Genomic DNA, 45,930 nt, shown 5'->3' on the forward strand with positions numbered 1-45,930 from the left:
TGAGGATCAGAAAGCTTGTTTGAATCGATGTATTTCATCCGCAGATTATGCACGAATGCTAAGAAATCCGGAGTGCAAATATTAACCAAAAAGAAGATCGTTTTTTGATTTATGAAAGAGATCTAATATATTGATATCAAAAATAATTTTAAAATATGACAAACTTTTTAACTGTAATTATATGTCCTAAGATGTGTCTTTTGTTCCACAAACAATGACCAGATCATCAAAAGGGCATGATCAATATTGAATTTAAGGTGAACTTCAGTTTTCATGCTTAAGCTAACAGAATGATGTGTCGTCTTGTATTTGATTGTTAAATTTCAGATTAAACAGCGTTAAATCTTCAATCTGAACAAGAAAATTAATGAAATAAAACTTATCATCAGCAACTCAAACTAAAAACAAAGATTCAGGGAAATGTAGGACCAATGTTTAAATCTTTTTTTCCAAATCCAAAATGGTTTTTTGGATCATTCCTTATATGGTTCGTGATCAATATTGCCTTGTGGTATAGCGGTGGCAATAGTTGGGGTACGATGTTCGGTTTACCTGCAAATTATCATCAAGCAGAACTGCCTATTGGTATTAGCCGATTTTGGAGCCCCCAATTTTTATGGTTCTATGCTTGGTTTTTTGTAGCAACGGCGCTTTTTGCAGCCTTTTGGAAGATTAAATCAGATAATCCTTGGCAGCGATGGTCGGTGTGGGGAACCGCATTTATCCTATTTAATGTTTGGTTTAGTGTGGAATGTAATGTCGTGATCAATGCTTGGTATAACCCATTCTATGATCTGATCCAGAAGATGCTTTCAGGTGGTGGGGGCGAAGTGGCGACGCTATATTCAGAGACGCTGACTTTTCTCTATGTGGCCATGGTGTATGTCACACTGGCGGTATTGAACCTGTTTTTCGTCAGTCATTATGTTTTTCGTTGGCGTACCGCAATGAATGACTTTTATACAGCGCATTGGAAAAAACTGAGAACCATCGAAGGTGCCTCACAGCGTATTCAAGAAGACACGATGCGTTTTGCGAGAACCACAGAGGGACTTGGGGTCAGCTTGGTTGAATCGGTGATGACCTTAATTGCATTTCTACCTGTGCTGTTAACTTTATCAACACATGTAAAGAAATTACCTGTCGTGGGGGAAATCACCTATGCATTAGTTTGGGCGGCAGTCCTTTGGGCAGTATTAGGGACGGTTATTTTAATGCTTGTGGGTTATAAACTGCCGGGTTTGGAGTTTAATAATCAAAAAGTCGAAGCAGCATATCGTAAAGAATTAGTTTATGGTGAAGATCATGCAGATCGAGCAGACCCTCTCACATTAAAAGAATTATTTGGTAAAGTCCGATTTAATTATTTTAGACTGTATTTTCACTATGCTTATTTCAACCTAGTTCGTATTTGGTATATGCAGCTTGATAATATTTATGGGTTCTTTGTATTGTTTCCAAGTATTGCAGCGGGAACAATCACGCTCGGTATATTAATGCAAATTTTAAATGTCTTTGGGCGTGTACGTGATTCTTTCCAATACCTGATTTCTTCGTGGACAACCATTATTGAACTGATTTCTATTTATAAGCGTTTAAGAGCATTTGAAGAAAAAATTAACAATTGAGTTTATAAATTTAAAAAAAACCTGTAATAAAATGCAGGTTTTTTTATGACTTTAATTTTAAGTTAATATATTTCAATAAAATCAATAGATTAATATTTTTAGATGAGCTGTTTTTTTACTCGATTCCATATTGTCGCTCGAATCATGGATAGGCCCAGCTTTATATTATTATTAATAATAGAGGCTTGTTCTGATGGCAGATTTGATAAGCACATAGCGATACATAAATGCTTGCGAAATAACCTAAAAGGGAACGATGATGACCGTTCACCAAGGATAAACAAATACACTTAAATAAAATGTGAAATTCATCAAATTAAAATTAACAACATATGCACACATCTCAAACGTGTACGATTTTAGTGATTAAATTTATAAAAATAATAAATAAAATCAAGATTATAAAATTGTGAAAGGCACTAAATTACGCTATTTTTTAAGGGTGAAATTTTTGAGATTTTTGCTGTGAATTTAAAGGCAATGTTATGGGTGGGGAGTATTGGATTTGCATTACATGGTTGTACAACCATGCAGAGTTTAAACCCAAATTCATTTAATCATTATGCAACACCACAAGATGTGATCAATCAAAAAGGGCTAAATAGTTCAAATGGGAAGGCGAAAGAATACGTCTATGATTGGGGACCACAAAAGAAAAATGTTGAAGCAGAATCACTGATACCCAAGCAAAATATGAGTAGTTACTGCCAAGCCAAAAATGGCAAATTTATTCAACTGAATAAAAGCAATTTGAACCAAGTCAAAAATGCATGGAGTCGTAAATTATTAGCGACCTATAGCAGTATAAAACAGGGCACAGGCGTATTTCAGTGTAGTCAGGCAGATGGACAACGCTGGATGGTTGCAATTGAACCCGTTTCAGAGCGTAAATCAAATGACCGTTCTGAAACCCGCTTAGTGAGTTTGTATACAGCAATCATCGGACCCGAAGAACGTCGCAAAAATTATAATAAACAAGAAGAAGCTGTTGCTAAAAAAGCCACATCAAGCAAAGCAAAAGCAACGACAACAAAAAGCAATGCGAAAGATGAAACAAAAAAAGAAGTAGAGACTAAAAAAGAAACCAAAGCCAAAGAGCCTGAAAATAAACCAACAGCGAAACCAGTTGCAGAAACATCGCAGCAGATACAAATGCGCTTATATGTGAATGCACGACGTGACCTGAATGCCGGAAAAAATCAAGTCACCGCTTGTAATAATGCACAGCGCGCTTATAGCTATGGCAAATTAAATGGTGCAAATGCCAATAGAGCCTATGCTGAATCAGGTATGCTCGTTGCAAAATGCTTAACCTCAGTGCCTGCATATAGCAAAAGTTATCCAAACGCCAATGCAAGAGCCAAAGGCATCCTACAAAACTTGGCGACCAACTATAACCACGCAGGGGCAAAAAATATGTTGAATCGTATGAAATAAACCTCAACAGGATAAAAGCCATTTGGGGAAATAAGCTTTTATCCTGATCCATTCATGTACTCAGACAAAGTTTTTACAAAATAATAAGGAAAAACCATGAGTTCAGTAAATGAAACTTATTTTAATGCACCATTATTTGACCGAGAATTGGCAGAAATTACAGTCAATATCGAGCAAACACCCTTCTTTTTGAATGATCGTGGGCATCCAACATATTTAGCATCACTTGGGGCAGGGATTCATTTAATTACCGAGTCACCAACCAATGCGCAAATGACGATGGGAAATCCCTACGCGGTTCCTTCTGAAATTTCGACTAAAATTACCAATTGGGGGGAGCAAACGGAGCTTGAATTTGAAGGGCAACACTTCGAGTTTATGCCATTGGTGGCAAGCAAAGAAACCGCGGCAGCTTTTGGTATCACCTTAGTTCAGGCAGGTGAAGCGATTCAGATTCATTCAAATCAAAAACGACTGTCAGAGATTCATTATGAATACGGCATGATGGCAGGTCATTGTTTTGCCTATCTAGATGGCGGTAAGCCTGACTGTAGTGGAAAAACCTTATTTCCTTTTGTGGCTACTGATTTAGAACATCACGACTTTCCGCATATTTTTAGCGCGACCGATCAGGATCAATTGCCACTGGTCATCTCAGTAGGACGCTATTTTCCAAATCTAGGCAAGATTTACTTGGCAGATTTATGGGTCAATCCGGGAGATGTTCTCTACATTCCTGCGAAGCCAAAATATTCGAATCCTGAGTTTATTGACCTCCATAATAATCGTAATGCAGCACTTGCATGTTGGCGAGGTGACAGTAATAAATCGACATTGACCACCCATAGTTTGCTCGATACCCACGGACATTTTTACTGGTATTGGAATAGAAGGCCAACGATTCATCCTCTCATCTATGCACCGACTAGCAAAAATGAATAGTTGAGTTACATAGACCAAACAGCAAATACAGCACTTCATGATAAAAAGGTGACTCAAGCTTTTGGGAGTTTGGTCTATGGCTTACGGTTTATCTAAAAAATTACATCTACGTTTTTCACGACCAACAGGTTTGGCTTTATTGACGCTCATGATGCTCGGAACGACTCAGGTGAGTTTGGCGAGTCCGACGGTCGATCAGCTCAGTCAATGTTTAGTGAAATCGACTACTGCGGCGGATAAAAAGGCGGTTTTACAATGGACCTTTTCTGCATTGGCAGCACATCCAGATTTAAAACAGTACAGTAATGTCAGTGATGCGCAAAAAACGCAACTCGATAAAAATTTGGCGCAGGTCATGCAACGAATCTTGGTTGAGCAATGTTCTACGCAAACGCAGGCCGTAATTAAAGCCGACGGTCTACAGGCTGTAGGCGAAAGTTTTCAAGAGCTTGGTAGTATCACAGGGGATGAAATATTAAAGACGCCTGAAATTAAACAACAATTACAAGGCGTACTGCGTTATGTCGATTTGAATAAATTGGTGACTAAATTTTTAACCCCAGAAATTTGGAATAAGTTAGGTGTGGTTCGTTAATTTTATTTTGAGTAAATAAAAAATGCTCCTTTTATACAAGGAGCATTTTTTATGGATTCACCCTAAATGGATGATGATCCAATGCGTTTTAGTTTCGTGACTCAAGCATTAAATGGTAATCGTCGCGCCTAATGCTTTAACAAATTGCGCCATCCACGCAGGGTGAGCAGGCCAAGCAGGAGCAGTAACTAAATGACCGTCGGTCACTGCATCCGTGACTGCAATATCGGCATACTGTCCGCCTGCCAATTTGACTTCAGCGGCACAAGCCGGGTAAGCGGAACAGGTACGACCTTTTAGCACATCGGCTGCCGCTAGAATTTGCGCCCCATGACAAACCGCTGCAATAGGTTTTTTCGCCGCGTCAAATTCACGTACGATTTCGATTACACGATTATTCATGCGCAGGTATTCCGGTGCACGACCACCTGGGATCACCAGACCAACATAGTCTTCGGTATTTACCGTACTAAAGTCATAGTTAATGGCAAAGTTATGGCCGCGTTTTTCGCTATAGGTCTGGTCACCTTCAAAGTCGTGTATAGCAGTTGCCACTGTGTCACCAGCTTTCTTGTCTGGACAGACTGCATGTACGGTATAGCCCAGACCAGTTAAAAACTGGAATGGCACCATGGTTTCATAGTCTTCGGCATAGTCGCCAACCAGCATCAGAATTTGTTTAGACATGTTGTTACCCTCTAATTCTCTATGATTTATATGAGAAATTTGTTTTTATTCACCATAGCACAGGCAGATTGTGGATTTAAGACGCTTATTGTTCACTTTAGTCGTAGCTAGATAGGTCCAAGATCAGGCAACAAGAAACAGGTTAAAAATCAGGTTGATTTTGCAATGTAATAACAGATGAACTGTCATGCTTTGTGGTACAAAGAACAGACTGTTAATGGAGTTTGCTTATGTCACGCTGTGTTTCCCCTGTACGCCACAGATTTTCTAAAATTGTTCGTTCTACGCTGATGGTAACTGCCTTGTTGGGAACAGTGCAAATGGCAAATGCAGGACCAACGGTCGATCAGTTGAGTGACTGTTTGGAGAAGTCCACCACAATTGCCGATAAAACTGCTGTAATGCAATGGACCTTTGTGGCTTTGGCTGCACATCCAGACCTGAAAGCATTTAGTAATGTGTCTGCTCAGCAGAAGGAAAGTCTGGATAAGAATCTGGCATCGGTATTACAGCGCATCTTGGTTGAGCAATGTTCGGCACAAACTAAGGCAGTGATTCAGGCAGAAGGTTTGGAAGCGGTGGGTAATAGCTTTCAGGCTTTAGGTCGTAGTACAGGTGAGGAAATTTTAAAAAATCCGGAAGTGAATAATCAGCTGAAAGGTGTGCTGCGTTATGTGGATTTGAATAAGCTAATCACCACGTTTTTGACACCGGATATCTGGAATAAGTTGGGTTCGATCAGAGGGAAATAAGGTATCTGTCGGGCTTATCTGAAGATGGCAGCGATGATTTTAATCAGCCAATAAATGGGATAGAAAATAACTTCTATTCCATTAGCAAATCCTAGTCCTCGCTGTTTTCTGCGAGGTTCTGGTTGCATTTCAGAGAGCCACTTACGGCATTTTGGAATCAATAGCAAAATGATGATGATCAGCGCAAATATGCCAATGGCGATCTGAATGATAAAGAGTAAAAGTTCAGGCGTCATTTTTGTTTTTCTTTGATGTTTTTGATTTTATAGCATAAATAATAATCCTTTTTCAACGATCACTTGCACTTTGTTTTTAGAGGTACTTCTCCCCTATGAAGCAATGCTTTAAAACTTGCTCAGGGGAGGGAACCTCGCATATTAAATTGATCAGATGGCAAAGTCTCCCTTTTTTAAAGGGAGACTTTTACGGTTTAAATGATCTTATTTCCAGTTACTTGGGAAGCTAAATAAATCTAAGCCAAAAGTTATTGGAAGTAGTAGATAAACAGATATGACAGGCTTTGTTGCACAAACCTATCTGTAAAGGCTTTTTCAGCGATATAATTTTCAAATGAAGAAGCCTACACACAAAATCTACCGCACAACCAATTGGCCCGCATATAACCGAGCACTCATGAGTCGCGGAAATATTGCCCTTTGGTTTGATCCTGCTACGCAATGGTATGCGCCATCAAAAGGCAAACAAGGGCGAAATCAAACCTACTCCGACGCAGCTATCCAATGCTGCTTAATGATTAAATCCTTATTCCGTCTATCTTTACGTATGGTCACTGGCTTTGTGCAAAGTCTGATTAAACTTTGCGGATTAAATTGGATAGCTCCAGATTACACCACGCTTTGTAGAAGACAAAAGCATATTGATATTGTAATCAGCTACCAAAAAAGTAGCGATGGGCTGCATCTACTCATGGACTCTACAGGCATGAAGTTTCATATCGTCGCCAATGGCGTAAACTTCATATTGGTATAGATGCTGAAACCCTTCAAATACGCGCCATTCAACTCACTACAAATAATGTGAGTGATTCACAAGTGCTTGGTGATTTACTCGATCAGATTCCACAAGATGAGCAGATTGACTCTGTTTATACCGATGGCGCTTATGACACCAAACAATGTCGTCAGGTCATTGCAGATCGGCAAGCGCATGCGGTGATTCCACCTAGAAAAAATGCGAAACCATGGAAAGATACAAAGAGTAGCTCGCTAGAGCGAAATGAATTACTTCGAACAATTAAACGTTTAGGCAGGACACTATGGAAAAAATGGTCAGGCTATCATCGGCGAAGTTTGGTTGAAACTAAGATGCATTGCATCAAATTATTAGGAGATAAACTCAGTGCAAGGAGTTTTGATAGCCAAGTGAATGAGATCCATGCACGTGGAGCAGTGCTCAACAGATTTACGGAATTAGGTCGACCACTTACCCAAGTTACGCCTTAAATTTAGCTCAATTAGGTGCGCTTTGCATTTCAAATCTTTGTGCAACAAAGCCGTGTGATTTAGAAAACCATATAAATTTAATACTTCAATTTGTTGAATAGATTTCATAAGTGCCTACTTGTAATAAAAAACCCCGCAATTTGCGAGGTTTTTATAACACAGATTTAATTAACTATGTTGTAAATCAACCAATCAATTTCTTCATCAATTCATTCACTTGTGCAGGGTTCGCTTTACCACGTGATGCTTTCATCACTTGACCAACTAGACCGTTAAAGGCTTTCTCTTTACCAGATTTATACTCTTCAACCATCTTCTCATTGGCAGCAAGTACTTCTTTAATAATTGCTTCAATCGCGCCTGTATCAGTTTCCTGTTTCAAGCCTTTTTCCGCAATAATTTCGTCTGCAGTTTTTCCTTCTTCCCACATAAAGCCAAACACTTGTTTCGCGATCTTACCGCTAATGGTGTTATCAACAATACGCGCGATCATGCCACCCAGTTTTTCCGCAGATACAGGGGAATCCACAAGGTCTAGGCCAGCTTTGTTTAAAGCACCTGAGAATTCACCCATCACCCAGTTTGCCGCAATCTTACCTTGAGCAGCGCCGCCAGCAGCAGCGACAACTTCTTCGTAAAATTCTGACATTTCACGACTCAATGTAAGTACGTGAGCGTCATATTCAGTCACACCAAAGTCAGTCACGAAACGTGCACGACGAGCCGCAGGAAGCTCAGGCATTTGCGCTTTAATCGCTTCGATTTGCGCATCTGGAATGACTACAGGCAACAAGTCAGGGTCTGGGAAGTAGCGGTAATCGTTCGCTTCTTCTTTAGAGCGCATTGAACGGGTTTCCATCTTCACAGGGTCGAACAGACGAGTTTCCTGATCAATGGTGCCATCCCATTCTAGGATTTCCATTTGACGTTCAATTTCAACATTGATCGCTTGTTCAATGAAACGGAATGAGTTGAGGTTTTTTAATTCACAACGTGTACCGAACGGTTGACCCGGACGACGTAGTGACACGTTACAGTCCGCACGGAACGAACCTTCAGCCATGTTACCGTCAGAAATACCTAACCAACGTACAAGGGTGTGAATCGCTTTAATATAAGCAACCGCTTCTTCAACCGAACGCATATCAGGTTCAGAGACGATTTCAAGTAACGGTGTACCTGCCCGGTTGAGGTCGATACCAGATTGACCTTCAAATTGGTCATGGATCGATTTACCAGCATCTTCCTCAAGGTGCGCACGTGTTACGCCAATGCGTTTAACCGTGCCATCTTCAAGTTGGATGTCGATATGACCCAAGCCCACAATCGGGTTGTCCATTTGGCTAATTTGATAGCCTTTAGGAGAGTCAGGGTAGAAATAGTTTTTACGTGCAAATACAGAAGCTTGGTCGATGTAAGCATCGATACCCAAACCAAAGCGAATCGCAAGATCAACTACTTCTTTGTTGAGTACTGGCAATACGCCAGGCATTGCCAAATCAACAAGGCTCGCTTGTGTATTTGGGTCTTGACCAAATGTGGTAGATGAACCTGAGAAAATTTTGGTATTGGTTGCAAGCTGAGTGTGAATCTCAATACCAATCACCACTTCCCAACCATCAATCAGGTTAGATTTTGGTTTAGCAGCGTTTTTAGCCATTATGCATTCTCCTCAGCAATTGCAGCGCGTTGTGTATGCCAATCCGTTGCTTGTTGGTACTGATGCACCACAGACAACAATTGAGATTCTGACCAGTAATTACCAATCAGCTGTAAGCCAACAGGCAAGTTGTCTTTGTCAAAACCAACAGGCGCGTTAATCGCAGGCAGACCTGCCAAGTTCACTGCGATGGTGTAGATGTCACCTAAGTACATTTCTACAGGAGACAGGTTTGCACCAATCTTATATGCAGTTGTCGGTGCAGCAGGGGCAGCAATCACGTCTACAGATTCAAATGCTTTTAAGAAGTCTTGTTGAATTAAACGACGTACTTTTTGTGCTTTCACATAATAAGCATCGTAGTAACCCGCAGACAGCGCGTATGTACCAATCAGGATACGTTGCTGAACTTCTTTACCAAAACCTTCAGAACGTGAACGTTTGTACAAGTCCATCAAATCCACAGGGTTTTCTGCACGGTAGCCATAACGTACGCCGTCGAAACGAGATAAGTTAGACGATGCTTCAGCAGGGGCAATCAAGTAATACGTTGGTACGTAGCTTTCAGTCATGTTTAGGTCAATCTCAACCAAGATTGCGCCCATTTCTTCAAGCTTTTTCAGTGACTCTTCAACGCGTGCTTTCACGTCAGCATCTAAGCCGGCAACGTTAAAGTATTGTTTAGGAATACCAATGCGTAAGCCTTTTACAGAAGTGCCGTTGAGGTTCGCTACATAGTTATCGACGTCTTTTTCAACCGAAGTTGAATCTTTCGCATCATGACCTGCCATCACGTTCATGAGGTAAGCACAGTCTTCAGCCGAACGTGCCATCGGGCCGCCTTGGTCTAAAGATGATGCATACGCAATCATACCGAAACGAGAAACACGACCATACGTCGGTTTAAGACCAGTCAAACCGCAGAATGATGCAGGCTGACGGATTGAACCGCCTGTATCTGTACCTGTTGCGAAAGGCGCAAGATCAGCCGCTACTGCAGCCGCAGAACCGCCTGAAGAACCACCGGGAACATGGTTTAAGTTCCAAGGGTTCGCAGTCGCGCCGTAGAATGAGTTTTCACTTGTTGAACCCATGGCGAATTCATCCATGTTCACTTTACCTAAAGTGACAAGGCCCGCAGCTTTACCTTTCGCTACAACGGTCGCGTCGTAAGGAGAGATAAAATTGTCCAGCATTTTAGAACCAGCAGTGGTTTTAATGCCTTGGGTACAGAAAATATCTTTATGCGCAATTGGTACACCGGTCAACGCAGTTGCATTGCCTGCTTTAATTGCAGCATCAGCCGCATCTGCTTGCGCAAGTGCTTGTTCAGCTGTCACGGTCACGTATGACTTGACTTGAGCATCGATTTTTTCAATGCGTTTTAAATAGTGTTCAGTCAATTCGCGTGAAGAAAATTTAGCGCCAGCCAAACCTTCAGACAATTCACGAATTGATAAGCGATGTAAATCTGTCATGAGAAATATTTCTTTACGTTTAATTTGAAAAAATGTTGATCTGAATAAAAATTATTCAATCACACGCGGAACAAGGTACAAGCCATCCTGTACGGCAGGAGCAACTGCTTGATATGCTTCGCGATGATTGGTCTCAGATACCACGTCTTCACGTAAGGGCTGTGGATTGTCGAATGGACTTTTTAGTGGTTCAACACCGTCAGTATCGATGCCTTTCAGGGTTTCCATCATGCCTAAAATTTTATTTAAACTTTGAGCATAGTCAGCAGATTGCGCTTCATCTAGCGACAATCGAGCCAGATGGGCAATCGCTGAAACTGTTTGTGCATTTAGATCTGCAGAATGCTGTGCATCCGATGTAGACATAACATTACCTAATCAGTATTAAAAAAATTCAAAATATCGTGGCTTATAATAAGCGATTGACTTGTTCAAATCATCACATTTAGTTAAAGTTGCCACCTTGCGTCCATATAAAAGTTTAACTGAGAACGTCCCCGTGATTCTAAAACGACTAATTGGCTTGTTTTCGCCGGATCTTGCCATTGATTTAGGCACTGCAAATACACTTATTTATGCGCCAGGACGAGGCATTATATTAAATGAACCGACGGTGGTGGCAATTCGCCACAGTGGTTCACAAAAAATCGTTGCCGCAGTAGGTCTTGACGCGAAGCAAATGCTAGGTCGTACACCTGCAAATATTTCTGCGATTCGCCCAATGAAAGATGGTGTGATTGCAGATTTTGAAGTCACTGAAACGATGTTGAATCAATTCATTGGCAAAGTGCACGAAAAACGTTTGTTCCCACCTGCACCGCGTGTCGTGGTGTGTGTGCCATGTAAATCGACGTTGGTGGAACGCCGTGCAATCCGTGAAGCTGTATACAATGCAGGTGCACGTGAAGTTCGCTTAATTGAAGAGCCAATGGCTGCTGCAATTGGTGCAGGTATGCCTGTTGAGCAAGCCTGTGGTTCGATGGTTGTCGATGTTGGTGGTGGTACAACTGAAATCGCGATCATTTCACTTCAAGGTTGTGTCTATGCAGACTCACTACGTATCGGTGGTGATGTATTTGATGAACAAATCATTAACTACGTGCGTAAAGCACATGGTTGTGTGATTGGTGAAACCACTGCAGAAAACATCAAAAAAGAAGTTGGTATGGCGCTTCCAGAAGAAGGTGCAAAACCTTTGGAAATCGAAGTCCGTGGTCGTAACTTGGCTGAAGGTGTACCTCGTGCGATTACCGTAACTTCTGATGAAGTGACTCAAGCGATTTCTGATCCACTGCAAAACATTGTGGCTGCGGTTAAATCTGCACTAGAGCAAACGCCACCTGAGTTGTCTTCAGACATCGCAGAACGCGGTATTGTGTTGACTGGTGGCGGTGCATTACTTCGCAATCTTGATAAGCTTCTTGCAAAAGAAACAGGTCTTCCTGTCGTGGTTGCAGAAGATCCACTATCATGTGTTACACGTGGTGGTGGTAAGGTTCTCGAATTCTTCGATAACCCAAATCATGACATGTTATTTGTAGGCTAAGAAAAGGACTCGGCGGGTGCAAACGCAACTGTTTTCAAGACAACCGCCATCTTTTCGCTCATTTATCATTGCGGTGATTACATGCTTGGTGGTGCTTTTCTTTGATTGGCGCATGCCGCATGTAATTCAACCGGCCAGAGACGTCTTGTATGCGGCATATAATCCAATTTATGCACTTGCAAGCTATCCAGTGTTATCGCGAGAATGGCTGAATCAACAAACCAAGTCTGAAGCTCAATTACGTCGTGAAAATACCGCGATGCAAGCAGAGTTAATTCAGGCTCAAGTCCGTTTACAGAAACTTTCTGAACTTTCTGCTGAAAATACTCGACTGCGTGGACTACTCGATACACCACTCATTATTGATGGTCGTATGGAGATTGCCGAAGTCATTGGTACCGATGCTGATCCCTTACGTCATATTATTGTGATTAACCGTGGAGCCAGCAGTCAGCTTAAAGTGGGACAAACTGTACTCGATGACAAGGGCATTATGGGGCAAATTATCAATGTTTACCCGCATAGTAGCCGTGTCATGTTGCTCTCAGACAAAGAGCACTCTTTATCCGTGCGTATGGAGCATACCGGTATGCGCGCAATCGTTACGGGTACAGGTGACTTAGGTCGACTTAAGATGGAATACGTGCCAACCAGTGCGAATATCAAAGTCGGTGAAAAAGTCTATAGCTCAGGTCTAGGGGCACATTTCCCAGCGGGTTATTTGGTGGGTACAGTGTCGAAAGTCAGTCGTCACAATAGCGGTGAATTTGCCCAAATTGATATCAATCCTGCTGCCCAATTGGCAGGTGGTCATCATGTGGTTGTGCTATTTTCCGATTCATTAGCGATGGAGCAACCGCATGTCACTCGCTAAGCTTAGTCGTCATACAGAGCGCGACCCATTATTTCCGATTATCTTTTCCATCATTTTGGCATCCGTGCTGATGGTGTATCCGCTTTCTTATGACCTATCGGGTTGGCGCCCATTATTCATGATGATGATCATGCTATTTTGGGTACTCTGTCAGCCGACATGGTGCGGTGTTTGGTTTGCATTTGCCACAGGTCTATTTACCGACTTATTGACTGATGCGCCATTTGGCATGAACGCACTGAGTTTTGTGGTCATTGCATTTGTGACACGCTTTTTGACCCGTGAACGTCGTATTCTCACATTTGGTAATTTATGGATTATTGCTGCAATGGCAATTTTTGCGCATTTACTGTTTGTGTGGATTGTTCAAGTGATGGGTGGAGCACAGTTTTCATTTGCCCGCCATTGGCAGCCAATTGTTACTAGCTTAATCATTTGGCCAATCATGTATTACTTCTTGAGAAAATGGCGCATATAATTTTAGCTTCGAGTTCTCCTCGACGACGCGAACTAATGCAACAATTAGGTCTGGAATTTGAAATTTTCAGTCCAGATATTGATGAGTCCGTGTTGGAAGGAGAACCTATAGCGGATTATGTAGAGCGTTTAGCACGTGCCAAAGCTTGCGCAGTACAACAACAATTCCCTGATGCTATCGTTATTGCCGCGGATACTAGTTTAGGCGTAGATGAGCACATTTTAGGAAAACCAGCGTCGAAAGCACATGCTTTTTCTATGTGGGAAATGATCTCTGGACGAAAACATGATGTGTTTTCAGGTGTTTGTGTCAGTACAAAAGATCAAATATACAGTATAGTAGTGCGTACACAGGTTGAATTTCAAACGCTGAGTCTAGCTGACATGGAAAGCTATTGGGCAACAGGTGAACCAATCGGCAAGGCGGGAGCCTATGCTATTCAAGGAATTGCTGCGCGCTATATTCCTTGTATTGAAGGGAGCTACAGCAATGTTGTTGGGCTGCCTTTGCATGAAACCGTACAGTTATTACAGATAGTTAAGGCATTAAATTAACTGCTGCAACACAAGAATTTTTATAATGTTTTGAGTTTTGATATGTCTGACGAGTTGTTGATTAACGTCACACCGATGGAATGTCGGGTGGCGTTGATTCAAAACGGTACGGTCAATGAATTATTTGTTGAGCGCACCGTGAAGCGTGGGTTAGTGGGCAATATTTATAAAGGGAAAGTTGTTCGCGTGCTTCCGGGTATGCAGGCTGCTTTTATTGATATTGGATTGTCGAGAACGGCTTTTTTACATATCAATGATATGGTCTGGCAGCGCAATCAACCAACCCCGAATGTTTTTGAGCTGTTACAACCAGGGCAAGTACTCACCGTACAAGTCATGAAAGATATGTTGGGTACCAAAGGTGCACGACTATCAACTGATCTTTCTATTCCTTCTCGTTACCTTGTTTTAATGCCATATGGCAGTCATACCGGTGTTTCTCAGCGCATTGAGTCTGAAGAAGAACGAGATCGCTTGCGTAGCATGATTGAACGCATTCAAAAGGAACACAACTTACCGGGTTCAGTCATCGTTCGTACTGCTGCCGAAGGTATTCCTGAATGTGAAATTGCGCAGGACATGGCCTATTTAGCAAAACTGTGGGAATACATACAACGTAAACAACGCAGTATTGTCGTACCATCTTTGATTTTTGAAGAGCTACCTTTACCGCAACGCGTCATCCGTGATTTAGCCAACGAAGAAACGTCTAAAATTCAGGTCGACTCACGCGAAGTACATGGCAAATTGCAAGAGTTTGTCCAAGAATTTGTACCGAGTATGCAAAATCGCTTACTGCATTATCCAGGTGAGCGTCCAATTTTTGACTTGTACAATGTCGAAGAGGATATTCAGAAAGCCTTACAGACACGTGTAGCACTTAAGTCTGGCGGCTACCTGATGATCGATCAAACTGAAGCGATGACCACGATTGATGTCAATACTGGCTCCTATGTCGGTGGTCGTTCGCTTGAAGACACTGTGTTTAAAACCAATATGGAAGCCACACAGGTCATTGCACGTCAGCTTCGACTACGTAACTTGGGCGGGATTATCATTATTGACTTCATTGATATGCAAGAAGCACATCATCGAGAAGAAGTGATGAGCCAGTTTGAGAAAATGCTCGAGCGCGATCATGCAAAAACCAAGATCACTCAAGTTTCTGAGCTGGGTTTGGTGGAAATGACTCGGAAACGCACCCGTGAATCTTTAGAGCATCTACTTTGTGATTCTTGCCCGACCTGTCAGGGGCGTGGTTATGTGAAAACGGCTGAAACAGTTTGCTATGAAATTTTCCGTGAAATCTTGAGATATGCACGTGCTTATGAGTCACAAAGTGGTTTTACCGTGGTGGCACATCCGTCGGTGATTGACCGATTGTTAACTGCTGAAGCACCTGCGGTAGCTGATTTAGAGCACTTTATTAGCCGTGTGATCAAGTTCCAAGTGGAAAATTTATATACGCAAGAGCAATACGATATCATTCTGAGCTGAAATTGTAACAGAATATCGTTAAACACTTGTTACAACTGAGATTTTACTTTTGAACTGTTATTTTGAATACTAGACACATCAAATAGCCAAAGCCATTTTCCTGCATTGGACTTGAAAATGGCTTAGCAAAAAGAGGTGTACTATGGGTGTTAGTAAAACAGTAATGAAAAGTGGTCTTAAAACTGTTGTTGAAGCAAAAGCGATCCATTCAGGTTATATCGTGGATGAGCGTGGTAATGAGGTTCAAATTACAGCGTCTATGATTCGTTCTGCTTGTCATCAGTTACTTAAACAGTGCCGAGCAATTAAAGCTTAAATATTGAAATATAAATAATGTAATCCAGAGGGTTAAAGTGCTAACGCGCAATTCTAAAATATTTAATGCGCTAAAATTTTATAAATAATGGAAAATAAACTTAATTATCAGTTCGTATCTACAAGTCATAATTAAACAATAGCAACGGATTTGTTCACCTAAATTTTAGCTTATACACATAAATTGCTCCAAAAAATCAATCAAAGTTCAAATACTAAAAACCCGTCTAGATTTTGCAATGTAGACGGGTTTTTATCTTTTTGAATGGTTCAATCTGATGCAGAACTGATACCAAATCTTGAAGCAGGCGGTTAGCTAACCGCCTGTAACTTTGGGGGAATCTTGGTTCACAATAGTTTCAAATCGTTGAATTTCTTCTTCCAAATGCGTCAGTAAATTTTGCATTTTTGGCAGCGCATTACGACATGCGGTTAAACCCACTTCAAGCTTATCTAAATAGCTGGTCATGGTGATATTAAGCGCTTGACCATCCAAAACAATAGACGCTGGGTAGAGCGCTTCTAAACGTGCACCATTCCAATATAACGGCTCTTGTGGACCGGGAACATTCGAAATGACCAAGTTAAAGGCCTGACGTTTTGGCATGAAGCCTGATGCAATATTTAAACCTGCTGCACTGTAGACAAAAGCACTGTAGTTTAAAATTTGATTCGAGTTCATCCGCTTAAAGCGCTCTTTGGCATTGAGCACACTACGACGCACAATCTTCAACCGTTCTAGCGGATCTTCTTTATGGGTTCCAAGATTGGCCAAAATCATGGTAATACGGTTTGACATATCTGAATCATCGGTACGAACTGATGCAGGCACCATGGCAATCAATGGCTTTTTAGGTAAAGCATTTTGTGTAATTAAATATTCACGTAATGCGCCTGAACAAATTGCAAGCACAATATCGTTAATTGTTACGCCGAGTGACTTGGCAATATGTGACAAACGTGAAAATTCAAAAGACTGAGCAGCGAAACGACGAGAAGAACTAACCCGTTGGTTTAATATTGAACTCGGCGCTTGGAAACTAGACACATAATCTGGGTTACGCCCCATATCTTTCATTACTGTTTGTGACAGTTCGTACAAAACTCGTGGAGTTGAGTCAAGTTGTCCCTTAATGGTCGATAACAGACCTTTCATACGACTGGATTTAGGCTGTTTCAGGCGTTTTGCACGAGGGCCTTCTACACACCATGGTGGCACAATTCTTTTAGCATCTGGGTCATGCGAAAGTGATTTTTCAACTAAACGCATACCTGCAATGCCATCGACCATCGCGTGGTGGATTTTGAAGTACATAGCAAAACGATTGCTTTCAATGCCTTCAATAATATGGCAAGTCCAAAGCGGTTTCGCACGGTCAATCAGCGCACTGTGTTCTTGAGAAATATAAGTCAAAAGTTCACGAATACGACCGGGATGCGGCAGTGCGATATGGCGGAAGTGATGATCTAAATCAAACTCTTCGTCTTCATCCCAAAAGAAGCCGTTGAGTTTATTGTTAAAAGGAGGAATAGGAATGGATTTTGAATTACGAATATCTGCGACTAAATCTTGAATAAAAGTATCTGGTGCATTGTCAGGGATCTGAAATAAAAATAGACCACCTACGTGCATCGGTTGTTGCCGTTTCTCTAAATTTAAGAATATGAAATCAATAGGATGTAATGGACGCATAGCGTTGATTGCCTCACTGCAATTTCTACAGCTGCTCATGTATGAGTAGCATTGTTAGAATTATTAAATTGTCTTTTGCAGTATAGCGTTTTTACGTTGAAATGATACGGAATTATGTGTATCGATGCGTTGAAAAAAACCACTGCTATGCAGTGGTTTTGTGATCTTTATTTTTTCATGTTGCCTGCGTGTAAGCCGCATTCTTTATGGGTTGCATCTTCCCACCACCAGCGACCTTCTCGTTCGTGTTGATTCGGTAAAACAGGTCGAGTACATGGTTCACAGCCAATCGAGATAAAGCCACGTTCGTGTAGTGGATTATATGGAATTTCCATTAGACGGATATAGTTCCAGACATCAGCGCTAGACCAGTTTGCCAAAGGATTATATTTAATCAATTGCTTGCCCGGACCTGAAAAACCGGGGTCTGCTTGTACCACAGAAATTTCATTACGTGTGCCTGGGCTTTGGTCTTTACGTTGACCAGTGATCCAGCCATCTAAAGTGGCTAGTTTTTTACGCAAAGGTTGTACTTTACGGATACCACAGCATTCTTTATGTTCATCTTGATAGAAGCTAAAAAAGCCCTTTTCTGTTACCAGTTTTTGTACGGCATCACTTTCTGGGAAACAGATTTCAATATCAATTTTATAATGTTTACGGACAGTATCTAAAAATTGGTAAGTTTCAGGGTGTAAGCGACCGGTATCTAAACTAAATACACGAAAAGGAATCCCTAAGTTTGATGCAAGATCAATCAGTACAACATCTTCTGCACCAGAAAAGGAAATCGCAACTTCACCTTGCTGGCTAAGCGCAAGTTTCATAATCTCAGAAGGTGATTTATCTGCATATTCAGATGCAAGTGCATCGACAAGGTCAATAGTAGGGATGGTAGTCATGAATGTCCTGGCTATAGGCTTGGAACGTTAAAACCTATATTAATTTATTTCAGAACTATTTTAATGGAAATGCTAAAACACACTTATCACTAAAAAATAGATACTTATGAAAAAAATAGATTTAAAAAAGAACAATGCATTTTTTTATTCTTCCGCTATGATATTGAAAAAATTTTTTTCACATAACAGAGGGTAGAGTGCATGGAAGTCGTTTGTTTAGATCTAGAAGGGGTTTTAGTACCTGAAATTTGGATTAATTTTGCGAAAAAAACAGGCATTAAAGAACTTGAAGCAACGACTCGTGACATTCCAGATTACGATGTGTTGATGACTCAGCGTTTAAATATCCTAAAACAACACGGTTTGGGTTTAAACGATATTCAAGACGTAATCGCAGATATGGGGCCATTTGAAGGTGCAAAAGAGTTTGTAGAGTGGGTGCGTACTCATTTTCAATTGATTATTCTTTCAGATACTTTCTATGAGTTTGCACATCCATTAATGCAGCAACTTGGTTGGCCAACGATTTTCTGCCACAAATTAGAAACTGATGAAAATGGTATGATCTCAGCTTATAAGCTTCGTCAACCTGATCAAAAGCGTAAAGCCGTTCAAGCATTGCATGGGTTAAACTTCCGGGTGATTGCAGCAGGTGATTCTTATAACGATACGACGATGCTTGGTGAAGCAGATGCGGGTTTCTTATTTGATGCGCCTGACAATGTGATTGCAGAATTTCCACAATTCCCACCAATTCATGGCTATGCTGCATTAAAAGAAGCGATTCGTAATGCTTCAGTTCGTGATATTCCAGCTTAATTCTGTATAGCTGGTTATAGAAAAGGGCGCTTATGCGCCCTTTCTTGTTTAATGCAAAGCTGTTCTAACAACTTAGAAGCGATAGCCTATTTTCAAACCATAGCCAAGCGCATGGTTATCTTCAAATTCACCTACTGGATTACCACCAGTTTGAGCAGTAGCATCACCTAACCAGAAGTATTTAACACCTGCTTGGATGAAATAGTTTTCAGCAGGACTATATTGACCACCTAGACCAACATTCCAATTCCCTTCAACAGGGCCTAAAGTCGTAATAGGGTTGCCAGCACCAGAGTCATAACCCACAGCTGCAGTACCCGCCCATTTATCATTGAACTTACGAGAAATACCTGTAGTGATTGAGTACTGATCGTCAGAATAATCAATTAAATTGTTGCCGCCTGAACGTTGGAATAATGCTTGCGGTGTTACTGCAAATTGATCCCAATGAACCCAGCGAAGGTTAGCAAAAGCTAAAGTGTTTGCAGCAATACCAGTTTGTAAATCTACGTTTACAGATTGCGGTGTAATTGCATCAACACGAGCGTCAGCTAAACCGATCGTAGTACCTGTAGGTAGAGTAACACCAGGAGCAACAGTCATAGGAGATGAAAGCGTATAAGTTTCTTCACCAGTTGCTTTGTGCTTAATTTCTGAACGATACGTTACAGAAGCTTTTAAAGCAATTTTTGGAATAGAGTAGGCGAAACCTGCTAACCAACCATATGCTTCTTCTTCAGCAATCTTGATGTTATAACCAGAAAGGCCTTGGTAAGCTAAACCACGGAGTTTGATATCTGCTTCAACAGTTTGCCATACTGGACCTGCATAGAAGTTCCAGTTCTCTGTTGGTTGGTAACCTATCAGTGCTGTTAGATTATTAGTTCGAACTTTAACATTAGTGCTTTCAGAGCCTTGGTTGAAAACGCCGGAATCAATACCATAAGTGGCATCAGCACCAAAAGGTTGATCATATAAAAGGCCTAAAGAAATTTTATCAGATGCTTGTACTTTGATTGCGGCAGATGGGAAGTAGTAGTCATCACCCATATCTGAAAGATCTTCACCACCAAGAGAATGTGTGGCTTTACCTTCAACTGTTGGATCTAAAACAGAAATACCTGCTTCTGCGTAGTTACCAGGTTGTAAGAATGCTGAAATAGACTGACCTGAACGATCTAGACCCGCTGCAAATAATGATGCTGTTGGTAAAGCGGTAAGTAAAATTGCGTAGCTAAGGTGATTTAAGCGCATACTTTTCCCTGTTTGTAACTTTTGATGTTATTTCAATGTGTGGAAAGTAACATAAATAGAAAAACAGTAAATAAGAGTTGCTACTCTAAAATTGAACTAGGGAAGTTAAAAAATGAGCATGACTAGAGTATTTATTCTAGTGATTGATAATTATCTTTATGATTTTTAAATGAAAAATTAGAGTAAAAAGCTTAGTTTTTGATAAATGTTTTAGTAAATTTAAATGTTTATTGTTTGATCAAACAAGATAGGGAAAGAATAAAAAGTTAGGGCCATAGCGAACTATGGCCCGAATCATATTTAAATTAGAAGCGGTAACCGATTTTTAAACCGTATGCCCAAGCATCGTTATCTTCAAATGATGCTACTGATTCATTTGTACCAAACATTGATGCAGGTTGTGCTTCAGCATCACCTAACATGAAGTATTTAACACCACCTGCGATAAAGTAGTTAGGCGCTGGGCTGAATTGTAAACCTAAGCCAACGTTCCAGTAGCCTTCAGTAGGACCAAGTGTTGATACAGGGTTGCCTGCACCAGAATCCCAACCTACAGAAACGTTACCAGCCCATTGTTCACTCAATTTACGACCTATACCAACTGTAGCATTGATTTGATCGTCAGAATAAGCAACAAGGTCAAATCCACCAACAGGACCACGACCAAGGGCACCTAATGTTTCAGATGCTTTACCAAAAGCGGTTGGGCGAATTGCAAAATTTGACCAATCTACCCAACGTACATTTGCAAATGCGACAGTGTCGGCCATGATACCAGTTTGAAAATCAAGGTTAACAGACTGCGGTGTGGTGATCTTAGTGTCAGCACGCGTTGAAAAAGCACCGCCTAGTAGAGCACTGCTTCCAGTTTCAGTGGTTGCAGCTTCGTGATCAATCTCAGAACGGTAAGTAATAGATGCTTTTAAAGCAATTTCTGGGATTTGGTACGCTACTCCTGCTAACCAACCAACGGCACTATCTTCTTTCATATTTGCATTATATAAACCGAGAGCTTGGTTTGCTCCATATGCAATACCGCGTAGTTGAACATCACCTTTTACTGTTTGATAAACACCACCGCCGTATATGTTAAAATTTTCAATTGGTTGAAAACCTAATATCATCGAGATATTTTGAGTGTTAACTTCGACTTCCGTTGTTTCGCCCATTAATTGGAATGCGCCAGGGTTACCTGCAACTGGTAGTGTTTGATCTGTTGCACTATATTTAGCTTCTGCACCAAAAGGTTGATCATATAGTAAACCAAAAGAAAAATTATCAGTTAGCTGTAATTTTAATGCTGCGTGTGGAAAATAGTAATCACCCGCCATGTCATCTAGTGATGTATTAGCAAGAGCTCCTAATGTTGGGTTGCTAGCAGGTGCAGTGCTGTTCATCTTCCCTGAAACATTCGGATCTAAAACCGAAATACCTGCTTCAAAATAGTTCCCTGGTTGTAAAAATGCAGAAATAGATTGTCCTGAACGATCTAGTGCTGCTGCAAAAGCACCTGTCATTGGAACTGAAGCAAGAATCATGGCTGTAGCTAAAGTTTTTAATTTCATTCTTCGTCATTCCTTGAGATACGAATTTGATTTTTATGGTTACTGCATATATTCGTTATGGAAAACTTCTTAATACTCTTAGGCTTAATTGTTACTCCATGTGACAAAAATAGCACAATTAAAATAAGAGTAAATGCTCTAGATTGAAAAATATGGCTAAAAGTTGCTATTTTTAGAGTAAAAGTACTAATTAGTATATATAACATTTTGATTATTATTTAATATTTTCATTTAGCGCATTATTTTCTAAACCTAGAAAAAAATTGAAAAAATTTTGATATGAGCAGTCATAAATTGATTTTTTGGCCTTATGGACCATACTATGTGTCGTTTTTGCATTGAGAGGTAGGTGGTTAGCACATTTTAAAGCGCTATTTAACTGTTCTTAAAAATAGTCTTTGAACAGTAATCTTTGTAAAAACAATAACTAAGTTAAAAACTGTAATTGATGGGTTTTTAGTGTGAAAGGTTCTTTCTTTATATTTATTGGTATATGGGGGATTACAAATACAGGGAGGAGGGATATCTCAGAAATTGTGCGCTCTGCGGGACTCGAACCCACGTCGGTCGCTTAGGAGGCAACTGCTCTATCCAGTTAAGCTAAGAGCGCAAGACGGAGGCTAATGTACTCCTATTTTAGCTAAAAAAAAAGTTATTGCCGAAACAATAACTTTTTAAATTACTTAGTCTTTATGAACTTCATTGGGGTCAATGTCGCTCAAATCTTTTGGATTAAGATAGTTAAACATTAATAACATGACTGTAATCCAAACAGGGATCATCAGAACAGATTCCATAAAGCCCTGAGTCCACATAATAAAGAGAACTAAAGCAATAAAGATCAGAACGATGTAGTTGCTGACTGGTGCCCAAAGTGCAGGATAAGACGTTGTAAAATTCAAAATACGTTTTGCACGACGGAACTGTAAGTGAGTCATGGTAATCATCGCCCAGTTAAGGACAAGTGCACCAACCACCACATACATTAAGTGACCAAGCGCATCTTCAGGTACGAAGTAGTTTAAGAGTACGCAACCGAAAATCAGGACTGCAGAAAGTAATACTGCTGGAATTGGCACGCCACTTTTGTTGGTTTTAGCGAAAACTTTTGGAGCATTACCTTGCTTCGCCAAGCTGTAAAGCATACGGCTATTGGCATACATACCGCTGTTATAAACAGACAGTGCTGCAGTTAGGATAATGAAGTTCAGTAAATGTGCAGCCCAATCAATACCCAGTTGGCTAAAGATCATCACAAATGGACTTTTGTCTAGACCACCTAGTTCAAGCTGATTCCATGGCACAAGTGACAATAGAATAGTCAAAGAACCCACGTAGAAAATCAAAATACGAAATACAACTTGGTTAATCGCTTTTGGAATAGTTTCTTTTGGATTTTCAGCTTCCGCTGCCGCCATACCAATCAGTTCAATACCACCGAAGGCGAACATCAAGAAAGCTAGCATGAAGAATAAGCCTTCAAAACCATTTGGGAAGAAGCCGCCCTGACTCCATAAGTTGGTAAATGATGCTGTTGAGTTGGCATCTGCAGTCAGTAGCAAATACAAACCAAATACGATCATCGAAATAACCGCAGTGACTTTAATAATCGACAGCCAAAACTCTGATTCACCATAAAACTTCACATTACCTAAGTTTACTAAAGTAATGATCACGAAGAAGAATAGTACAGATGCCCACGCTGGAATATGAGGCCACCAGTAATTGATGTATTTCGCAACAGCGGTGAGTTCTGTCATTGCCACTAAAATATAGAGAATCCAGTAGTTCCAACCTGTTAAGAAACCTGGAAATTTCCCCCAATATTTATATGCAAAATGGCTAAATGAACCCGCTACAGGTTCATGGACGATCATTTCACCCAACTGACGCATAATTAGAAAGGCGATCAAACCGCCAATGGCGTAGCCAAGAATAATGGATGGTCCAGCAGATTGAATCACATGCGCTGAGCCCAAGAATAAGCCTGTACCAATTGCACCACCCATGGCAATCAATTGAATATGACGATTCTTTAAGCCACGCTTGAGTTCGGAGGAATTGGTAGTCAAGTTACTCTTCCCGAGAATGGTTTAATTTTGGTAATTGTAATGTATAGAGAATGAATAGCCTAGTAGCTCAAAATTTATGAAAAATATTTATAGGTTTAATAACCTATTTTTCGTTTTAAATGCTGAATTAAAAATTTATGAATCAATAGATTAATTTTATTTTAATTGAAATTCTGATGCTTGGCTTTATATGGAAAAGGTATCGAATGTTGTTTTTTTATACTTAAGTCATGTGATTGTTAAAACTTCAATTAAACATTGTATGATGCAAAAGCGCAGAAAAGAACGCTCTGCCAAAACACAATGATAAAGATTAAGGATTCAATAAAAATGAGTTTTGCTCCCCAAATTAAAATTGCAGCGACTTATATGCGTGGTGGTACAAGTAAAGGTGTATTTTTCAAGCTAGATGATTTGCCCCTTGCAGCACAACAAGCTGGAAAAGTTCGCGACCAACTTTTATTACGTGTGATTGGCAGTCCAGATCCTTATGGCAAACAAATTGATGGGATGGGTGGAGCGACATCAAGTACCAGTAAAACCGTGATTTTGGCAAAAAGTTCACAGCCTGAGCATGATGTAGACTATCTATTTGGACAAGTGTCGATTGATAAAGCATTTGTCGACTGGAGTGGTAACTGCGGAAACCTAACAGCAGCGGTTGGTGCATTTGCCATTTCAAATGGTTTGGTTGAGGCATCACGTATTCCTGAAAATGGTTTATGTACGGTTCGTATTTGGCAAGCCAATATTCAAAAAACCATTATTGCCCATATACCTATTACTGATGGTGCAGTACAAGAAACCGGTGATTTTGAACTAGATGGTGTAACCTTCCCAGCAGCCGAAGTTCAAATTGAATTTTTAGACCCCGCAGATGATGGTGAAGATGGCGGCGCTATGTTCCCTACAGGGAATTTGGTCGATACCTTAACCGTACCCGATGAAGGCAGTTTCCCTGCAACATTCATTAATGCAGGTATTCCAACGATTTTCTTAAATGCAGAAGATATTGGTTATGTCGGCACTGAACTGCAAGATGCGATCAACGGTGATGCTAAGGCATTGGCCCGTTTTGAAAAAATCCGTGCTTATGGTGCGCAGCAAATGGGTTTGATTTCAGATATTGCTGAAGCAGAGCAACGTCAACATACACCAAAGATTGCATTTGTTTCAAAACCGAAAGCTTATACATCTTCGAGTTCTAAACAAATTTCAGAACAAGATACGGACTTATTGGTTCGTGCCTTGTCGATGGGGAAACTGCATCATGCCATGATGGGCACAGCGGCAGTTGCCATTGGTACAGCAGCTGCGATACCGGGGACACTTGTGAACTTAGCCGCGGGTGGTGGGGAGCGAGAAGCCGTGCGTTTCGGACATCCATCTGGGACGTTACGTGTAGGTGCGCAAGCGATTTATGAAAATGGTCAGTGGGTCGTTAAAAAAGCCGTAATGAGCCGAAGTGCGCGTGTCTTAATGGAAGGTTGGGTGCGTATTCCTGCGGATAGTTTGGATTAAGCATTTAACATCTCATTTGAAATCAGCCTCTGCTTTGCAGGGGCTTTTTTTTGCCTTTATCTTTTATATGAATAAGCAAATCATGAATTGGTATATCTTTTTATATAATATGAACTGCATTTAATATTAGAAAGTTTCTGTGATTTATGCCAGATTAATTTTGTTAGCATTTTGCGTAGCTTTACCCTGAAAAAAGTAGCGAAACCATGCTTAAAAAAGACTTAATAAAATCGGACCTACCTACTGAACAATTGGCTGTATTAGAAGCGTTGCCAATGCCTGCTGCGTTATTTTCTGCGACAGCTGAGCTGATATGCGCCAATCAAATATTTAAACATCGATTTCAGTCAGACTTACAAGAGATCGTATTAAATCATGTGTCCGTGATGCAGCAAAAAACCAAAGCCACAAGTTCTGAGTTTGATTTACGCTGTTTAGAGAACGATAGCATTGAACCCTTTATGTATAGTGAAAATGAACGGCATTATTGGTTTACGCTCAAACCAAAGTTTCAACAAAGTGGCGATTTGGAACATGTGTTGTTGTGCTGTGCGGACATTACAAATTTAAAGCAATTCGAATTATCGCTGTTGAAACATAACCAACAACTCGAACAACAAGTTTATTTTGATTATCTGACAGGGATAAAAAATCGACGAGGTTTTGATTTAGACCTTTCTCAGTGGCAAAAAAGCTTCGCGGTTGAACAAGCCGATGAAATTTGTTTGATGATGCTCGACTTAGATAATTTTAAGCAAATCAATGATATCTACGGTCATGCGTTTGGCGATGAAGTTTTAAGAAAAAGTGCGCAGCTTTTAAGGATGCAAATTAGTCAACACGCAGATGCACAAATATATCGCATGGGTGGGGAAGAGTTTGCAATGATTTTGCCACGCACGGCTATATCGACTGCATGTTCGATTGCACAACAATGTTGTGAGCAAATCTATGCTTCTTCGATGAATTATGCAGATAAGGCTTTTCAACTGAGTATTTCATGCGGAGTGGCCTTGTGGGATGGTACAGAGTCATTTTTTGAAACATTGACACGTGCCGATCAGGCTTTATATCAAGCCAAGAAAGGCTCGAAAAATTGTACCTGTTTTAATGATGGACAAAATGTGGCGCTATTTGAGGAAACGACATTTAAAAAACCATCAGACTGTGGGAAAAACACATAGATTTAGGCCGTAACATAGAGAAAGATCTGAGAAAGCAGTATGATGCAACAGGTCAAAATTGACAGAAAACATTAGCAGTCGATTTGCTAATGAACGAAGCAGTTAAATATTTAAAGTATTTGAGGTGAATGTGTCTTCTTTAACAGACGTTTCCACACATGCCCTGACAGAAGCGCAGCAGCGTATTCAGCAGGATTTACTGACAGCACTTGATGCATTTTCAATTCCAGAACCCTTAAAAGGGGCGGTGTATCATGCTGTGATGTTGGGTGGAAAGCGCGTTCGGCCGGCACTTTGTTATGCAACAGCAGCGTTAAAACCCAATACCAATTTTGCAGCAGTACGCCGTGCTGCGGTGGCAATTGAATTTATTCATTGCTATTCATTGGCACACGATGATTTGCCATGTATGGACAATGATTTACTTCGTCGCGGTCAACCAACTTGTCATGTGGCTTTTGGTGAAGATACGGCCTTACTTGCTGGCGATATTTTACAATCGATGGCTTTTGAAGTTTTAGGCAGTCGTCTCTTTGATCAAGGCCCAGCCGTTGAAGCGCCGATTATCTTAAAGCAAATGCAAATTTTAGCGACTGCAACTTCAAAAATGGTCAATGGACAAGTCCTAGACTTACAAGCGGAAGGCAAACACGTCAGTCAGGATGAACTGGAAAATATTCATCGAAATAAAACCGGCGCTTTAATTTCTGCAGCAATCATGATGGCGGCAGTGACAATATTTAATGGCACAGATCAAGCTATTCCTAAACTCCGTGAGTTTGGCCTAGCGATTGGTTTAGCCTTTCAGGTGCAAGATGATATTTTAGATATTATTGCTGACACTGAAGCATTGGGTAAAACAGCGGGTAAAGATCAACAAGTGGATAAATCGACATATCCTGCGCTAATGGGCCTCGATCAAGCGCAAGCTTATGCAGAAGAATTACATGCACAAGCGCTTCAAGCTTTGGATTATTTTGCAGAAGATGCAGCAGAATTACACAAGATCACTCAGTTTTTATTAAAACGTCAAAGTTAATATGACGTAGTAATGACATTAGCCCACAACATTTAACATGTTGTGGGCTTTTTTATATTTTGTACATTTGGAACAGAAGTAAATAAACCATCTACGGAATATCTAAATGGATGACATGATAAAAAAAGGACGCTAGGCGTCCTTTTTTGCAGATATTAAAACTTAGAAATTAAATTTAAGTGCTATTGGTCTTAAATACTTTCTTTATAGATACGATCTGCTTCTTCAAATTTTTCAGTGACTTCGGCAGATGGTGCTTTGCCCATTAAGCTCACAATGATGATTGCAAGTAGTGAGCAGATGAAGCCCGGAATAATTTCATAAACGCCTGTATCACCCCAGAGGTTTTTCCATAGAATAACCATAACCGCACCGACCACCATACCGGCTAAAGCACCGTTTAATGTCATACGTTTCCAGAACAATGACATGATAATCAGTGGGCCAAATGCAGCACCAAAGCCTGCCCATGCATATGCTACGAGACCAAGAACTTTAGAGTCAGGATTACCCGCCATATAGATCGCAAGAAGCGCAATCATTAACACCATGAAACGGCCGACCCAAACCAATTCTTTTTGTGAGGCGTTTTTACGTAAGAATGATTTATAAAAGTCTTCAGTTAAGGTACTTGAGCAGACTAAAAGCTGACAGCTTAGGGTACTCATGATCGCAGCTAATATCGCGGCCAGTACGATACCTGCAACCCATGGGTTAAATAGAATTTTAGTCAATTCCATAAAGACCGTTTCAGGGTTAGCTGTAACGACACCTGCCAGTTCTGGATGCTGTTGGAAATAAGCAATACCGAAGAAGCCTGCTGCAACTGCGCCACCGAGGCAGAGCGTCATCCATGTCATACCAATACGGCGTGCATTGGGAATCGATTTAACTGAATCTGCTGCCATGAAGCGCACTAAAATATGCGGTTGACCAAAATAGCCTAAGCCCCATGCCAATAAAGACATGATTGCGACAAAACTTAAGTTAGCAAATACATCCATGGCTTGAGGGCGTGCCGCTTCCAGTGCCAGAGTGAACTGGCTTAAATCAGAAAACGACAACATGACCACGATAGGTGTCAGCAGCAAGGCAAAAATCATAAAGCCCGCTTGAATGGTATCGGTCCAACTGACAGCAAGGAAGCCACCAATAAACACATAGCTCACCGTTGCAATTGCACTGATCCAAAGCGCAGTGCTATACGACATACCAAACATACTTTCAAATAATCGAGCGCCTGCAACCATGCCTGAAGCACAGTAAATTGCGAAGAAAATCAAAATAATCACAGCAGACACGATACGTAAGATTCTCTTTTGATCGTTAAAACGATTTGAGAAATAGTCAGGTAGGGTCAAGGCATTATTTTGAACTTCGGTATGTACCCGGAGACGACCTGCAACAAGTAGCCAGTTGAGCCAAGCACCGATGATCAGACCAATTGCAATCCACATTTCAGATAAACCTGAAAGGTAAATCGCCCCCGGAAGACCCATGAGCAACCAACCACTCATATCTGATGCACCTGCAGAAAGGGCAGTGACAAAGCTCCCTAATCGGCGGCCACCTAAAATGTAGTCAGAAAAGTTACTGGTCGCACGGTATGCAAGTAAACCGATCACGACCATGGCGACAATATAAAAGAGAAAGGTAATTAGGGTGGGATTCAGGGAGCTCATACGGTATCCGCTTTGGCGTTGGACAATTGCGTTTAATCAGGGGACTCAATGGGATTTGCCTAAGCCAAGTAGGTGAAATCGAACGATAAGTCCTAAAACGTCAAAAAAATAACGTGAAATTTAAACATAAATTCACAAACTTTGCCTTCTTTTTTGTTTTGGGCATAAAAATGGGCCGTATGTCACGACCCATTTTTATTAATGTGAAGATTTAGTTATTACGTCCCATCACACCACGAATGGTGTTGAGTACATCCGCAGGTAATACCACAGTTTTGGCATTATTAGATTTAGCCATATCTTGCATGGCTTTAACGTATTGTTCACCCAGTAAGTAAGCAACTGGAATTTCTTTATCGCCGACGGCTGAACTCACCATTTCAATTGCACGTTGAGAAGACTCTGCCAGTACCACTTGAGCTTCTGCATCACGACGAGAGGCTTCTAAACGACCATCAGCTTCCAAAATAGCCGCTTGTTTTTCACCGTCTGCCTTGGTGACTGTTGCACGACGTTGACGTTCAGCGGCCGCTTGCTCTTCCATTGCCGCTTGCATGGTATGAGAAGGTTTAATATCTTGAATTTCTACAGTTTTAAGCGTAATACCCCAGTCAGAGATATCGTCAGAAATAGCAGCTTTAAGTTTAGCCTTAATATGATCACGCGATGAAAGTGCATCATCAAGGTCCATTTCACCGACAATAGAACGTAAAGAGGTTTGAACTAAGTTTTGAATTGCCCATGTGTAGTTTTCAATACCGTAAACTGCTTTTTCAGGCGTGGTTAAATTGATATAAGCCACAGCATTCATCAGCAGTACCGCGTTGTCACGTGTGATCACTTCCTGAGAGGGAATATCTAAGACGATATCTTTGGTTGTGACTTTATAAGCCACTTCATCGACATACGGAATCACAAAGTTCAGTCCCGGATTGAGCGTGGTATGGTATTTACCTAAACGCTGAACAATCCATTTATAACCTTGGGGAACAATACGAACACCTTTAAAAATGGTGACGGCTACAAAAACTAAGAGCGCTAAAAAAACAATAGAAACACCAGACATGTCATTTCTCACTTATTTATGGATTGTCAGCGGGGTGGTTGCTGCTGTGCAGTTGGACGACTAAATCATTGCCTAAAATATCGGTCACGCGAACGCGATCACCGACTTGAAGTGCATCTTGGGTACGGCAATGCCATTCATCTGAACCTAAAACAGGCATTGGGAAGCGAACTTTAACGCTGCCATGATTTAGCTGGGTTTGAATCACCATACCCACTTGGCCAATTGTCGCTTCACGGGACAGACCTGCTTTGGTTTTATCGATGGATAAAGGCTTAATAAATTTGAACCACAAAAATGTGCAGAGCACGGCAAAAATAATCCAAACCACAATTTGGACATTAAAGTCCATGGATGGAAAGATCCAATATAAGATCCCAACCAAAATTGCGGAAACGCCAAACCATAGCGCAGCAAAAGACGGCAAAATTAGTTCAAAAAGCATCAAAGCGACGCCCAATACAAACCAGTGCCAAGGTTCTAAAATAAATTCCATACATCTACTCTTATATAAGGGTGAATTGATATAGATGAACCAGTATCTATATCAATGTAGCAGATGTATAACTCAATGAATATAAAAAAAATCGTTGAATTATATTTTCGCTTTTGGTGCTGGTTTAAAGGCCGCAGGGGACTGTTTAAAGTTATCGATCGCCTTAATAATGCTATTCACTTTGAGCTGTGCGGCTTTTTCACCTTCTAAAATCGTCGCATTGCTCGACTTCAAATCGAGTGTGCCGATATGTCCCACTTTAGGTTGAATCACGAAATTAGCATTTTTCAGTTCTTCATTAATACTTTGTTGTCCCATGATGTTAATGGTTTGATCGAGTAAACCAAACATGCTTACGGCTTTGCTACCGTCAGGACGCGCAGAAATATCAACAGCAATCACGATATCTGCACCCATATCACGTGCCGTTTTCACTGGAATCGGGCTGACTAAACCCCCATCGACATATTTAACCCCTGCAATAGTCGCAGGTACAAATACATTTGGAATGCTGCACGATGCACGCACTGCTTGGCCAGCATTGCCGCGGTTAAATTCAGTTTTGCTGCCATTATCTAAACGGGTGGCTACAGCAGCAAAGCGTTTTGGAAACTGTTCAATTGGTTTATTGCCGACGTTTTTATTGACAAAGTCTTGCAGTTTTTGCCCTTGAATAATGCCTTGGCTATTTAAGGTTAAGTCACGAATATCGGACTCTTTAAAGTTTAAGGCCAATTGCTGCATTTGATAAGGCGTTTTACCGCTGGCATACAAGCTGCCGACAAAACTACCCGCACTGGTCCCAGTCACAATCTTAGGTTTAATACCGTGCGATTCAAGCACTTTAAGCACGCCAATATGAGCAAAACCTTTGGCACCGCCACCACCGAGCGCAATCGCGATCACCGGTTCACGTGCTTTGGCTGGTGTAGGTGTCGTGGTTGCAGGCGTTTTGGTTGCAGAATCACAGCCAGTGAGTGCTAATACGAAGAGGCTAGGAATCAGGTAATGCAAAAGTTTCATGGGTGAAATCTGATGGTTAAATATACAAAGTGCACATCACATCAAAAAAATAGCCATTTGACTAGGGCTTTTTCCAGTGCTTTTGTAACGGCAAGGCCAACCATTCGGGATTTTTCGGGGAAAACTTCCCGTCATATATCTTCAAAATTTTTTCGAGATCAGTTTCAAAATCTCCACTCGGTTCAAAAACACCCAAGCAATGAATGGTTTTCTTTGCATAATCAAAGCTAAACATCACAATAGGTATCTGTGCTTCATAGGCAATATAGTAAAAACCACTACGGATTTTATCGGCTTTTTTTCGTGTTCCCTCAGGTGCCATTCCAATCCAAATTTGATCTGTCGCTTGGACAATCTCAGCAATTTCACGCGTCAGTCCATGTGGATTTTCACGCTGCACAGGAATCACGCCGACCCAATCCAAAAGTGGTTTTAAGGGGGTATCAAATAGGGTGTTTTTACCAAAAATGGTGATTTTTATCCCAATTCCAAGCAAGGCGAGAAAACCATGCCATGCATCTATATTAGAAGTATGCGGAGAAATGATTGCCACAGCTTTGGCAAGGTTGGGAAATTCGCCGTCAAATTTCCATCCTTGTGTCAAGAAAAGTTTTTTAAATATTGCGCGGCTCAGAGTGGAACCGCGTGATGGAACTTGATCGGGCAAAACTGGAAATAATTGAGTCTTTTGATTCATTGCATATTCTTATATAAGTGAAATCCATTTTTGATGTGATGCACATTTAAAAGTACGGCATAAGCATTGACCTTATCTTAGGTTGATGATTTTTTTAGATCATTGGCAAAATAGCCGTATTTTGACTACTCTAAATGTAACTTAAGCGCATTCAACATTTAGGAACTTATGATCCAGCTTCGTCAGCTCTATCTTTTACTGTTTTCCTTATATTGGGCGCAAGGGTTACCTGTCGGTTTTATGACGCATGCTTTACCAGTGATTTTAAGAGCGCAAGGTGTATCTTTGGCGCATATTGGTGGCTTTGGATTACTCATGCTGCCATGGTCGATCAAAGTTTTCTGGGCACCGTGGATTGATCGGCATGGTTCAAGGTCCAAAGGGCACTATCGGAGTTGGATTATTCCAATGCAGTTATTGTCCGTGGTGGTCTTGGTCTTCCTGTCTTTTTTGCCGATCCAAAGCTTGAATGAACCAATGTATTTGCTGCTGTTTTTTGTGGCTTTACTCAGTATGAATTTGGTTGGTGCGACTCAAGATGTCGCAACCGATGGCTTGGCCGTCAATATTTTAAAAACTGACCAACAGTACTGGGGCAATACCTTTCAGGTGATTGGTTCCAGACTCGGCTTTATTGTCGGTGGTGGTGCTGTACTTTGGGCCTTGGATTGGTTGGATTGGCAAGCCACCTTTCTGTTTTTAGCGGCATTGGTGTTCATCAATACCATCCCTATTTTTCTCTATCGAGAACCTTCAAAGCCACAGCTCAATATAAAATCCTCTCAAGAGCATGATAACAACCATAAACATACTTCAGGCTTATTCTATGCTACTCGCCAGTATTTGGCTTATTTTACTCAAACCAAAACCCTCACACTATGGCTGATGATCTTATTGAGTTTTAAGCTTGCAGATGGTCTGGCAGGTCCTTTACTCAAGCCGCTGATGGTGGATTTAGGATTGAGTTTTAGTCAAATTGGTCTGTATGTCACCATGCTGGGTGCTGTGGCTGCTTTAATTGGGGCGGGGGTTGCTGGTCTAAGCTTGAAGTATATTTCTCGGGCGCAAGCCTTGGTTTTCTATTCGGTATTGAAAATATTCAGCTTATTAGCCTATGCATGGCTGGCTTTGCAGTTCGAGGCAAAACGGCCCGTACATGAATGGCTGATCTATGGGATCAATGCTGCCGAAGACATGATTTCAGCCATGCTGCTCGTGATCATGCTGACTTTGGTGATGCAATATAGTCGTAAAGCATTTGCAGCAACGGACTTTACATTTCAGGTTGCCATTATGGCGACGGTGAGTGGGGGGTTGTATAGCATCAGTGGCATAGTGGCCGATCAGTTGGGGTATAGCACTTATTTATTTTGGATCATAGGTTTGGCTGCATTGAGCTTAGTCCCGATTCTATTTTGGGGAAAAGCATCAAAAAATGACCAAAATCACTTCTAAATCATGATTTTGGTTGTTTTTTATCAGCTAAAGCACTAAAAGAGCAATGCAAATATTATTTTAATAATTTTGTAATATGTTTCGCGTGTGTAATATCTGTTACAAAATAATTTAAGGAAAATTTTTGATGAAAACTAAGTTAGCAGCGGCTATCGCATTGAGCCTTTTGGCTGGGTCAACCTTTGCAGCACCAACCTTCTACGGTGAAATTGATGCGTCAGTTGATTATTTACCTGAAGATAATAAAACGGGTGTTTCAGATAAAGATGTCGTTGAAATCAGTTCAAACAGTTCTTTCTTGGGTTTAAAGGGCGATGAAAAACTGACAGACCGTTTAAGCGCAGTTTATGCAATTGAATGGGCATTTAACTCAGACGGCGAAGGCGATGACTGGTCTAAGCGTAACCGCTTCGTTGGTTTGAAAGATGCGAAACTTGGTACATTGAAAGTTGGTGCACACGATACCCCATTAAAACAATTGTCTAGTCCGGTTGATACATTCAACAACTACGTGGGTAACCGTGCTGATGTTACAGGCATCATGACTGGCGAAAACCGTGTAGATAACGTTGTTGTCTATGAATCACCAGCATTTAAAATTGCTGAAGGTGCAATTAAAGTTAATGCATTGCTTGCAACAGGTGAATCTTCAGGAATCAAGAGCGACAAAGGTGTAGTAAAAACTGCAGGTCGTGGTCTTGGCGATGCTTGGTCGGCGTCTGTTGTCTATGACAGCCCCGTTGTTGTCGCAGGTTTAGCCTATGACAAAGCCATTCCATCGAACTTTGGTGGCGTAGGGATCTTAAATGCAAGTGCGCCTGAGGTGCATCCTGCATTAGATAAAGATGGAAAAGTAACTTCAGTATTTGCTGCAGCAAATACTGTTCGTGCGATCGGTCGTGTAAATCTTGAGGGTGGTTTGGCACTCAAAGCACTGTATCAAACATCAGAGGTTGAGGCTGCTAAAGGTAATGATGTTGCAGCAGCAAATATTGATGATGCTCAAGGTTGGTTAGTCGGTGCAGAATACAATCTACCTTCTGCAAAAGCTTGGACAGTAAAAGCACAATATAGTCAAAATACCACGACCTATAAAGTGGGTGAGGATTATGAAGCTCAGCAATTCATTGCAGGTGCAGATTATGCATTTAGCAAACAAGTGAAAGCTTATGGTTATGCAGGTTACTTAGCACTTGAACAAGGTTCTAATGAAAGCGAACAACCTGTTCTAGGTACAGGTCTAGAATTTAAATTCTAAGACATTGATTTAAGTTGTTCAAAAGGCGATGTTTTACATCGCCTTTTTTGATTTTTCTTGCTTGGTTTTGATCAGTTTTAAGTGATTTTTAAGCTTGAATTTTTAGATTAGGGCATCAAAGATCAATAATTGATGCCAATATGCTTCAGGTCATAGCTAAAATACAGCAAAAAATTCCAAGACTTAGTTTAAGTCAATTTAACCTCGTGCTTGCCTTATGGCTTGGGGCGGTTTTGAACCTTGCGTTTTATCAGCAAATCCAGCAGCTCACACCTTATACGGGGCTGAAGGCCGGACTATTCTTAGCGGCAACCGTACTGGTGGTGGTGGCACTTTATAATGTGCTGATGCAACTCCTGCAATGGCGATGGAATTCAAAACTTTTGGCGAGTATTTTGCTGATCATTGGTGGCTTGAGTGCTTATTTCGTCAATAGTTTAGGCGTGACCATTACATCTGACCAAGTGCAGAACATGATGCAAACAGATGTAAAGGAAGTACAGGATTTAATCTCGCCACAATTTTTTATTTGGGTCTTTGGACTGGTTATTTTGCCACTGCTATTGATCTGGCTTTTGCCACTGCAAAAAGAAGCCCTAAGCACGGTCGTAGCCAAAAAGGGTCTACATATAGTGCTATCGCTCACCCTCATGGGTGCTTTGCTGTTTGTTTATTTTGTTGATTATGCAGCGATCTTTCGTGAGCATCGTGACTTAAAAGGCATGCTCTCACCACAAAACAGTATCGCTTCGACATTTTCCTATTATCACAAAAAAGCACCGAAACAGAATTTGCCATTGCTGAGCTATGGTGAAGATGCACATATGGTTGAAAACGTAAGCGCCAAAAGCTTACCAAAATTGATGGTCTTAGTGGTTGGTGAAACTGCGCGCGCGGAAAGTTTTTCACTCAATGGTTATGCTAAAAATACCAATCCTGAACTCAGTCAGCAAAATATTATCAATTTTAGCCAAGTCAGCTCATGTGGCACCGCAACCGCTGTGTCTGTTCCTTGTATGTTCTCGGGTATGCCGAGAACCGAATATGATGAACAGCTTGCAAGTCATCGCGAAGGTTTACTCGATATTGCACAGCGTGCAGGCTATAAGGTGACGTGGCTAGATAATAATTCAGGCTGTAAGGGCACATGCACACGTGTTGAAAAATATGAATTTCCTGAAGCGCTGAAGAAAAAGTGGTGTGATGCCGATGGCGAATGTCATGATGAAATCTTAGTGGATGGTTTGAAGGCATATTTGGCTTCGATCCCCAAAGCAGATCCAACTCCCCGTTTGATTGTATTACACCAAATGGGCAGTCATGGCCCTGCTTATTTCAAACGAAGTACCGCAGCGTTTCAAAAATTTAAGCCAACCTGTAATAGCAATGCCATACAGGGATGTAGCTCTATAGAATTAATAAATAGTTATGACAACAGTATTATCTATACCGACCATGTGCTGAGTGAATTGATTAACACCTTAAAAGTGACTGACCACTATCAAACAGGACTGTGGTATTTGTCCGATCATGGCGAGTCGACAGGTGAGCATGGCTTATATTTACACGGTTCTCCATACGCAATTGCACCGTCACAGCAAACCCATGTACCGATGTTGATGTGGTTTTCACCGGCGTGGCAAAAAAATAATTCAGCGCAATATACTTGTTTAATGGCACAAAAAAGCCAAAAATTAAGTCAGGATAATCTATTTCCATCGCTATTAAGTTTGCTCGATGTGCAGACTCAAGTGATTGATGAAAAAAACAATATGTTGCAACAATGTACTTCAGTACAGCGCAGGACTTAAGCCCATGCACAAAATACTTATTATTGAAGATGATTTCATGATTGCCGAATCGACTAAAACCTTGTTGAACTATCAACAGTTTGAAGTCGAGTGGGTGAATAATGGTATCGATGGCTTAAAGCTCATAATGCAAGGGGGGATTGATATCGTCTTGCTAGATCTGGGTTTGCCGATGATGGATGGTATGCAAGTCCTGAAACAAATTCGTCAAATGCAGCCCAAATTGCCGGTATTAATCATCTCCGCACGTGATCAATTACAAAATCGTGTAGATGGATTAAACCATGGGGCAGATGACTATCTAATTAAACCTTATGAGTTTGATGAATTACTTGCACGGATTCATGCGCTCCTTCGACGCACAGGGCTAAGTTCAGTCGAAGCACCACAGAAAATTTTAAAACATGGGGAATTGATTTTAGATATCGAACAGCATCTTGCACGCTATAAGGGGCAATATGTCGATTTATCTAACCGTGAATGGGCCATATTGATTCCACTGGTAACGCATCCAAATAAGATTTTTTCGAAAGCCAATTTAGAAGATAAGCTTTATGATTTTGATAGTGATATCAGCAGTAATACTATTGAAGTGTATGTGCATCATCTCAGAACAAAATTAGACAAAGATTTTATTCGCACCATTCGTGGTTTAGGTTATCGACTCGGTTAAGGCAAAGGAATTATCGACCATGCAGCAGCCTTATTCTCTGAAAAAGAGACTAATTATTTATGTTTCTGTTTTCAGTATGCTTTTGGGCTGTCTTTTGGTGTTTTCAGCTTATCGAATTGCACTTGAAGAAATTAATGAAATTTTAGATGCGCAAATGCAAAATTTGGCGGAACGTGTTGCAGAGCATGATCCGCAGCCCATTCGCAGTGAATTTGATCAACATAAGCGTTATCACGAAGAAGATTTATTTGTCGATGTATGGACTTATCAATCTAATGCGCATCAAACCCATCAATTAAAATTATTGGTCGCGCCTCAGCCCAAAGCCGGTTTTTATACCCACAGAACCCAACAGGATGAGTGGCATACCTATATTTTGCCACTCGCAGATCGGCAAATTCAGGTCAGTCAGCAAGAATCGGTTCGACAGCATCTTGCTGCTGAATTGGCCAGTAGTATGTTTATTCCCTATTTGGTTTTCATACCTTTTGCATTAATCGCTTTGGGATGGTTGATTCAACGCAGCTTAAACCCACTGGGAAAATTTAAAAAAGAACTGGCAAAACGGGATGCCTTTGAACTTTCTCCAATCTCTCAAATGCCGTATCCAGAGGAAATTGCGCCGACCATTATTGAAATGAACCAGTTGTTTGAACGAATTTCGTTGTCGCAGCAGGAACAGCGCCAGTTTATTGCTGACGCAGCGCATGAGTTACGGACCCCGATTACCGCACTGAATTTGCAAATGCAGATTTTGCTACAAAAATTTCCACAAGATGACGCTCTACAAAATTTGAGTAAAGGTTTAATTCGTATTCAGCATTTGGTCAGTCAATTATTGAGTTTGGCAAAACAAGACGCCTCGGTCTTTGAACTTGAGCGCAAACAACATTTTGATCTTAAGCAAGTCGCAACCAATTGCGTGGAGCAACTGGTGCATTTGGCCATGCAAAAAGATATTGACCTTGGCATGGAGCAACAACAAAGCATTGCCTTATATAGTCTTGAGCCAACGGTACATTCAATCATTTTTAATTTGATTGATAACGCCATCAAATATACCCCTGCACAGGGCATGATTAATGTCTCCGTCTTTGAACATGCGGGGCAGGCGGTTGTACAGGTTGAAGATAGTGGGCCTGGTATCGACCCTGCTTTATATGAGCAAATTCGAAAACGCTTTTATCGAATTTATAATCATGAAGAAATTGGAAGTGGTTTAGGGCTAGCGATCGTGGATAAAGCCGCAAAACATATCGGTGCGGATTTGGAATTTTCTAAAAGTGAAACATTGGGTGGTCTGAAAGTGAGTTTACAGATCCCATTTAGTGAATCATGAGTGACTCAATCATTTTCGGATCAAGCTCAATTTAGATACTTAAAGATTAGATCCATGTAAATGCTTTGCTGTTTTGCTGCGTAGTTGATGTAGTGAGATGGCGAGAAAACAACACATACATGACACAATTAAATGCCCAAATGATCCATGTGGTCCAAAGGTTATGACTCAGAAAATGCGCACCCCGCATCATTTGCGCCCAGCCAAAAGCAAATCCTAAAATCAGCCCAGCAGATAAAAAGAAGTAAGCACGGGCAGGTCGATGTATTCGATAAACAAAATATCCCGTAATTAGGGCAAAACCAGTCGCAGCATGGCCACCGGGGAAGCAGTGTCCTTGGCGTGCTGAAAAATCCCAAGAAAAGCCTTGGGCTGTGGCGACGGTCATATTCCAAGGGCAGGCATGCGCAGATTGTGATTTGAGCAAACCAATAATTGCCGTGCTGAGTAGAGCCACTACGATAAAATAACCGAATTCAAACTTGCGTGCTTTCAGATGAGGATATTTAAAACTGCATATCCATGCTGCGATATAGAGAACATAAACGCCTATGACGATATTCTTGATATAGCGATGGTTCAGCACAGCAAGTGCCCAATCATTACGATGAGGAAAACCACCATGTAGGTCGACCCAAGGCTGAATAAAAGCTTGGTCGAGCGAACCACCGACGGGAAAAACATAAAGGAGGCCAACCAAACTGAGTGTGAGCAGCAGCGCTTGTCGTAATAAAAAGGAACGGTTCGAGAGCATAAGTCGTGTGATGTGCTGAAATTATTTTGTTTGAATGCTGCTATTTGAAACCACAAAACTTAAATCAGACTTAATCGGCTATTTGAACTGTATTGATATCGATAGTGAAGAAGGTGCATAAAGCAAAACGGGCATTGTGTTAAAGTTTTTGAAAACTCAGTAATAAAGATTTATGAGCATACGTGCAGTCCTTTTTGATTTAGATAATACTTTGACTCATCGAGATCACAGCGTTCAGGCCTATACGCAGTATTTAGCCGAGTCTTATCAGTCGACGCTGGTGGCGGTAGACCTTGTACAGATTAAACGTATTATTAATCGTATAGATAATGGGGGATATCCGAAAAAAGAATTCCTTACTCATCCCAGTATTGGGGCATCTGTCGCTTATGCTCTACAAACGGAGCTGGATTGGATACATCAACCCGATTTTGATGAGCTCACACAATTTTGGTTTCAGCACTTTGGTCAGTTCGCCGTGGCGATGCCGGGAGCATTGACCTTGCTGCAGCAACTAAAACAACAGCAGTATAAATTGGCTGTGGTGTCAAATGGAGGACATGCCACACGCCTGAACATATTAAATGGACTGGGATTTGCATCGTATTTTGATCAGATCATTAGCTCGGAAAGTGCAGGGATCAGTAAGCCCAAAGTTGAAATATTTCAGCATAGTTGTCGTGAGTTGGGCGTGACAGAAACCGAGTGTTTATTTATTGGTGATCATCCTGTCAATGATATTTATGGTGCGAGCCAAGCAGGGATGTCTGCTGTTTTGTTAGAAGGCTTTCATCCATTAAGTGTAGAACAACAGCACAGCATTCCGAATAAAATTCAGCATTTGGATCAAGTCTTAAATTTTCTGAAATAAGGATTTCTAATAATAGAGCTTTGAGTGCATTTCAGGGTTAAAAAAAGCGGCTTAAAAGCCGCTTTAGATTGTGTTGTTTAGAACATGTTTTCTTCAGAGTTTGCTGAAATGCGGTGAATACTTAAGTCTGCACCACGGAATTCTTCTTCTTGATCTAGGCGAATGCCCATTGTGACTTTGAGTAGACCATAAACGATGAAACCACCTGCCAATGCAATCACGATCGCGAGCAGCGTACCGATACATTGGGAGATCATTGAAATACCGCCTAAACCGCCCAACCATTTTTGTCCAAATACACCCACCGCAATACCACCGAAAGCACCACATACACCATGTAGTGGCCATACGCCAAGTACATCATCGACTTTGAGTTTGTTTTGAGTGTATGTAAATAGTTTGACAAAGATCAGACCTGCGATAGCGCCGATAATTAACGCACCGACAGGATGAACTACATCTGAGCCTGCACAGATTGCAACCAAACCTGCTAAGGGACCGTTATGTAAGAAACCGGGGTCATTTTTACCCATAAAGTTTGCTGCAAGCGTGCCGCCCACCATTGCCATGAGAGAGTTAATTGCAACCAGTCCTGAAATGGCATCTAAACGTTGCGCACTCATCACGTTAAAGCCAAACCAGCCGACGATTAAAATCCAAGAACCTAAGGCAAGGAATGGAATACTTGAAGGGGGGTGAGCGCTGATACGACCGTCTTTTTTATAGCGTCCATGACGTGCGCCAAGTAAAAGTACTGCAGCTAAAGCGATCCAACCGCCCATCGCATGTACCACGACCGAACCTGCAAAATCATGAAATGCTGCGCCAAATGTGCGTTCTAACCATGCTTGTAGCCCAAAATTACCATTCCATGCCATGCCTTCAAAGAATGGATAGACCAAAGCGACCAATAATAATGTGGCAATCGCTTGAGTCCGCATTTTTGCACGTTCAGCAATACCACCTGAAATAATCGCTGGAATGGCTGCGGCAAAAGTCAGCAGGAAGAAACAACGCATTAAGTTGTAGCCATGATCGGCTGCTAAAGTGTCCCCAATATGAAAAAAGTGCTGACCATAAGAGATGTAATAACCCACAAAAAAGTATGCAATTGCGGAAATAGAAAAGTCAGTCAAAATTTTACTCAGCGCATTGACCTGATTTTTATGTCGTACTGTACCCAATTCTAAAAATGCAAAGCCAGCATGCATGGCAAGAACCAAGACTGCACCAAGAAGGAGAAAGAAGAGATCTATATTTTGCATAAGGTGTTCCAGTTTAGTGCGCTAGTTCACGAAAAGAAGTTCAGTATATCGAGCGGAATAATTTCGAAAAGAGGAGTGAGAGAGGGAAATTTTGATTAAAAAAACTAAAAAATGTAGAAGACTCGATATAAAGCAAAGACTTGCATGAGTATGATAATAATGCGCTAAAATGGTGCAATGGCGTTTTGCAATGAGAAAATTAAATGAATGATTATTAAGTGAAAAACTATGTTTTTTGAATCTGTTTAAAAAATGAAAAACAAATAGCGCCATTTCTGAGTTAATTCAGGGCAGTCCATTATTTTGTATTTTTATCTGATTGATAGATGTTAGCGCGATAATGGAACTGAAAATTGACGAATGATACATTTTTGGGAGTCTGTCTGAGCATCTTGTGGTCTTCAAAAGATGAAAGCTGGATGGCTTGCCTGAACTGAAATGATGCACAGATATTAACCAATGAAATCTCTGCTGCTGCACTTTTAGATGGCGAATAAAACATTCAAGGGTGGGTCTGTGGTGATGGTCGTTGGATCTGACTGTATTTTGATGACGTGTTTAATTGAAGCGGCAAAGAATTTTAAAGTTTTAGCCTTGAATGCTTAAGCTAAACGCTGTGTATTAATCGCTTCAGCCCAGTCACAACATCCGCAGCGCGGGCAGGTATCCTGAGCACCGTGAATGTACATGGTTTTGCCACAGTGCGTACAGGCATACAGCTGATGCATTTTGATATCTCGAACCGCTTTATAGGGTTTCGGAAATAGTGGCAGTCCATAACGCACTTGTTCAGGTGGATAAAACAAAATACTAAATTTTCCATCACTTTCTAATAAACCAACTCGAACTTGTCCAAGATGCTCCACATTTTGCTGACGCATTTCAGAGAAGAATTCATCATGTGACATTTTACCTTGTTTAATCTTTTCTAAAACCAATTCACCATCTTCAACAATGTAGAGGGCTTTGCCTTCAATTAAATCTTCAAAGGGTTGGTATTTCATCATGAGCCAAGTGATTACGCGGTATAAACCAATCACTACCGTCATCACAATGAGCGCTTGTAAGAGGGGGAGTTCCTCTTCAAACATCGGGTCGCCTGCAATTGAACCCAAAGCAAGGAGGATGGCAACTTCAAAGATGGATAACTGACGCACGCCGCGTTTGCCTGTTAGGCGTAAGAATACGATGATTAAAACGAACATAATGACGCTACGCAAAATCACTTCGGCAGCAAAAATCCATGTAGTGTCATGGATGAATATTTGATTTAAATCCATGTCTCATCCTTTTTTATCGTTATATGTTTTAACTTAGCAAAGCGCTAGGCGATAAAGCAGCTCAATTGTGTTAATTTTTAAGCATTATCTGAAAATGGATTTCATGCTAACGGTATTGTATGCATGAGATATTTGATGAAAAAAAGTGCTTTAAAATAGCCATAAAAAAAGCACCGACGAATCGATGCTTTTGATGTGGTCTGGCAATTTTTAAAGATGCTCAGTTATTTAATATGTTCTGCAATATCCGTAAAGATTACACCTAAACCATGTGCGCCAGCATCTGGATAGCCAAGACTACGGTCGCCTACAGTTCCCGCACGTCCCATACGCGCTACGATCTCTTTGGTATTTTCAGCGCCTTGAACCGCCGCTTTTGCACCAAGTACAAAGTTTTCTTTAAAGGATTTATCGGTATGGGCAGACCAAGAATCTGCGCAAGGTACAAGTGCATCAATCAGGGTTTTATCACCCACCACTGCGCCGCGTCCAAATGAACGCTCACCTGTGGTTTGAATGCCTTTGACCGCTGCTTGCAGCATCTCGGCAAAATCAGCGACAGTTAAAACTGATTTGCCTTGAATTGATTTCGCTGCTGCACGGAATGCTGAACCCCAGATTGGGCCAGACGCGCCACCACAATGTTCCATAATGATCATTGAGCAGTTCAGCATGAATTCATCCATCTGCTGCGCTTGAATCAGACTTTGCCATTCACGTTTTAATTGCTTAAAGCCTTTCGCCACGCTCATACCGAAGTCGCCGTCACCAGCATGCGCGTCCAGCTCACAGAATGGCACTTCATTTCTAATGATACAGGCAGACATCACATCCACCACATAACGCATGTTTTCGATGGTGAATTGCTCATTGCTAATCACCGCATGTTCAGGCTGTGTTTCAACTTGGGTGTTTACTACAGCTTCGGCTGAAGCATCTTTGGATACAAAAGTTAAAGGCTGTGCTGCTGAACCATCCATTTTAAATGCAGGGGTATTGGCTGCTGCATCGAGGTAGGTTTTCAATTCATCATCGACAGCAAGCAAGGACACAGATGCACCATTCATGTCGATACTGGTCATATAGTTGCCGACAAATGTGCAGTAAATTTTGATGCCTTTACGTGCAAGGTGTTCGCATACATCATGGTTAAAGACATACAACTCTTGCAGCGGTGTGCTACCAAAGCCATTGACCAAGACTGCAACTTCTTTCATGTCTGGGCGGTCAAGGAACAGGTCATCCACGATGCGCTGTGCCATTTTTTTGGATGGCAAGATTTTTTCACGACGGATACCGGGTTCACCGTGAATGCCGACGCCATATTCCATTTCGTCATCAGCCAAAGTAAACGTTGGCGTGCCTTTGGCTGGAACAGTACATGAGCTATAAGCAAAACCAAGGCTAATGACGTTGTCCGCAGCTTTTTGAGCAATCGCTTTTACGTCTGCAAGTTCTAAGCCTTTTGATGCTGCTGCGCCTGCAATCTTATGTACAAATACTGTGCCTGCAACACCACGACGACCGACTGTATATAGGCTGTCTTTAACCGCAATGTCATCTGCCACTTTTACATAGTCAACTTTAATGCCGTCTTCAGTCGCAAGGGCTGCCCCATTCTGGAAATTCATCATATCGCCAGAATAGTTTTTGATGATCATCAGCACGCCTTTGTCAGTTGCGACTTGCTGTAAGGCTTTATAAACCTGAATTTGCGACGGAGATGCAAATACGTCGCCGCACACAGCAGCGTCTAACATGCCTGTGCCTACAAAGCCTGCATGGGCAGGTTCGTGACCGCTACCACCACCACTGATAAGTGCCACGTTTTGGTGTTTTTCTTTACGTGTAATGATTTTGTGCGACTCGTTAAATGCGAGTTCTGGATGGGCAAGAACAAAGCCTTTGCACATTTCAACAACCAGATTTTCAGGGTTGTTCATGAGTTTTTTCATTGATGCACCAATGGGTTGGGTTATGAATTTGGGGGAGATTTAAAGGTGATTATTATAAGGAAATTGGAGTGGTGTCTGAAATAAAAGTGTAAAAAAGGGCATTTAAAAAGCATATCTCCAAATTAATAGACCTCTCCCTAACCCTCTCCTAAGAGGAGAGGGAATGTCAATTATTGAATTTATAGTGGTTTTGAATTCACAATGAATGCTCCCTCTCCCTTTGGGCATAGGTATCTACACAAATCCCAAGTTTTGGGTTAAATTGAAGAGCATGCTCTTCAATTTAATATCTCCCATCTTGATACACGTCTCGTCAGACGATACAACGCCCTCGTAAAGCTTAATATGAA

40 protein-coding genes, 1 tRNA gene and 1 pseudogene are annotated in these 45,930 nt (G+C 41.2%); 22 read left to right on the forward strand and 20 right to left on the reverse strand.

Going from position 1 to position 45,930, the window contains the following annotated elements; all coding sequences use genetic code 11:
- Positions 1–431: 431 nt before the first annotated feature.
- The 4 genes from sbmA (at position 432) to FTU36_RS12105 (ending at position 4,602) form a co-directional block, all read left to right on the forward strand.
- On the forward strand, positions 432–1,628 hold the full coding sequence (gene sbmA / locus FTU36_RS12090; RefSeq protein WP_180118064.1) for a peptide antibiotic transporter SbmA: 1,197 nt from the start codon (positions 432–434) through the stop codon (positions 1,626–1,628).
- Between the two features lie 465 nt (positions 1,629–2,093).
- On the forward strand, positions 2,094–3,065 hold the full coding sequence (locus FTU36_RS12095; protein ID WP_373686360.1) for a hypothetical protein: 972 nt from the start codon (positions 2,094–2,096) through the stop codon (positions 3,063–3,065).
- Positions 3,066–3,161: 96 nt separating this feature from the next.
- Positions 3,162–4,007, forward strand: a complete 846-nt coding sequence (locus FTU36_RS12100) for a hypothetical protein (RefSeq protein ID WP_180118066.1) — start codon at positions 3,162–3,164, stop codon at positions 4,005–4,007.
- Positions 4,008–4,155: 148 nt separating this feature from the next.
- Complete coding sequence (locus FTU36_RS12105; RefSeq protein WP_257222277.1) at positions 4,156–4,602, forward strand: hypothetical protein; 447 nt, start codon at positions 4,156–4,158, stop codon at positions 4,600–4,602.
- Positions 4,603–4,710: 108 nt separating this feature from the next.
- Here the strand turns inward: FTU36_RS12105 and FTU36_RS12110 are convergent, their stop codons facing one another.
- A complete protein-coding gene (locus FTU36_RS12110) occupies positions 4,711–5,289 on the reverse strand; it encodes a DJ-1/PfpI family protein (RefSeq protein WP_180010074.1) in 579 nt (192 codons plus the stop codon).
- 230 nt (positions 5,290–5,519) lie between these two features.
- Here FTU36_RS12110 and FTU36_RS12115 point away from each other — a divergent pair, with 230 nt between their 5' ends.
- Positions 5,520–6,041: a hypothetical protein gene (locus FTU36_RS12115; protein ID WP_180010075.1), complete on the forward strand. Its 522-nt coding sequence runs from the start codon at positions 5,520–5,522 to the stop codon at positions 6,039–6,041.
- Between the two features lie 14 nt (positions 6,042–6,055).
- On the opposite strand, the gene FTU36_RS12120 is transcribed toward FTU36_RS12115, so the two are convergent.
- Entirely contained in the window at positions 6,056–6,277 is a 222-nt protein-coding gene (locus FTU36_RS12120; RefSeq protein ID WP_180010076.1) for a hypothetical protein, read from the reverse strand.
- A 397-nt stretch (positions 6,278–6,674) separates the two neighbouring features.
- On the opposite strand from FTU36_RS12120, the pseudogene FTU36_RS12125 reads away from it, so the two are divergent.
- A pseudogene (locus FTU36_RS12125) lies at positions 6,675–7,504 on the forward strand (IS5 family transposase).
- A 184-nt stretch (positions 7,505–7,688) separates the two neighbouring features.
- On the opposite strand, the gene gatB reads toward FTU36_RS12125, so the two are convergent.
- From gatB to gatC, 3 genes are read right to left on the reverse strand one after another with little or no spacing between them, the layout of a single operon-like run.
- Complete coding sequence (gene gatB, locus FTU36_RS12130; RefSeq protein WP_180118068.1) at positions 7,689–9,164, reverse strand: Asp-tRNA(Asn)/Glu-tRNA(Gln) amidotransferase subunit GatB; 1,476 nt, start codon at positions 9,162–9,164, stop codon at positions 7,689–7,691.
- A complete protein-coding gene (gene gatA / locus FTU36_RS12135; RefSeq protein ID WP_180022293.1) occupies positions 9,164–10,642 on the reverse strand; it encodes an Asp-tRNA(Asn)/Glu-tRNA(Gln) amidotransferase subunit GatA in 1,479 nt (492 codons plus the stop codon). Before gatA ends, gatB begins: the two co-directional genes overlap by 1 nt.
- A 51-nt stretch (positions 10,643–10,693) precedes the next feature.
- A complete protein-coding gene (gatC, locus tag FTU36_RS12140; RefSeq protein WP_078189985.1) occupies positions 10,694–11,008 on the reverse strand; it encodes an Asp-tRNA(Asn)/Glu-tRNA(Gln) amidotransferase subunit GatC in 315 nt (104 codons plus the stop codon).
- A gap of 133 nt (positions 11,009–11,141) precedes the next feature.
- On the opposite strand from gatC, the gene FTU36_RS12145 reads away from it, so the two are divergent.
- From FTU36_RS12145 to FTU36_RS12170, 6 genes are all read left to right on the forward strand, one after another.
- Entirely contained in the window at positions 11,142–12,188 is a 1,047-nt protein-coding gene (locus FTU36_RS12145; protein ID WP_086178633.1) for a rod shape-determining protein, read from the forward strand.
- Positions 12,189–12,204: 16 nt separating this feature from the next.
- The gene (gene mreC / locus FTU36_RS12150) at positions 12,205–13,062 is read left to right on the forward strand and encodes a rod shape-determining protein MreC (protein ID WP_078189984.1); all 858 of its coding nucleotides are present in this window, start codon (positions 12,205–12,207) and stop codon (positions 13,060–13,062) included.
- A complete protein-coding gene (gene mreD / locus FTU36_RS12155; RefSeq protein WP_180004304.1) occupies positions 13,049–13,540 on the forward strand; it encodes a rod shape-determining protein MreD in 492 nt (163 codons plus the stop codon). The genes mreC and mreD overlap by 14 nt, the downstream gene beginning before the upstream one ends.
- Positions 13,528–14,094, forward strand: a complete 567-nt coding sequence (locus FTU36_RS12160) for a Maf-like protein (RefSeq protein WP_180022310.1) — start codon at positions 13,528–13,530, stop codon at positions 14,092–14,094. The genes mreD and FTU36_RS12160 overlap by 13 nt, the downstream gene beginning before the upstream one ends.
- A gap of 42 nt (positions 14,095–14,136) precedes the next feature.
- On the forward strand, positions 14,137–15,591 hold the full coding sequence (gene rng / locus FTU36_RS12165; RefSeq protein ID WP_111885603.1) for a ribonuclease G: 1,455 nt from the start codon (positions 14,137–14,139) through the stop codon (positions 15,589–15,591).
- A gap of 142 nt (positions 15,592–15,733) precedes the next feature.
- Positions 15,734–15,907: a PA1571 family protein gene (locus FTU36_RS12170; RefSeq protein WP_168379036.1), complete on the forward strand. Its 174-nt coding sequence runs from the start codon at positions 15,734–15,736 to the stop codon at positions 15,905–15,907.
- Positions 15,908–16,222: 315 nt separating this feature from the next.
- Here the strand turns inward: FTU36_RS12170 and FTU36_RS12175 are convergent, their stop codons facing one another.
- Positions 16,223–17,599 (reverse strand): wax ester/triacylglycerol synthase family O-acyltransferase, encoded by a 1,377-nt coding sequence (locus FTU36_RS12175; protein WP_180118070.1) that lies wholly within the window; start codon positions 17,597–17,599, stop codon positions 16,223–16,225.
- Between the two features lie 167 nt (positions 17,600–17,766).
- Positions 17,767–18,501, reverse strand: a complete 735-nt coding sequence (locus tag FTU36_RS12180; RefSeq protein ID WP_180118072.1) for a phosphoadenylyl-sulfate reductase — start codon at positions 18,499–18,501, stop codon at positions 17,767–17,769.
- Between the two features lie 201 nt (positions 18,502–18,702).
- Between FTU36_RS12180 and thrH the strand changes: the two genes are divergently transcribed.
- Positions 18,703–19,320 carry a bifunctional phosphoserine phosphatase/homoserine phosphotransferase ThrH gene (gene thrH / locus FTU36_RS12185; protein WP_078189978.1) on the forward strand — a complete coding sequence of 206 codons (618 nt, stop codon included), beginning with the start codon at positions 18,703–18,705 and terminating at the stop codon, positions 19,318–19,320.
- 72 nt (positions 19,321–19,392) lie between these two features.
- On the opposite strand, the gene FTU36_RS12190 is transcribed toward thrH, so the two are convergent.
- The 4 genes from FTU36_RS12190 to FTU36_RS12205 all read right to left on the reverse strand — a co-directional run bounded on the left by FTU36_RS12190 (position 19,393) and on the right by FTU36_RS12205 (position 24,211).
- On the reverse strand, positions 19,393–20,574 hold the full coding sequence (locus FTU36_RS12190; protein ID WP_180110672.1) for an OmpP1/FadL family transporter: 1,182 nt from the start codon (positions 20,572–20,574) through the stop codon (positions 19,393–19,395).
- A 305-nt stretch (positions 20,575–20,879) separates the two neighbouring features.
- The gene (locus tag FTU36_RS12195; RefSeq protein WP_180004314.1) at positions 20,880–22,139 is read right to left on the reverse strand and encodes an OmpP1/FadL family transporter; all 1,260 of its coding nucleotides are present in this window, start codon (positions 22,137–22,139) and stop codon (positions 20,880–20,882) included.
- A 537-nt stretch (positions 22,140–22,676) separates the two neighbouring features.
- Positions 22,677–22,749: transfer RNA gene (locus FTU36_RS12200), tRNA-Arg, on the reverse strand.
- A gap of 73 nt (positions 22,750–22,822) precedes the next feature.
- On the reverse strand, positions 22,823–24,211 hold the full coding sequence (locus FTU36_RS12205) for an amino acid permease (protein ID WP_078189974.1): 1,389 nt from the start codon (positions 24,209–24,211) through the stop codon (positions 22,823–22,825).
- A gap of 330 nt (positions 24,212–24,541) precedes the next feature.
- On the opposite strand from FTU36_RS12205, the gene prpF reads away from it, so the two are divergent.
- The 3 genes from prpF to FTU36_RS12220 all read left to right on the forward strand — a co-directional run bounded on the left by prpF (position 24,542) and on the right by FTU36_RS12220 (position 27,955).
- Complete coding sequence (gene prpF / locus FTU36_RS12210; RefSeq protein ID WP_180026495.1) at positions 24,542–25,732, forward strand: 2-methylaconitate cis-trans isomerase PrpF; 1,191 nt, start codon at positions 24,542–24,544, stop codon at positions 25,730–25,732.
- 206 nt (positions 25,733–25,938) lie between these two features.
- On the forward strand, positions 25,939–26,916 hold the full coding sequence (locus FTU36_RS12215) for a GGDEF domain-containing protein (RefSeq protein WP_180118074.1): 978 nt from the start codon (positions 25,939–25,941) through the stop codon (positions 26,914–26,916).
- Positions 26,917–27,046: 130 nt separating this feature from the next.
- Positions 27,047–27,955 carry a polyprenyl synthetase family protein gene (locus FTU36_RS12220; RefSeq protein ID WP_180004317.1) on the forward strand — a complete coding sequence of 303 codons (909 nt, stop codon included), beginning with the start codon at positions 27,047–27,049 and terminating at the stop codon, positions 27,953–27,955.
- Positions 27,956–28,146: 191 nt separating this feature from the next.
- On the opposite strand, the gene putP is transcribed toward FTU36_RS12220, so the two are convergent.
- The 5 genes from putP to FTU36_RS12245 all read right to left on the reverse strand — a co-directional run bounded on the left by putP (position 28,147) and on the right by FTU36_RS12245 (position 32,919).
- The gene (gene putP, locus FTU36_RS12225) at positions 28,147–29,637 is read right to left on the reverse strand and encodes a sodium/proline symporter PutP (protein WP_180118076.1); all 1,491 of its coding nucleotides are present in this window, start codon (positions 29,635–29,637) and stop codon (positions 28,147–28,149) included.
- Between the two features lie 211 nt (positions 29,638–29,848).
- Positions 29,849–30,703 (reverse strand): SPFH domain-containing protein, encoded by an 855-nt coding sequence (locus FTU36_RS12230; protein ID WP_078189969.1) that lies wholly within the window; start codon positions 30,701–30,703, stop codon positions 29,849–29,851.
- A gap of 16 nt (positions 30,704–30,719) precedes the next feature.
- Positions 30,720–31,199, reverse strand: coding sequence for an NfeD family protein (locus FTU36_RS12235; RefSeq protein ID WP_180022299.1), 480 nt, complete (start codon positions 31,197–31,199; stop codon positions 30,720–30,722).
- Positions 31,200–31,298: 99 nt separating this feature from the next.
- Complete coding sequence (locus FTU36_RS12240) at positions 31,299–32,222, reverse strand: patatin-like phospholipase family protein (protein ID WP_180055353.1); 924 nt, start codon at positions 32,220–32,222, stop codon at positions 31,299–31,301.
- A gap of 61 nt (positions 32,223–32,283) precedes the next feature.
- Complete coding sequence (locus FTU36_RS12245; RefSeq protein WP_180055354.1) at positions 32,284–32,919, reverse strand: 1-acyl-sn-glycerol-3-phosphate acyltransferase; 636 nt, start codon at positions 32,917–32,919, stop codon at positions 32,284–32,286.
- 168 nt (positions 32,920–33,087) lie between these two features.
- On the opposite strand from FTU36_RS12245, the gene FTU36_RS12250 reads away from it, so the two are divergent.
- The 5 genes from FTU36_RS12250 (at position 33,088) to FTU36_RS12270 (ending at position 39,455) form a co-directional block, all read left to right on the forward strand.
- Positions 33,088–34,374: an MFS transporter gene (locus FTU36_RS12250; protein WP_180118079.1), complete on the forward strand. Its 1,287-nt coding sequence runs from the start codon at positions 33,088–33,090 to the stop codon at positions 34,372–34,374.
- 127 nt (positions 34,375–34,501) lie between these two features.
- Positions 34,502–35,632 (forward strand): porin, encoded by a 1,131-nt coding sequence (locus FTU36_RS12255; RefSeq protein WP_180118081.1) that lies wholly within the window; start codon positions 34,502–34,504, stop codon positions 35,630–35,632.
- Between the two features lie 140 nt (positions 35,633–35,772).
- Complete coding sequence (locus FTU36_RS12260) at positions 35,773–37,443, forward strand: phosphoethanolamine transferase (protein WP_180118083.1); 1,671 nt, start codon at positions 35,773–35,775, stop codon at positions 37,441–37,443.
- A 4-nt stretch (positions 37,444–37,447) separates the two neighbouring features.
- The gene (locus FTU36_RS12265) at positions 37,448–38,116 is read left to right on the forward strand and encodes a response regulator transcription factor (RefSeq protein ID WP_078189962.1); all 669 of its coding nucleotides are present in this window, start codon (positions 37,448–37,450) and stop codon (positions 38,114–38,116) included.
- A gap of 19 nt (positions 38,117–38,135) precedes the next feature.
- On the forward strand, positions 38,136–39,455 hold the full coding sequence (locus tag FTU36_RS12270) for an ATP-binding protein (protein ID WP_180118085.1): 1,320 nt from the start codon (positions 38,136–38,138) through the stop codon (positions 39,453–39,455).
- A gap of 46 nt (positions 39,456–39,501) precedes the next feature.
- On the opposite strand, the gene FTU36_RS12275 is transcribed toward FTU36_RS12270, so the two are convergent.
- Positions 39,502–40,209, reverse strand: coding sequence for a phosphatase PAP2 family protein (locus FTU36_RS12275; RefSeq protein WP_180010090.1), 708 nt, complete (start codon positions 40,207–40,209; stop codon positions 39,502–39,504).
- Positions 40,210–40,381: 172 nt separating this feature from the next.
- Here FTU36_RS12275 and FTU36_RS12280 point away from each other — a divergent pair, with 172 nt between their 5' ends.
- Entirely contained in the window at positions 40,382–41,080 is a 699-nt protein-coding gene (locus FTU36_RS12280; RefSeq protein WP_180118087.1) for an HAD family hydrolase, read from the forward strand.
- Positions 41,081–41,157: 77 nt separating this feature from the next.
- On the opposite strand, the gene FTU36_RS12285 is transcribed toward FTU36_RS12280, so the two are convergent.
- The 3 genes from FTU36_RS12285 to dhaK all read right to left on the reverse strand — a co-directional run bounded on the left by FTU36_RS12285 (position 41,158) and on the right by dhaK (position 45,580).
- Positions 41,158–42,345, reverse strand: a complete 1,188-nt coding sequence (locus tag FTU36_RS12285; protein WP_180118089.1) for an ammonium transporter — start codon at positions 42,343–42,345, stop codon at positions 41,158–41,160.
- Between the two features lie 602 nt (positions 42,346–42,947).
- Positions 42,948–43,625, reverse strand: coding sequence for a DUF421 domain-containing protein (locus FTU36_RS12290; protein WP_180118091.1), 678 nt, complete (start codon positions 43,623–43,625; stop codon positions 42,948–42,950).
- Positions 43,626–43,849: 224 nt separating this feature from the next.
- A complete protein-coding gene (dhaK, locus tag FTU36_RS12295) occupies positions 43,850–45,580 on the reverse strand; it encodes a dihydroxyacetone kinase subunit DhaK (RefSeq protein WP_180118093.1) in 1,731 nt (576 codons plus the stop codon).
- Positions 45,581–45,930: the final 350 nt, after the last annotated feature.

The organism is Acinetobacter sp. YH12096 (assembly GCF_013419215.1).
Classification (GTDB): Bacteria; Pseudomonadota; Gammaproteobacteria; order Pseudomonadales; family Moraxellaceae; genus Acinetobacter; species Acinetobacter amyesii.

Excerpts from the sequence above, each read along its gene's own strand:
- putP (WP_180118076.1), bottom strand. The coding sequence starts at position 29,637 with ATGAGCTCCCTGAATCCCACCCTAATTACCTTTCTCTTTTATATTGTC.
- gatC (WP_078189985.1), bottom strand. The coding sequence starts at position 11,008 with ATGTCTACATCGGATGCACAGCATTCTGCAGATCTAAATGCACAAACA.
- FTU36_RS12265 (WP_078189962.1), top strand. The coding sequence starts at position 37,448 with ATGCACAAAATACTTATTATTGAAGATGATTTCATGATTGCCGAATCG.
- rng (WP_111885603.1), top strand. The coding sequence starts at position 14,137 with ATGTCTGACGAGTTGTTGATTAACGTCACACCGATGGAATGTCGGGTG.
- FTU36_RS12105 (WP_257222277.1), top strand. The coding sequence starts at position 4,156 with ATGATGCTCGGAACGACTCAGGTGAGTTTGGCGAGTCCGACGGTCGAT.
- sbmA (WP_180118064.1), top strand. The coding sequence starts at position 432 with ATGTTTAAATCTTTTTTTCCAAATCCAAAATGGTTTTTTGGATCATTC.
- FTU36_RS12195 (WP_180004314.1), bottom strand. The coding sequence starts at position 22,139 with ATGAAATTAAAAACTTTAGCTACAGCCATGATTCTTGCTTCAGTTCCA.
- FTU36_RS12245 (WP_180055354.1), bottom strand. The coding sequence starts at position 32,919 with ATGAATCAAAAGACTCAATTATTTCCAGTTTTGCCCGATCAAGTTCCA.
- FTU36_RS12250 (WP_180118079.1), top strand. The coding sequence starts at position 33,088 with ATGATCCAGCTTCGTCAGCTCTATCTTTTACTGTTTTCCTTATATTGG.
- FTU36_RS12255 (WP_180118081.1), top strand. The coding sequence starts at position 34,502 with ATGAAAACTAAGTTAGCAGCGGCTATCGCATTGAGCCTTTTGGCTGGG.
- FTU36_RS12290 (WP_180118091.1), bottom strand. The coding sequence starts at position 43,625 with ATGGATTTAAATCAAATATTCATCCATGACACTACATGGATTTTTGCT.
- FTU36_RS12180 (WP_180118072.1), bottom strand. The coding sequence starts at position 18,501 with ATGACTACCATCCCTACTATTGACCTTGTCGATGCACTTGCATCTGAA.
- FTU36_RS12175 (WP_180118070.1), bottom strand. The coding sequence starts at position 17,599 with ATGCGTCCATTACATCCTATTGATTTCATATTCTTAAATTTAGAGAAA.
- FTU36_RS12190 (WP_180110672.1), bottom strand. The coding sequence starts at position 20,574 with ATGCGCTTAAATCACCTTAGCTACGCAATTTTACTTACCGCTTTACCA.
- gatB (WP_180118068.1), bottom strand. The coding sequence starts at position 9,164 with ATGGCTAAAAACGCTGCTAAACCAAAATCTAACCTGATTGATGGTTGG.
- FTU36_RS12270 (WP_180118085.1), top strand. The coding sequence starts at position 38,136 with ATGCAGCAGCCTTATTCTCTGAAAAAGAGACTAATTATTTATGTTTCT.
- dhaK (WP_180118093.1), bottom strand. The coding sequence starts at position 45,580 with ATGAAAAAACTCATGAACAACCCTGAAAATCTGGTTGTTGAAATGTGC.
- FTU36_RS12240 (WP_180055353.1), bottom strand. The coding sequence starts at position 32,222 with ATGAAACTTTTGCATTACCTGATTCCTAGCCTCTTCGTATTAGCACTC.
- FTU36_RS12160 (WP_180022310.1), top strand. The coding sequence starts at position 13,528 with ATGGCGCATATAATTTTAGCTTCGAGTTCTCCTCGACGACGCGAACTA.
- FTU36_RS12285 (WP_180118089.1), bottom strand. The coding sequence starts at position 42,345 with ATGCAAAATATAGATCTCTTCTTTCTCCTTCTTGGTGCAGTCTTGGTT.
- FTU36_RS12120 (WP_180010076.1), bottom strand. The coding sequence starts at position 6,277 with ATGACGCCTGAACTTTTACTCTTTATCATTCAGATCGCCATTGGCATA.
- thrH (WP_078189978.1), top strand. The coding sequence starts at position 18,703 with ATGGAAGTCGTTTGTTTAGATCTAGAAGGGGTTTTAGTACCTGAAATT.
- FTU36_RS12260 (WP_180118083.1), top strand. The coding sequence starts at position 35,773 with ATGCTTCAGGTCATAGCTAAAATACAGCAAAAAATTCCAAGACTTAGT.
- FTU36_RS12110 (WP_180010074.1), bottom strand. The coding sequence starts at position 5,289 with ATGTCTAAACAAATTCTGATGCTGGTTGGCGACTATGCCGAAGACTAT.
- FTU36_RS12275 (WP_180010090.1), bottom strand. The coding sequence starts at position 40,209 with ATGCTCTCGAACCGTTCCTTTTTATTACGACAAGCGCTGCTGCTCACA.
- FTU36_RS12230 (WP_078189969.1), bottom strand. The coding sequence starts at position 30,703 with ATGTCTGGTGTTTCTATTGTTTTTTTAGCGCTCTTAGTTTTTGTAGCC.
- mreD (WP_180004304.1), top strand. The coding sequence starts at position 13,049 with ATGTCACTCGCTAAGCTTAGTCGTCATACAGAGCGCGACCCATTATTT.
- FTU36_RS12215 (WP_180118074.1), top strand. The coding sequence starts at position 25,939 with ATGCTTAAAAAAGACTTAATAAAATCGGACCTACCTACTGAACAATTG.
- gatA (WP_180022293.1), bottom strand. The coding sequence starts at position 10,642 with ATGACAGATTTACATCGCTTATCAATTCGTGAATTGTCTGAAGGTTTG.
- FTU36_RS12170 (WP_168379036.1), top strand. The coding sequence starts at position 15,734 with ATGGGTGTTAGTAAAACAGTAATGAAAAGTGGTCTTAAAACTGTTGTT.
- FTU36_RS12100 (WP_180118066.1), top strand. The coding sequence starts at position 3,162 with ATGAGTTCAGTAAATGAAACTTATTTTAATGCACCATTATTTGACCGA.
- FTU36_RS12115 (WP_180010075.1), top strand. The coding sequence starts at position 5,520 with ATGTCACGCTGTGTTTCCCCTGTACGCCACAGATTTTCTAAAATTGTT.
- FTU36_RS12280 (WP_180118087.1), top strand. The coding sequence starts at position 40,382 with ATGAGCATACGTGCAGTCCTTTTTGATTTAGATAATACTTTGACTCAT.
- prpF (WP_180026495.1), top strand. The coding sequence starts at position 24,542 with ATGAGTTTTGCTCCCCAAATTAAAATTGCAGCGACTTATATGCGTGGT.
- FTU36_RS12235 (WP_180022299.1), bottom strand. The coding sequence starts at position 31,199 with ATGGAATTTATTTTAGAACCTTGGCACTGGTTTGTATTGGGCGTCGCT.